Annotated in this window: 52 protein-coding genes and 1 tRNA gene (1 of these 53 running past the window's edge); 23 read left to right on the plus strand and 30 right to left on the minus strand. The window is 58.9% G+C overall.

From position 1 onward, the window contains the following. From WG78_RS23190 to rplU, 10 genes are all read right to left on the minus strand, one after another. Positions 1-250 (minus strand): hypothetical protein (locus WG78_RS23190; protein WP_236692076.1); only part of this gene is annotated, 250 nt, incomplete at its 3' end. Positions 251-399: 149 nt separating this feature from the next. Further along, positions 400-1,881, minus strand: a complete 1,482-nt coding sequence (locus WG78_RS18290) for a THUMP domain-containing class I SAM-dependent RNA methyltransferase (RefSeq protein WP_169788471.1) — start codon at positions 1,879-1,881, stop codon at positions 400-402. A 30-nt stretch (positions 1,882-1,911) separates the two neighbouring features. Next, a complete protein-coding gene (locus tag WG78_RS18295) occupies positions 1,912-2,256 on the minus strand; it encodes an MmcQ/YjbR family DNA-binding protein (RefSeq protein WP_083459355.1) in 345 nt (114 codons plus the stop codon). A gap of 79 nt (positions 2,257-2,335) precedes the next feature. Then, complete coding sequence (locus WG78_RS18300) at positions 2,336-5,143, minus strand: AAA family ATPase (RefSeq protein WP_053939285.1); 2,808 nt, start codon at positions 5,141-5,143, stop codon at positions 2,336-2,338. After that, positions 5,144-5,827: a hypothetical protein gene (locus WG78_RS18305; RefSeq protein ID WP_053939286.1), complete on the minus strand. Its 684-nt coding sequence runs from the start codon at positions 5,825-5,827 to the stop codon at positions 5,144-5,146. A 13-nt stretch (positions 5,828-5,840) separates the two neighbouring features. After that, positions 5,841-7,097 (minus strand): hypothetical protein, encoded by a 1,257-nt coding sequence (locus WG78_RS18310; RefSeq protein ID WP_053939287.1) that lies wholly within the window; start codon positions 7,095-7,097, stop codon positions 5,841-5,843. 33 nt (positions 7,098-7,130) lie between these two features. Beyond that, positions 7,131-8,033 (minus strand): beta-1,6-N-acetylglucosaminyltransferase, encoded by a 903-nt coding sequence (locus tag WG78_RS18315; protein WP_053939288.1) that lies wholly within the window; start codon positions 8,031-8,033, stop codon positions 7,131-7,133. Continuing rightward, on the minus strand, positions 8,017-9,201 hold the full coding sequence (gene obgE, locus WG78_RS18320) for a GTPase ObgE (protein ID WP_083459357.1): 1,185 nt from the start codon (positions 9,199-9,201) through the stop codon (positions 8,017-8,019). The genes WG78_RS18315 and obgE overlap by 17 nt, the downstream gene beginning before the upstream one ends. Positions 9,202-9,457: 256 nt before the next feature. Further along, positions 9,458-9,736, minus strand: a complete 279-nt coding sequence (rpmA, locus tag WG78_RS18325; protein WP_053939289.1) for a 50S ribosomal protein L27 — start codon at positions 9,734-9,736, stop codon at positions 9,458-9,460. Between the two features lie 21 nt (positions 9,737-9,757). Further along, positions 9,758-10,069 (minus strand): 50S ribosomal protein L21, encoded by a 312-nt coding sequence (gene rplU, locus WG78_RS18330; RefSeq protein ID WP_053939290.1) that lies wholly within the window; start codon positions 10,067-10,069, stop codon positions 9,758-9,760. 407 nt (positions 10,070-10,476) lie between these two features. On the opposite strand from rplU, the gene ispB reads away from it, so the two are divergent. The 5 genes from ispB to WG78_RS18355 all read left to right on the plus strand — a co-directional run bounded on the left by ispB (position 10,477) and on the right by WG78_RS18355 (position 13,255). Then, entirely contained in the window at positions 10,477-11,439 is a 963-nt protein-coding gene (gene ispB, locus WG78_RS18335) for an octaprenyl diphosphate synthase (protein WP_053939291.1), read from the plus strand. Between the two features lie 68 nt (positions 11,440-11,507). Then, positions 11,508-11,584: transfer RNA gene (locus WG78_RS18340), tRNA-Pro, on the plus strand. A 148-nt stretch (positions 11,585-11,732) separates the two neighbouring features. Next, positions 11,733-12,062 (plus strand): hypothetical protein, encoded by a 330-nt coding sequence (locus WG78_RS18345; protein WP_152969288.1) that lies wholly within the window; start codon positions 11,733-11,735, stop codon positions 12,060-12,062. Between the two features lie 25 nt (positions 12,063-12,087). Further along, a complete protein-coding gene (locus WG78_RS18350) occupies positions 12,088-12,486 on the plus strand; it encodes a hypothetical protein (protein ID WP_152969289.1) in 399 nt (132 codons plus the stop codon). 121 nt (positions 12,487-12,607) lie between these two features. Beyond that, complete coding sequence (locus WG78_RS18355; protein ID WP_053939294.1) at positions 12,608-13,255, plus strand: LysE family translocator; 648 nt, start codon at positions 12,608-12,610, stop codon at positions 13,253-13,255. 12 nt (positions 13,256-13,267) lie between these two features. On the opposite strand, the gene WG78_RS18360 is transcribed toward WG78_RS18355, so the two are convergent. Then, positions 13,268-14,086, minus strand: coding sequence for a helix-turn-helix domain-containing protein (locus tag WG78_RS18360; protein WP_236692079.1), 819 nt, complete (start codon positions 14,084-14,086; stop codon positions 13,268-13,270). A 201-nt stretch (positions 14,087-14,287) separates the two neighbouring features. Between WG78_RS18360 and leuS the strand changes: the two genes are divergently transcribed. From leuS to WG78_RS18385, 5 genes are all read left to right on the plus strand, one after another. Then, positions 14,288-16,900 (plus strand): leucine--tRNA ligase, encoded by a 2,613-nt coding sequence (gene leuS / locus WG78_RS18365; protein ID WP_053939296.1) that lies wholly within the window; start codon positions 14,288-14,290, stop codon positions 16,898-16,900. 53 nt (positions 16,901-16,953) lie between these two features. After that, a complete protein-coding gene (locus tag WG78_RS18370; protein WP_083459361.1) occupies positions 16,954-17,472 on the plus strand; it encodes an LPS-assembly lipoprotein LptE in 519 nt (172 codons plus the stop codon). Next, positions 17,462-18,499: a DNA polymerase III subunit delta gene (holA, locus tag WG78_RS18375; protein ID WP_053939298.1), complete on the plus strand. Its 1,038-nt coding sequence runs from the start codon at positions 17,462-17,464 to the stop codon at positions 18,497-18,499. Before WG78_RS18370 ends, holA begins: the two co-directional genes overlap by 11 nt. 40 nt (positions 18,500-18,539) lie before the next feature. Next, complete coding sequence (rng, locus tag WG78_RS18380) at positions 18,540-19,991, plus strand: ribonuclease G (RefSeq protein WP_053939299.1); 1,452 nt, start codon at positions 18,540-18,542, stop codon at positions 19,989-19,991. 218 nt (positions 19,992-20,209) lie between these two features. Beyond that, positions 20,210-23,377: a hypothetical protein gene (locus WG78_RS18385; protein WP_152969290.1), complete on the plus strand. Its 3,168-nt coding sequence runs from the start codon at positions 20,210-20,212 to the stop codon at positions 23,375-23,377. Between the two features lie 53 nt (positions 23,378-23,430). Here WG78_RS18385 and WG78_RS18390 read toward each other — a convergent pair whose 3' ends face one another. The 13 genes from WG78_RS18390 to WG78_RS18450 form a co-directional block, all read right to left on the minus strand. Further along, positions 23,431-24,543, minus strand: a complete 1,113-nt coding sequence (locus WG78_RS18390) for a glycosyltransferase family 4 protein (protein WP_236692077.1) — start codon at positions 24,541-24,543, stop codon at positions 23,431-23,433. A 50-nt stretch (positions 24,544-24,593) separates the two neighbouring features. Further along, positions 24,594-25,415, minus strand: a complete 822-nt coding sequence (locus WG78_RS18395; protein WP_053939302.1) for a glycosyltransferase family protein — start codon at positions 25,413-25,415, stop codon at positions 24,594-24,596. Then, positions 25,412-26,290 carry a glycosyltransferase family 2 protein gene (locus WG78_RS18400; RefSeq protein WP_053939303.1) on the minus strand — a complete coding sequence of 293 codons (879 nt, stop codon included), beginning with the start codon at positions 26,288-26,290 and terminating at the stop codon, positions 25,412-25,414. The genes WG78_RS18395 and WG78_RS18400 overlap by 4 nt, the downstream gene beginning before the upstream one ends. Positions 26,291-26,413: 123 nt before the next feature. Continuing rightward, positions 26,414-28,261 carry a hypothetical protein gene (locus WG78_RS18405; RefSeq protein WP_152969291.1) on the minus strand — a complete coding sequence of 616 codons (1,848 nt, stop codon included), beginning with the start codon at positions 28,259-28,261 and terminating at the stop codon, positions 26,414-26,416. Positions 28,262-28,266: 5 nt separating this feature from the next. Then, positions 28,267-32,211, minus strand: a complete 3,945-nt coding sequence (locus WG78_RS18410; protein ID WP_053939305.1) for a glycosyltransferase family 2 protein — start codon at positions 32,209-32,211, stop codon at positions 28,267-28,269. A gap of 4 nt (positions 32,212-32,215) precedes the next feature. Next, the gene (locus tag WG78_RS18415; RefSeq protein ID WP_201782485.1) at positions 32,216-33,568 is read right to left on the minus strand and encodes an RraA family protein; all 1,353 of its coding nucleotides are present in this window, start codon (positions 33,566-33,568) and stop codon (positions 32,216-32,218) included. A gap of 36 nt (positions 33,569-33,604) precedes the next feature. After that, positions 33,605-34,867 carry an ABC transporter ATP-binding protein gene (locus tag WG78_RS18420; protein WP_083459363.1) on the minus strand — a complete coding sequence of 421 codons (1,263 nt, stop codon included), beginning with the start codon at positions 34,865-34,867 and terminating at the stop codon, positions 33,605-33,607. Then, on the minus strand, positions 34,857-35,675 hold the full coding sequence (locus tag WG78_RS18425; protein WP_053939308.1) for an ABC transporter permease: 819 nt from the start codon (positions 35,673-35,675) through the stop codon (positions 34,857-34,859). Before WG78_RS18425 ends, WG78_RS18420 begins: the two co-directional genes overlap by 11 nt. Beyond that, on the minus strand, positions 35,675-36,220 hold the full coding sequence (gene rfbC / locus WG78_RS18430; RefSeq protein WP_053939309.1) for a dTDP-4-dehydrorhamnose 3,5-epimerase: 546 nt from the start codon (positions 36,218-36,220) through the stop codon (positions 35,675-35,677). The genes WG78_RS18425 and rfbC overlap by 1 nt, the downstream gene beginning before the upstream one ends. Before the next feature lie 3 nt (positions 36,221-36,223). Then, positions 36,224-37,105 carry a glucose-1-phosphate thymidylyltransferase RfbA gene (gene rfbA, locus WG78_RS18435; protein ID WP_053939310.1) on the minus strand — a complete coding sequence of 294 codons (882 nt, stop codon included), beginning with the start codon at positions 37,103-37,105 and terminating at the stop codon, positions 36,224-36,226. Positions 37,106-37,123: 18 nt separating this feature from the next. After that, positions 37,124-38,038, minus strand: a complete 915-nt coding sequence (rfbD, locus tag WG78_RS18440) for a dTDP-4-dehydrorhamnose reductase (protein WP_053939311.1) — start codon at positions 38,036-38,038, stop codon at positions 37,124-37,126. After that, positions 38,028-39,086, minus strand: coding sequence for a dTDP-glucose 4,6-dehydratase (gene rfbB, locus WG78_RS18445; RefSeq protein ID WP_053939312.1), 1,059 nt, complete (start codon positions 39,084-39,086; stop codon positions 38,028-38,030). Before rfbB ends, rfbD begins: the two co-directional genes overlap by 11 nt. Before the next feature lie 222 nt (positions 39,087-39,308). Then, complete coding sequence (locus tag WG78_RS18450; protein WP_053939313.1) at positions 39,309-39,923, minus strand: TetR/AcrR family transcriptional regulator; 615 nt, start codon at positions 39,921-39,923, stop codon at positions 39,309-39,311. Between the two features lie 98 nt (positions 39,924-40,021). Here WG78_RS18450 and WG78_RS18455 point away from each other — a divergent pair, with 98 nt between their 5' ends. Continuing rightward, entirely contained in the window at positions 40,022-40,585 is a 564-nt protein-coding gene (locus WG78_RS18455) for a hydrolase (protein WP_053939314.1), read from the plus strand. A 120-nt stretch (positions 40,586-40,705) separates the two neighbouring features. Next, a complete protein-coding gene (locus WG78_RS18460; protein WP_053939315.1) occupies positions 40,706-41,911 on the plus strand; it encodes an MFS transporter in 1,206 nt (401 codons plus the stop codon). A gap of 70 nt (positions 41,912-41,981) precedes the next feature. Here the strand turns inward: WG78_RS18460 and hemB are convergent, their stop codons facing one another. Together hemB and WG78_RS18470 are read right to left on the minus strand one after the other, a co-directional pair. Beyond that, positions 41,982-42,986 (minus strand): porphobilinogen synthase, encoded by a 1,005-nt coding sequence (gene hemB, locus WG78_RS18465; protein WP_053939316.1) that lies wholly within the window; start codon positions 42,984-42,986, stop codon positions 41,982-41,984. A 33-nt stretch (positions 42,987-43,019) separates the two neighbouring features. Further along, a complete protein-coding gene (locus WG78_RS18470; protein WP_053939317.1) occupies positions 43,020-44,336 on the minus strand; it encodes a D-amino acid dehydrogenase in 1,317 nt (438 codons plus the stop codon). 115 nt (positions 44,337-44,451) lie between these two features. Between WG78_RS18470 and WG78_RS18475 the strand changes: the two genes are divergently transcribed. The 3 genes from WG78_RS18475 (at position 44,452) to WG78_RS18485 (ending at position 47,405) form a co-directional block, all read left to right on the plus strand. Continuing rightward, positions 44,452-44,949, plus strand: coding sequence for an Lrp/AsnC ligand binding domain-containing protein (locus tag WG78_RS18475; RefSeq protein ID WP_053939318.1), 498 nt, complete (start codon positions 44,452-44,454; stop codon positions 44,947-44,949). Between the two features lie 136 nt (positions 44,950-45,085). Further along, positions 45,086-46,894, plus strand: a complete 1,809-nt coding sequence (locus WG78_RS18480) for an aminopeptidase P family protein (protein ID WP_053939319.1) — start codon at positions 45,086-45,088, stop codon at positions 46,892-46,894. A 94-nt stretch (positions 46,895-46,988) separates the two neighbouring features. After that, entirely contained in the window at positions 46,989-47,405 is a 417-nt protein-coding gene (locus WG78_RS18485; protein ID WP_053939320.1) for an NUDIX hydrolase, read from the plus strand. Here WG78_RS18485 and WG78_RS18490 read toward each other — a convergent pair. Both WG78_RS18490 and WG78_RS18495 read right to left on the minus strand, forming a co-directional pair. Then, positions 47,347-48,081, minus strand: a complete 735-nt coding sequence (locus WG78_RS18490; RefSeq protein WP_152969292.1) for a hypothetical protein — start codon at positions 48,079-48,081, stop codon at positions 47,347-47,349. The two genes, WG78_RS18485 and WG78_RS18490, sit on opposite strands and share 59 nt — an antisense overlap. 69 nt (positions 48,082-48,150) lie before the next feature. Then, positions 48,151-49,353 (minus strand): ammonium transporter, encoded by a 1,203-nt coding sequence (locus WG78_RS18495; protein WP_169788472.1) that lies wholly within the window; start codon positions 49,351-49,353, stop codon positions 48,151-48,153. Between the two features lie 472 nt (positions 49,354-49,825). Between WG78_RS18495 and WG78_RS18500 the strand changes: the two genes are divergently transcribed. Next, positions 49,826-50,533: a glycine zipper 2TM domain-containing protein gene (locus tag WG78_RS18500; RefSeq protein WP_053939322.1), complete on the plus strand. Its 708-nt coding sequence runs from the start codon at positions 49,826-49,828 to the stop codon at positions 50,531-50,533. A 113-nt stretch (positions 50,534-50,646) separates the two neighbouring features. Here the strand turns inward: WG78_RS18500 and grxD are convergent, their stop codons facing one another. Both grxD and prmC read right to left on the minus strand, forming a co-directional pair. Next, entirely contained in the window at positions 50,647-50,952 is a 306-nt protein-coding gene (gene grxD / locus WG78_RS18505; RefSeq protein WP_053939323.1) for a Grx4 family monothiol glutaredoxin, read from the minus strand. Positions 50,953-51,024: 72 nt separating this feature from the next. After that, positions 51,025-51,852, minus strand: a complete 828-nt coding sequence (prmC, locus tag WG78_RS18510) for a peptide chain release factor N(5)-glutamine methyltransferase (protein ID WP_053939324.1) — start codon at positions 51,850-51,852, stop codon at positions 51,025-51,027. A 102-nt stretch (positions 51,853-51,954) separates the two neighbouring features. Between prmC and corA the strand changes: the two genes are divergently transcribed. The 7 genes from corA to ptsP form a co-directional block, all read left to right on the plus strand. Beyond that, the gene (corA, locus tag WG78_RS18515) at positions 51,955-52,914 is read left to right on the plus strand and encodes a magnesium/cobalt transporter CorA (RefSeq protein ID WP_053939325.1); all 960 of its coding nucleotides are present in this window, start codon (positions 51,955-51,957) and stop codon (positions 52,912-52,914) included. A 107-nt stretch (positions 52,915-53,021) separates the two neighbouring features. Further along, entirely contained in the window at positions 53,022-54,320 is a 1,299-nt protein-coding gene (gshA, locus tag WG78_RS18520; RefSeq protein WP_053939326.1) for a glutamate--cysteine ligase, read from the plus strand. A gap of 39 nt (positions 54,321-54,359) precedes the next feature. After that, on the plus strand, positions 54,360-55,310 hold the full coding sequence (gshB, locus tag WG78_RS18525; protein ID WP_053939327.1) for a glutathione synthase: 951 nt from the start codon (positions 54,360-54,362) through the stop codon (positions 55,308-55,310). Positions 55,311-55,330: 20 nt separating this feature from the next. Next, positions 55,331-56,347: an FAD:protein FMN transferase gene (locus tag WG78_RS18530; protein WP_236692078.1), complete on the plus strand. Its 1,017-nt coding sequence runs from the start codon at positions 55,331-55,333 to the stop codon at positions 56,345-56,347. Positions 56,348-56,529: 182 nt separating this feature from the next. Beyond that, complete coding sequence (locus WG78_RS18535) at positions 56,530-56,925, plus strand: PTS sugar transporter subunit IIA (protein WP_053939328.1); 396 nt, start codon at positions 56,530-56,532, stop codon at positions 56,923-56,925. Between the two features lie 18 nt (positions 56,926-56,943). Then, positions 56,944-57,213, plus strand: a complete 270-nt coding sequence (locus tag WG78_RS18540) for an HPr family phosphocarrier protein (RefSeq protein ID WP_053939329.1) — start codon at positions 56,944-56,946, stop codon at positions 57,211-57,213. A 52-nt stretch (positions 57,214-57,265) separates the two neighbouring features. Next, positions 57,266-57,671, plus strand: partial view of a phosphoenolpyruvate--protein phosphotransferase gene (gene ptsP / locus WG78_RS18545; RefSeq protein WP_053939330.1) — the 5' portion only. Its footprint extends 1,322 nt past the window's final position; the window shows 406 of its 1,728 coding nt (coding positions 1-406); the start codon lies at positions 57,266-57,268; its stop codon lies off the right edge, out of view.

The raw sequence follows: 57,671 nt of genomic DNA on the forward strand, positions 1-57,671 counted from the left end.
CGCGAATGCTTGTTTGTCTTTCCCAAGCACTCACACTCATCGGCTGTATTTTGTTAAAGATCGTTGCCACCAGACACTTGGAACCTGCTAAACTCTTCGTTTTCGCTGTTTCGCTGTGTGTCTGCAGCGGAGAAACCGAACTATACCCACCACCCTGCAGACCGTCAACACCTGCTCTGCAAAAATCTTCTCCCGAATCCTTAAACCCCTGATCCGCCAGCAAATCTTTGTTAAAGATTTTTGAAGGCAATTCTGAATCCGACCAAATCGGTCTCGACCAGACGGTTAAAACATTCGTATAAAACCTGCTTTAAACGCCATTTAAACGCCATAAAACTGAAAAGCCGCTCGGGTGAGCGGCTTTTGCATATCAATTTGCCTATAAATTAAGCAAATGGATTAACGATTGGACCCTGCCACCAGCTTGAACTCATAAAAGCGGCAATCCAGTGCACCGTTATATATAGGAAGACGGCGCGACGGCGTCAGGCGGATCAGTTTGGGCAGGCGCAGATCGCCTGTCAGCAGCCAGGCACGCCAGCCGCTGAATTGCTGTTTAAGCACATTGCCCAGCTCCGGATAAAACTCCGCCAGCGCATCCAGTTCTTCCAGACGCACGCCATACGGCGGGTTGGCGATCAGCACGCCTTCGGCTGCGGGCGCTTGTTCGGTATCACGCAGGTCGCCTTGCTGCACGTCCACCAAATGATCCAGCCCGGCTGCGACCAGATTATGGCGCGCGCTTTCAACCGCAACGGCATCCCGATCACGTCCCGTGATCGGTGCGCTCAATGTTTCACGCGCAGCGCCACGCGCCTGTTCACGGTAGCCATCCCATTTCTGCGCATCAAAGCCCGACAGACCTTCAAAGCCAAAGCGGCGCAAACGCCCCGGCGCCAGGCCCAATGCAATCTGGGCGGCTTCAATCAGGAAGGTGCCGCTGCCGCACATGGGATCATGCAACGCTTCGTGACCATTCCAGCCCGACAGCAACAACAAACCCGCCGCCAGATTTTCGCGCAACGGCGCATCTACGCTTTCCTGGCGATAACCACGTTTGAACAGCGATTCACCCGAGGTATCTATATAGAGCGTCGCCAGGCGATCGGTCATAAAGATATGGATACGCACATCCGGCGCATGCGTATCCACACTGGGGCGCTCGCCGCAGGCATCGCGGAAGATATCGCACACCGCGTCTTTTACTTTCAATGCAATAAAATCCAGGCTGCGCAGATTACTGCGTTGCGCCGTCACCGAGACCTTGATGGTGCGTTCCACATTAAACAACGCAGGCCAGTCGGTACGGGTGCCCAGACGATATAGATCGGCCTCGCTGCGATACGCGCGTTCATCCAGGCGCAACAGAATGCGGCTGGCGATGCGCGAATGCAGGTTGGCCAGGTACATCAGGTCAATCAGGCCGCGGAAACCCACGCCGCCTTCTTTAACATCGATATCTTGCGCGCCCAGGTTGGCCAGTTCATCGGCCAGCAACTGTTCCAGCCCGCGCGGGCACGGTGCGTAGTATTGCTGGATGGCGGTCCAATCAAACTGGTTGGGCCGCAATGTATTAGAAGCCGCCACCACGCCACCGCTGCCCGTGCCCCGGCTTGATACTGCGGCGGGTCGCCGGCCGGTATGCGAAAACCCGTCGCGACTATCCCGGCCGCGACCGCCGCGGTCATCGGCTTTACGCTCGCCAAACACGCGCGGTGCGCGCTCGGCTTCAGCGTCCGGACGCTTGCCGCCGCTGGCCGCCGCACCCGTCTTGCGGGCGTGGTCGGCTTGCTGTGCGCCCGGCCGTGCCGGTTTACGCGACGGCGCATCCGCAGTCGGCGCAACGCGTGGTGGCAGTTTCAGGGTTTTCTTTTCAGTCATGATGTGCAAATCCAGTACGCCGCAGCCAGGCTACGGCAGGGTACGTCTAAGGGCGGCAGGCAATTTGCGCCGCACCAGAAAATAAGAATGCTGGATCAGTTCAGCCAGCAAGTCATCCGGAATGGCGGCGGGCGTATCCAGCGCAATCCAGTAATAACGCCCCAAATACGGCGCGGGCCGCACACCGGGGCGATCGGTTAGTTCCAGAAAACGGTCAGGCTCGACCTTGATGCAGACCGAGCCACTGTTCAGGCCATAAATGGCAAACATCTTTGCGCCGATGCTGTAGACCTCGTTGGTCTGCCACTTGATATCGGTCGTGGCCCCCGGTTGCGCCGCGCAAAACGCGCGAAACTGCTCGGCCGTCATCGCCATCCACGGTACTCCTTCCCTACGTTGATGGCTGCAGGATAGCAAGCTTCAGCGTGGGTATCGTCCGCACGGCCGTCCAGGATCAGACCGCCGCCTTGGCGCGACGCCGCGTTTGCGCAATCGCAGGCGCCCAGATTTCGCCAGCCTGCTTTTTGCGCGTAGTCAGCGTCAGATCGCTTGGGCCGTAGACGTTGGTGTTGTGCGTCAGCGGCGTGGTAATCAGATATTGCGCCTGGGTGGCTTTCAAGAAACCGCCCACACGATCAATGTTAAAGATATCCAGATGCGCAAACGGCTCGTCGATAAACACAAAGCCAGACGGGTTGGCGTCGTCCATCATCAGGCTGATCAGCATGATCAACGACTTCATCACCTGCTGCCCGCCCGAGGCCTCGCCATCGTTCAGCCCCATCATGCCTTTCTGGTCAAAGTTGAAGCGTACGGTCAGGCCCGCTTGCGCCAGCACGGTGTCATCGTTTTCCAGTTGCGGCAGATCGGTTTCGACATCAATGCCCGACAATTCGCCCAGCCGCTTCAGATTGCGGCCATAGGTACGCACCGTCGCTTTCAGCTTGTTGATATACGCGGCGCGCGCTTCATCGGTCAGTTGCGCGGTGCGTTCGACTTCGTTGCGATGCAGTTGGGTGTCGCGTTCCAGCGCGTGGTAATCCTCGCCCAGCTTGTCACGACGCAATAGCACGGTCTGATCGGTTTCCCAATCGGCTTGCGCCAGCCGCTCGCGCTCGCGCTCGATCATATGGCGCGCTTCGCTCAGACCACCATATTTGTCCTTGTAGGCGCGCAAGCTGGCGCTGCTACGCATTTCGGGCGGCATGCCGGCTTTGGCGTTGCGCAGATCGCGGATGCGGCGGCTTTGCTCATCGCGTTGGCGCGACAACTGGTTCAGCTCGTCATTGACGTGGGCATTAAGGCGGTCACGCCGGTCTTTCAGTTTCTCGAATTGCACGCGACCGTCTTCACGAATCTTGCGCGCTTCGTCCCAGCTGGCTTGCGCCGCCGCCACCGCCGCGCCGGCTTCTTGGGCGCGACGTTGTTCTTCGGGCCAACGCTCTGCGACGGCCGCAAATTCGTCCTGGCGCGCGGCCAACTGCACCACCGCCTGCATACCCATCAACGATTGTTGCAGGGCCGAGGCATCGCGCTCCAGCTCAACCAGCAAGGCCTCGTCTTTCAGCAATTGTTCGTTCAGATCACGCAAGCGACGCGCGGATTCTTGCAGACGCGAAACCCGCGCTGCCTCGCCAAACGCATATTCACCGGGCCGAGCCGAGATATCGCGCGCACCGCGGCGTTCTTTATGAAAGCCATCGCGCGTAATCCACTCGCCATCCAGATGCTGGCCATCGGCCACTGATTTCGCCCGTTGCGTGCGATTAAGCAGGCTCACCAACCATGCGGGCGCATCGGCCTTAAAGTCGACAATCTCAAGAATCGAATTGCCATTGGCGCGGCCCACCTTCTCACGATCCGGCACGATGAAATGGCGGTATTTAAGCTGCTGCCCCAGTTCAAATGCGCGCTGCCGGTCTTGCGGCTTGTCCAGCAGAATGATGTGGCGATACGGGGCCAGCAACGCTTCCACCGCGTCCTGCCAGGTGTTGTCGCGCACCTCCACAATTTCGGTCAGCAATTGATGGCGGATACCCGCTTCGTCCAGCGCCGCGCGCATGCGGTTTACAAAGTCGGGATGCGGCGCCCGGCCCTGGTCCAGCGCAAACTTCATATCGGCCAGTTGCTGGCGTTCATCCTTTTGCACGCGGATGGTTTGTTTCAGTTGATTGGCTTGCTCACGCTTCAGCGCCAGTTGGTCCGCCAACGCCACGCCATCGGCGCCGTTTTCGGCGGCAGCCAGCTGGCGCAGGCGTTCTGCCTCTTTCATGGTTTTTTCGCTGTCGCGCGCGGCATCGCGCGCCGACTGGAACACCGTATAAGCCGCATCGTTTTCGATCCGCGCCGCTTCTTCATGCGTCACCGCAATGGCTTGCGCCGCTTCGCTGTGGCGATAGTGCGCATCCAGCGCGTCCAGTTCATCCTGCTTCTGGCGCAATGATTTGCGCGCGCCGCGGAACTGGTTGATATAGCCGCGCAGGCTTTCCCATTGCTCCACGTACTTCAGCGCAGGGATGGCGTGCTGCTCCAGCGTTTCAATATCACGCTGCAAGCCTTGCCATTCCAGATAGTTGTTGCCGCGCAATTTAAGACGTTCAACGTCCAGGCCCAATTGGCTAAGCTGCTGTTCCATCTTGCCGAGTTCGCCCTCGGCTTCCTTCAGACGCAATTTGGCTTCGGCGTAATGGTCGAGCACCTGCTTGTCGCCAAACACCTGGAACACCAGCTCAAGCAGCGCCTTGGGCGAGTATTCGCACAGCTTGTCGGTGTCGCCCTGCTCCAGCGCCAACACTTCGGCAATCGCGGGCGTCAGGCCGGCTTGTTCCAGCCGACGTTTGTATTCGTTAACGCCCAGCCACTGCACGGTCAGCTCGGTTTGCGCATCCAGCGTGACATCGCCTTCGGCAATTGCGTACTGGCGCACCCAATCACCGCCCTGCTTTTTAATACGGCAAAACAAGGTGACGACTTCAGAGGTGGCCGGGAAAAACAGATACGGAAACAGCCCACCGCCCTGGCGACGCGGGTTGGATACCACGCCGCGCAGCCACGCGTTGTTCTCACGGTTATTGCGCACATAGCGTTTGTAATCGCGCCGGCCCGAGCATTTGAGCGCCAGCAACGTGCGCAGCGCATCCAGCAAGGTGGTTTTGCCGGAGCCATTGGGGCCAACGATGGTGACAATCTGGGCATCCAGCGGCACCTTGATGGCGCGCCAGAAATCCCAGTGGATCATTTCGAGTTCACGAATCTGGAACATTTACAGGTCTTCTCCAGATGCGGAGGAATCAACAGTGGCAACGTCGAGCGCCAATTGCGTGCCCGACAGATCAAGTACTTCGGCCATCGCGCCTTCGATAATGCGCGGCGCCAGTCTGGCGTAGTCGATCATCAGATCGAGCATCGGGCCTTCGTGGATCATCTTGTTGCGGCGGACCACAAAGCCGAGCTTGGCCAGTTGGCCCAGGTTCATCGAAAAGCGCGATTTGCCGCCCAGCTTTTTGCCAAAGTCGGCGTAGATGGCGTCTTCCGGCACGCCCAGCGCCACTTCTTCGCCGCGCGCAATGGGCTTCTCCGAGCCAAACAGATCGGACTGGCCGCCGTTCTTGCTGGCGCGCGCAATCTGGCGCTCGCGCTTGGGCAGAATGATCAGCGCCCACACAATCACCAGCAAAGCGATCGCATCGCGCGGCAGACCCATATTGTTGGACAGCCAGTTATCGCCTTCGCCAAACACCCAGTCTTCCATCTCGGGTTTAAGGCCGATGGCGATGTGCTCGGCGTACGGGTTCTCCAGCAATTGCATGCCGCAATCGTCCAGACGCCGGTCGAGCATGTCGCGAAATACTTCGTCGACCAGCGCGCGACGCGCCAGCGGGTCTTTGCGCGGAATAAAACGGTGGGCGAACAGGCGCGCCAGCAGAATATTTAAAGCTTGATCCATAACGGGTACCTGGTCAGAGCGGCTTAAGCCGGCCACGCGTGAGCGCAGCCACTTCGGGGTGATCAATCAGGTCGACAACATCATCGGTCTCAAACGCCAGCGGCAGCTTGACCAGGTCGGCGACGATGCTTTGCTCCAGCGCGGCCTCGCGGTCACCCAGCAGCGACAACAGCGACAGACGATAGGCGGTTTCGGCATAGGTATCGGCCAGCACGGCGTCGGTGAGCGGCGTTTCGAGCTTGATGTTTTGCAGCAGCTCAAACAGTTCTTCGGCATGCCACAGGCGCTCGGCTTCAGCGGCGCTGACATTGGGCGATTCTTCCGAAGCGGGCAGCTCGCTGACGATCTCCTCAACGCGTTCGCGCTCAAGGATTTCAAATTCGGTTACGTCCAGCAGCAAATCCGAAACCGCAAAGGCGGGCTCGGGATGAAAACTGAGTAGATCGCGGCCCAGATCGGCCAGTTGTTCTTGCGAGCGGCCGCGCAGCCAGTCCGACACATTGGTCGAGGTCAGCCCGGACTGGCCCAGATGCACGCGTTGCGCCGCCAGTTCGGCCAGGCGGCGCTGGAATACGCCGGTCATATTAAGCATGCGGCCTTGCGACAGCGCGATGGCTTGTGCAATTTGCTGCACGCGGCGCTCGCCCGATTCGTCTTCGAGCACGGCGCGGACCACTTCGGTGCCCTTTTCCACCCACTTCCACACGCTATCTAGCTTGGCGCGCGCGCTGCGGATCTGATGTTCGGATTGCGATTCAAGCGCTTGCTCAAAATCGCCATGCAATTCGGTCAGCCGCGCCTGCAAATGCTGCAGCGATTCGGTCGAGATATTGCCCACAGCCTGGCCCGCTGCCACTTGCGCGGTCAGATAGCCGAGTTCGGCATCGCCATCGGCAAATTGCGTCAGCGTGGCCACCGCTGCCAAGGCCACGCGGCCCGGTTCGGACAGGCCGTACAACCCTTCGTCGCTATCCCACACCAGCAAGCCGTTATCGCGCAGCCGCTTTAACACGGTGTCGCGCTTGATGGCATTGATATAACTGAAATGGCTTTCCAGCTCTTGCGGGCTCCAGCGTGGCGCTTCGGCGCGCGAGCCAATCTCACGCAGGATCAGCAGCCGCACCATGACTTCGTCTTCGCCACCGCGAAACAGCGTGATCAACGCATCCAGATACGGACGCGCACGCAGCAGCCCGGCCAGCGGTCCGAGATCAGCCGGGTCGACGCCGGGCTGAAAAAAATCAGCAAAGGGGGAATCTGGATTCAACATGCAACCGCGAGGTAAAACGAGGAAAGCGGCATTCTACGACGGCTGGCGATCTGGCGTCGCATTGCGGATGCCATCGAGCGCCTGATCCAGCGCGGTGGTCACGCGGCCGTCGGGGGCAAACTTGCGCGCCAACAGCGCCGGGCTGGCTAGAAGCTCAGGAATATCGCCGTCTTGCCAGGTATAGGGCGACCACGCCCCGTCTTGCCAACGAATCAGCCGCAGATTATTACGCAGCACGCGCGGTGCAAACGAGGTCTGCATCAGCACGCTCTGGAAAAACATTTCGTCCGGCACGGCGGTGCGGGCAAAAAAGCGCAGTACTTCGGGATGCTGTTCGCAAAACGCCAGGAGGGCGCGGCAAGCCGGAGCCGACAGCGTCCACCATTGCGAGCCCGCAAAAATCTGCGGCACGGCCACCGGCGGATAGCGCCGCCACCCCAGTCGTTGCACCGCGCGCTGCAGCTTTTGCCACAGCTTGCCGATCGGCTTGCCGTGCCAGCTTTGCGGATGCCAGGTTTGCCAGCGATAGCGCACGTCAAACTGTGCTTCGGTGCGGATATCGATAAAGCCGTCGGTGGTTTGCGCGGCGAGGAAACGGGCGATGTCTGTGTGTGTCTGCAGCGGATAATCCGCGCCCGACAACAACGTCGCCCAGGCACAGCCATCGGCCAGCGCGGCGCGCATTAAATCGAGGGTGGCAGAAACCAGAGAGAAACCGCCCCAGTAGCAGGGGCGGCGGGCGATGAACTGAACGTCCATGCCAGCAGGCACAGCGGCCTGCATTGCGGCAAAAGTCTGGGCCGAAGCACGCGCATCCACATGCACGTAGCAACGGCCACCCGCCAGTCGCTTAAGCAAGCGGCCCAGTTGCTGCGGGTGGTCATGCGCAAGAATCAGCCACGCCAGGCGTGGCGCTTGCTCAGTTATCGTCGCCATCCACGTGGGCCAGCGCGCGGGCACATTCTTCCGGCGTCAGACCTTCGCAAATATTGTGCGGCGCGATTTCTGGGATAGGTACCACATTGGCGCGCGCGGCTTCTTTCTTCAGTTCGCGCACGGCATCCAGGTAATCCATGATCGCCCAGGTCAGTTCGCGCGTGCCATCGCCAGTCAGGCCAGAAATGGTAAACAGACGCGGACGGGCCGGATCGAACGCGGCGTATTCGTCTTGCGGGGTCTGGTCCCAACCATAGGCATCAAGGAAGGCTTTGACGCGCGCGTCGCGCTCTTCTTCCGGGATCATGTCCAGCTTGTTGAGCACCAGCCAGCGCGGCTTGTTGTACAGGTTCTCATCGTATTTGCGCAGTTCTTCGACGATGGCTTTGGCTTCGGCCACCGGATCGGTTTCTTCGCTAAACGGCGCCAGATCCACCAGATGCAGCAATACGCCAGTACGTTGCAAATGCTTGAGGAAGCGATGGCCCAGGCCCGCGCCATCGGCGGCGCCTTCGATCAGACCGGGGATATCAGCCACCACAAAGCTGCGGTTGTCATCGATACGCACCACGCCCAGATTGGGGTGCAGCGTGGTAAACGGATAATCCGCCACTTTCGGGCGTGCAGCCGATACAGCGCGGATAAAGGTGGATTTGCCGGCATTGGGCATGCCCAGCAGGCCCACATCAGCGAGCACTTTCAGCTCAAGCTTGATGGTGCGGGTTTCGCCTGGCTCGCCCGGCGTGGTTTGACGCGGCGCGCGGTTGATCGACGATTTGAAATGGATATTGCCCCAGCCGCCCTTGCCGCCCTTGGCGATGACCACGCGTTGGCCGTCATGGGTTAAATCAGCCAGCACTTCGTCGGTTTCGGCATCCATGATGACCGTGCCGACCGGCATGCGCAGTTCGACTTCGTCGCCGGCCTTGCCGTAGCAATCGGCGCCGCGGCCCGATTCACCGTCTTGCGCCTTGTAACGTTTTACAAAGCGATAGTCGACGAGGGTGTTGATGTCTTCATCTGCCACCGCCCACACACTGCCGCCCCGACCGCCATCACCGCCATCCGGACCACCGCGGGGGATGAATTTTTCGCGGCGCATACTGGCCGACCCCTTGCCGCCCTTGCCGGCGAGTACTTCAATTCTGGCTTCGTCAATAAATTTCATGTTGGGACTCTTGTGTGAGCGTATGGGCAAGGTGCGCGCAGTAAGACACCACACCCGTCGCGTTATGTGCGACAGGCGCCCTGGTCGTAGCGGATCAAAAACGGGCAGCGCCCGCGGCTTTAACTCGATAAAGATAGAGCCATATTGATCAAGAGCAAGAGGCAGCTTGTAACTACGCCTGCAAACTTGAGCCTCTTACAAAAGAAAAAAGCCCTATCCGAGGATAGGGCTTTCAAGCTGCGAGGTCGCTAAAGCCTTAGGCTTGCGCTTCTTCGCCAACGTACGGGGTCACGATCACGGTGCGACGCTTTTGCGCGCCCTTGATCGCAAATTGCACGTAACCATCAACCAGTGCGAACAGGGTATGGTCTTTGCCCATGCCGACGTTCTCGCCCGGATGAAATTCAGTACCGCGTTGGCGGATGATGATGGAACCAGCGTTGATCAGCTCACCGCCGTATACCTTCACGCCAAGACGCTTGGCCTGTGAGTCGCGACCGTTGCGCGAACTACCGCCTGCTTTTTTGTGTGCCATGGTGTTTTAGCTCCTGACAGATTACGCGTCGATCGAATCGATGCGGATTTCAGTGTAGTTCTGGCGATGGCCTGCGTGCTTCTGGTAGTGCTTACGGCGACGCATCTTGAAGATGCGAACCTTTTCGCCACGACCGTGGGAAACCACGGTTGCCTTGATGGAAGCGCCGGCGACCACAGGGGTCCCGATCGTCACTGCGTCACCGTTTGCCACCATCAATACTTCATTCAGTACGATCTGGCTGTCGATGTCTGCAGCAATCTGTTCTACTTTAAGTTTTTCGCCAATGACAACTTTGTACTGCTTGCCACCGGTTTTTACGACTGCATACATTTAACAAGCTCCAAAGAGTTTGCACCCAAAAAAACCATGCCGCGAACGGCACAGCCCTCCGCCCACGCGAAGGAATCGGCGAATATACGCAATCTTTCTTTCCCGGTCAATCACTTAGGCCAAATGGACGGTTGCAGCCACCCAGCCCGCCGCCGCATAGGGTGGGTCTGGACCCACCGACCAAAGTGATATGCCAGGGACGCGCTACGTCGCCGACGGCTTGGTCAGCCGGGTCCTGGCCAACTCCATGCCCAGCGCCAGCCCCTGATGTTGCCCCCTGGCCAGCGCCAGACCGGGCCAACGTAAACCCGCCTTGCAAGCCGTCCGCCGCTTGAATCGTGTTAATATCCCGGCGGCTTTATCTCTCACCTTTTTTATCAGATACGCAAAGCGAGGCGCTCGTGGCAATGGAGTTTGTCAAATCGGTAGTCGACCAGAACATGAACCAGGTCGATGCCTTGATCCGCAAACAGCTCTATTCCGATGTAGTGCTGGTCCGCCAGGTCGCGGAATACATTGTGGCCTCGGGCGGCAAGCGTCTGCGCCCCATGCTGGTGTTGCTGTCGGCCGAAGCGCTGGGCTATCAGGGCGAACATCACCGCACGCTCGCAGCCGTCATCGAATTTATCCACACCGCCACGCTGCTGCATGACGACGTCGTGGACGAATCCAGCCTGCGCCGCGGCCGTGATACCGCCAATGCCGTGTTCGGCAACGCCGCCAGCGTGCTGGTGGGCGACTTTGTCTATACCCGCTCGTTCCAGATGATGGTGTCGGTGGGTTCGATGCGCGTGATGCAAGTGCTGGCCGAAGCCACCAACATCATCGCGGAAGGCGAAGTGCTGCAGCTGATGAATATCGGCAATATTGATATCGATGAAGCAGGCTACCTGCACGTTATCCAGTACAAAACCGCCAAGCTGTTCGAAGCCGCCACCCGCCTGGGCGCAATTCTGTCGGGGGCCGACGCCGATACCGAAGCGGCATTTGCCCGCTACGGCATGCATCTGGGCACCGCGTTCCAGATTATCGATGACGTGCTCGATTACTCCGGCCAGACCGACGAAATCGGCAAGAACCTGGGCGACGACCTGGCCGAAGGCAAGCCCACGCTGCCGCTGATCTACGTGATGCAACACGGCGCGCCCGAGCATGCGCAGGCCGTACGCGAAGCGCTGACCGAAGCCAGCCGCGACCGCTTTGACGACGTCTCGCGCGCCATTGCCGCGACCGGCGCATTGGAATACGCCCGCAAAATCGCCGCCGAAGAAGCCGCTCGCGCCAAGGCCGAACTGGCGAATATCCCCGACAACCCGGCCCGCCAGGCCATGCTGATGCTGGCCGATATCGCAATTTCCCGAAACAGTTGACAGCTTGAAAGCCCGACTGTAATAATCCGGGCTCTTCGCGATTGACGCAGTTTTATTTCGCAAGAATTCGGGGTGTAGCTTAGCCTGGTAGAGCGCTACGTTCGGGACGTAGAGGCCGGAGGTTCGAATCCTCTCACCCCGACCAGAATATGAAAGTTAAATGCAGCGAGTTCTCGGACTCGCTGTTTTTACGTCCGCCGTCTGCGTGGCAAAACGCTGGCCCTTGTACCGCCTCTCGCCAGCGCCTCTTCAAACATCCTCGCAATCGGCCCTACCATGGAGCCTTTGCCGCGATGCCCCGATCAGCACTGATTTCTGCGTTATTGCTCGCCAGCCTGTCTTTGTCCCTCAACGCCCGCGCGGAAACCGACCCGTGGGCCAATTACGACAAAGTACTCAAGACCTTGCCCAAAGACGCCGCCGCAACGCTGGACCGCGGCGTTAGCTGCAATCATTTCAGCGGTGAAATCAACGGCGATAATTCGGCCGCGGACAAGCAGACCTTCCGTGAGATGAAAAAGCTGAAGTGCGGCACGGTCGATCAAGATATCGCTTCGGTAAAAAACAAATATAAAAACAATAAAGCGGTGGTCAATGCCATCCAGGTCTATTACGAGAACTGACGTTATGAACAGGCCGCGCATTATCATGACCTCGCTGCTGTTTGCGGCCTCGGCGTTCTGCCTGGCCGACAACAACCCGCTGGTGGGTCAGTTCGGGCACGACTTTACCCAACGCAAAGACGAACCCGTCTGGGAAATCAAAAAGGACGGCGCGCAATACCAGCTCCGTTCCGTAGCCCCCGGCGAGACCGCTCAGGCAGCACATTCATTGAGCGATGCTGAACGACGCAAATTCTGGCAGACGATGAGCTGGCCGGAAGACACCAGCGCCGCCGCGCAGTGCGTTGGCGACAGCGAACACATGCTGTGTTTCGTCCCGGCCGCGACTCGGCAAAAGATCGATTGGCTGAAGTCCAACAAGTCCGATTACTTTTACTACGACCAGGCTGCCGGCGTGATGCAAGCGCAAAAGGTCGCGCACTAAGTCGGCATAAGGGGCCGAACCCCACCTTGCCTGCACGGGGAACGCGCAATTTCTTCCAATACAGGTGAGCGCAGCGCCGCCACAATGGCGCTCCTTTGCTACCTGATCATCCCGTCCGCCCATGAGCACCGTATCCAACGGCTTTCTGCTTTCGCTGTCTTTATGTCTGGATATTGGCGTGGTCAATATCGCGATGATGACGGCCGCTATGCAACACAATTTCTGGCGCGGTTTCTGGCTGGGCATGGGGTCGTGCGTGGGCGATCTGATCTACGCCATCCTGGCGCTGGCGGGCATGACTGCACTGTTGCAGTTTCCGGCGGTGCGTTGGGCCATGTGGATAGGTGGTGGGATCGTGCTGGTCATTCTGGCCATCAAGATGATCCGCTCCGCCTTGCATGCGGCAGCCGATCTGGAACGCAAAGCCGCGCCCATCGAAGGCGGCTATGCCCAGCAAGCCGTCAAAGGCATGTTGTTAGCCCTGTCTTCGCCATCGGCGATTGTGTGGTTTGCCGCAGTGGGCGGCGCATTGATTGCGCAATCGGGCGTACAGGGCTGGCAGGCCACCGGCTTGTTCCTCAGCGGCTTTCTGGCGGCGGGCGTGGTGTGGACGATTTCAATCTGTCTGGTGGCGCGCCAGGGCGGCAAGTTGTTTGGCGCACGTGCGCTGACTTATTGCTACTACGCCTCGGCCGCGCTGTTTGCCTTCTTTGCCTGGCAAGTCATCACGTCGGGCTACAGTCATTTTATTGTTGGCGGCGCGCCCTGATCAGCGGCGCGATCATGCCGGGCAAGCAAATTGCGTCGCCACGGCGAAGCGCAGCGGACTAATCCCCATCACCTTGCGAAACGCATTGCTGAAGTGGCTGAGATCATAAAAGCCTAATCCCAGCGCCACATCCTGAATATGCCGCCCCAGCCGCAAACGCCGACGCGCCTCAATCAGCCGCAATTGCATGTGATACGCCAACGGCGGCATCCCCACTGCGGCTTTAAAGGTGCGGATTAAATGATGCTTGCTGACATTGCCGATGGCGGCCAGTTGTTCCAGCCCGATGGGAGCATCCAGATGCGCGCGCAAGTAATCCAGCACGCGCCCCAGCATTTGCGTATCCACCGAGCTGGTCGTGGCTGCCGGGCAGGTCGCGCCATTTGCCAGCAGCGCGGCAGTCAATTCCAGCATGGCCGTCTCAACATCGCCTTCCAGCGGCTGACGCGCCGCGCGGTAGCAAGCCAGAATCGCCTGCAATACCGCGGCATTGCTAAACGCGCCCTGGTTTAATTCGGGCGCAACGGCGCGCGTGCGCCAACCGTTCTCAGCGGCCACAGTGGCAAGGCGTTGCGGCTCTATATATAGAGACACAAAATCAGCGCTGCCGGTGGTTGTGTCAAACGTCGAAGCTTGCACGGCCTCGGGGTTGTACACCGTTACCGAATGCGCGTTGGCCGTAAACTCACGCCCATCCACCCAGATTTGCTCGCTGCCGGACAAATTGGCGCCGACCACATATTCGGCGTGTGTGTGGCGTGGAAAACGGGCGGCCGTCTGCGCCTGCAGTCGCGCCACTTCCATCCCTTCTACGCGATACAACTCCGCCATCTCGATCACGATTGCGCCTCCGGTTGGCCAGATCGCTTTATAACATGATCACCCTGCCGCTTCGTTTGCGGCCGGTTGCGCCAGCGCATGCGACCGACCGATCGGGGCGGGCGGGCGTTTTTTGCGGGCGTTACATCCCCTTTTTATCGCGCCGCCCTTTATAATTCCCGCCTTTGAATCGATTTTTTCCGGACCCAAGCCATGCAAGAGCAATACAACCCGGCCGAAGTGGAAGCCGCTGCACAACGTGAGTGGGAACAACATCAAACTGACCGCTCGCTGGAAGACACCAGCAAGCCCAAGTATTACTGTCTGTCGATGTTTCCGTATCCGTCCGGCAAGCTGCACATGGGCCACGTGCGCAACTACACCATCGGCGATGTGCTGAGCCGTTATATGCGCATGAACGGGTACAACGTGCTGCAGCCGATGGGCTGGGATGCATTTGGTATGCCGGCCGAAAATGCCGCCATCAAGAATGGCGCGCCGCCTGCGGCCTGGACCTACGAAAACATCGATTACATGAAAAAACAGCTCAAGTCGCTGGGTCTGGCGATTGACTGGGAACGTGAAATCGCTACCTGCAAGCCGGACTACTACCGCTGGGAGCAATGGCTGTTTACGCGCTTGTTCAAGAAGGGCGTGGTTTACAAGAAAACCGGCGTGGTCAACTGGGATCCGGTCGACAACACCGTGCTGGCCAACGAGCAAGTTGAAAACGGCCGTGGCTGGCGTTCGGGCGCGTTGGTGGAAAAGCGCGAAATCCCGATGTATTACTTCCGCATCACCGATTACGCCGATCAATTGCTGCAAGATCTGGATCAACTGGATGGCTGGCCCGAGCAGGTCAAAACCATGCAGCGCAACTGGATCGGCAAGAGCTTTGGCGCTGAAGTCGCCTTTGATTACGACGTCGATAGCGTCGGCGAAGCGGGCCAGCTCAAGGTTTACACCACGCGCCCCGATACGCTGATGGGCGCCACCTACGTCGCCATCGCCGCCGAACACCCGCTGGCTACGCTGGCCGCGCAAAAAAATCCGGCGCTCAACGACTTTATTGCGGAGTGCAAATCCGGTTCGGTGGCAGAAGCCGATGTCGCCACCATGGAAAAGAAAGGCCAGCCTACTGGCCAGTTTGTGGTGCATCCGCTTACCGGCGCCAAACTGCCGGTCTGGATTGCCAACTACGTGCTGTGGGGCTACGGCGAAGGCGCAGTCATGGCCGTGCCGGCGCACGACGAACGCGACTTTGAATTCGCCAATAAATACACGCTGCCCATCGTGCAGGTCTACGCCCCCAAAGCGGGCGACCAGGCTTATGACAGCACGCAGTGGCAAGACTGGTACGGCAACAAGGACGATAGTCTGGTCACCACCAACAGCGGCAAATACGACGGCCTGAGCTATCAAGCCGCGTTCGATGCCGTGGTAGCTGATCTGGCCAATAACACGCACGGCACCAAGCGCACGCAATATCGCCTGCGCGACTGGGGTATCAGCCGTCAACGTTACTGGGGCTGCCCGATTCCCATCGTGCATTGCGCCGATTGCGGCGACGTGCCGGTGCCGGAAGACCAGTTGCCGGTGGTGCTGCCTGAAAACGTGGTGCCGGATGGCCGTGGCAATCCGCTGGCCAAAATGCCCGAATTCTACGAAACCACCTGCCCGACTTGCGGCAAACCAGCGCGTCGCGAGACCGACACGATGGATACCTTTGTCGAATCGTCGTGGTACTACGCCCGTTACACCTCGCCCGATGCGCAAACCGGCATGGTGGATGAGCGCGCTAAATACTGGCTGGATGTCGACCAATACATTGGCGGCATCGAACACGCGATCCTGCATTTGCTGTACGCGCGCTTCTTCCACAAGCTGATGCGCGATGAGGGCCTGATCCACACCGATGAACCATTCCGCAATCTGCTGACGCAAGGCATGGTGGTGTGCGAGACGTTCTATCGCGAACACGCCGATGGCAAAAAAGACTGGTTTAACATCGTTGACCTCGATCTGGAACGCGATGCCAAAGGCCGCATTACCAGCGCCGTCGCCAAGGCCGACGGCCTGCCGGTCACGATTGGTGGCGTCGAAAAGATGTCCAAATCCAAGGGCAATGGCGTTGATCCGCAAGCGCTGATCGAGAAATACGGCGCGGACACTGCCCGCCTGTTCATGATGTTTGCCGCGCCGCCGGAGCAAAGCCTGGAATGGTCGGACGCCGGCGTGGAAGGCGCCAACCGCTTTCTGCGTCGTCTGTGGCGCATGGTGCACGAGCATGTCGCACAAGGCGCCGTCGCTGCGTATGCCAGTGGCGAGCTGTCGGCCGAGCTGAAAGCGCTGCGGTTTGCCCTGCACAGCACCATCCAGAAAGTCAGCGATGACTTTGGCCGGCGCAAGCAATTCAATACCGCGATCGCCGCTGTGATGGAACTGTTGAACACGCTGGCTAAAGCACCGGTGGCTGATACCGCTGGCCGCGCCGTTGCGCAAGAAGTGCTGGAAACCGCGGTCAAGATTCTGGCCCCGATCGTGCCGCACGCCACCAACGCGTTGTGGGATGCGCTGAAGCCGGGCTCGCGTCTGGCCGAACAAAGCTGGCCCAAAGCTGATGCGTCGGCGCTGGTACAGGATGAAATCGACATGGTGGTGCAGGTAAACGGCAAGCTGCGTTCGACCATCCGCGTGAGCAAGGACGCCAGCAAAGCGTCGATCGAAGCCCTGGCGCTGGCCGACGAGAACGTGCAGCGTTTTGTTGAAGGCACGCCCAAGAAAGTAATCGTGGTGCCGGGCCGCCTGGTCAATATCGTCGCGTAATCAGTGCCAGAGCGCCGACACGAACGTTCGCTACATAGATAAAGGTTGAGGCAATGACCCAGACGTTACGCCGGATTACGGCGGTTTTGCTACTTGCGCTGCTTACGGCATGTGGTTTTCATTTGCGCGGCAAGGGCGACACCGCCGGCTTCGCCTATCCGCAGGTTTATGTGGAAGGGGGCGGCGGCACGGCGGAGCAACTGCGCAGTTACTTGCCGCTGCTGGATGGCATCAAAGTGTCGAAAACGCCCGTCGAAAACGCCACCGCCAAGGTCGTAATCATCGGCGAGAAGGTCGACAATATTGTGCTGACCATTAATAGCTCGGGCCAGGCCACCGAATACAAAGTGGTGCTGACCGTCAGCTTTAGCGCGTTCCGCCCTGATGCCACCGCGTTGATGACCGACCAGAAAGTCACGCTGTCGCGCAGCTATTCCTATGATCCCAACAATCCGATCGCCATGAACGGCGAATCGGACCGCCTGGTGCGCGACATGCAGCAAGATGCCGTGCAACTGATCCTGCGCCGCATCAACGCCGTCGCCGCCCGTGACAAAGCCAATGCGCAGTGACGAACTGGCCCGCCATCTAAAAGGCGGGCTATCGCCGCTTTACGTGCTGCACGGCGACGAAGCGTTTCTGACGCTCGAAGCCGCGCAGGCGTTGCGTGACGCGGCGCGCCAGCACGGCTACGCCGAGCGTGAAGTGATGACCGTCGAAGCGGGCTTCTCGTGGAGCCAGCTGGGTATGGTTGGTAACAGCTTCTCGCTGTTCTCGGAAAAAAAACTGCTCGAATTACGCATTCCCACCGGCAAGCCGGGCGTTGAAGGCGCAAAGGCGCTGGAAGCGTTCGCCAACCGCTTGCCGCCCGACACCGTCACCGTGGTGCAGCTGCCCAAGCTGGACCGTACCGCGCAAAACGGCAAATGGTTTCAGGCCCTTAGCCAGCACGGCCAGGTGGTCGAAGCGCGTCCGGTGGAGCGCGGCGCATTGCCCGCCTGGATGAATGCGCGGCTGACGCTGCAACAGCAAAGCCTGGACGCCGATGCAATGCGTTTTCTGGTCGACCGCGTGGAAGGCAACCTGTTTGCCGCGCACCAGGAAATCCAGAAACTGGGCCTGCTGCATCCGCCCGGCACGCTTAACCTGGAACAAGTGCGCGCCGCCGTCGCCAATGTGGCGCGCTTTGACGTGTTCCAGCTGGGTGAGGCCTTGCTGGCCGGCGACGCCACGCGCTTTGTGCGCATGCTGCACGGCCTGCGCGCCGAAGGCGAAGCGCCGCATCTGGTACTGTGGGCGGTGGCCGAAGAAGTGCGCAGCCTGTGGCGACTGGCGCATGGCAAGGCGCACGGCCACAATATGGCGCAGCTGATGAAAGAAAACCGCGTGTGGGGCGCCAAACAAGCGCTGGTGGAACGCGCGCTGGACCGTGTTGATGGCACACTGCTACGCGACGCGTTGGCCCACGCCGCCCGCATCGACCAGATGAACAAAGGCGTAGGCCAGGGCGATGCATGGGATGAGCTGCTGGCCATGTGCCTGCCTTTGTTAAAAACCCCAAAACCCAACCGACCGGATTTGCCGCGCCGCGCCGCGTAACCTTGTTGCGGCGCTTGACGATAGAGCCAGAGAGCCGACCATGAAAGAGCAGATCCTCGTAAACATTACTCCGCAAGAAACGCGCGTCGCCACCGTCGAAGATGGCGTGGTGCAAGACATTCATATCGAACGTACGCAGCAACGCGGGTTGGTGGGCAATATCTATCTGGGCGTGGTCAAACGCGTGCTGCCCGGCATGCAAAGCGCGTTTATCGAAATCGGACTGGAACGCGCGGCGTTTCTGCATATCGCCGACGTCATCGAGCAACGACAACATCCCAACGACGAACTGCGCATTGAAAAACTGGTGCACGAAGGCCAGCCCGTCGTCGTACAAGTTATCAAAGACCCGATCGGCACCAAAGGCGCGCGGCTGTCGACGCAAGTGAGCATTGCTGGCCGTTTTCTGGTGTTTTTGCCGCAGGAAAAACACATCGGCATCAGCCAGCGCATCGAGAACGGCGACGAGCGCGAACACCTGCGCAACCGCATGGCGCGCCTGCTGCCGCCTGACCATCTGGGCTATATCATCCGCACCTCGGCCGACCATGCCACCGATGCCGAACTGCTGGCCGATATCGATTATCTGAATCGCATCTGGGCCGATATCAAACAGAAATCGCAAACGCTGCCGGCCAAATCGTTGTTGTTTCAGGATCTTTCTTTGCAACTGCGCACACTGCGCGATATGGTCAATACGGAGACCGAAGAAGTACTGGTGGATTCGCGCGAGAACTTTAACAAGATGCGCGAGTTTGCCGAATCATTCGTCGCCGACGTGCTGCCGCGCGTGCAGCACTACGTAGGCGAACGCCCCCTGTTTGAGCTGTACGGCGTGGAAGCCGAAATAGAACGCGCGATGGCGCGCCGCGTAAACCTGAAGTTTGGCGGCTACCTGATCATCGACCAGACCGAAGCGATGACCACCATCGACGTCAACACCGGCGGCTTTGTCGGCCACCGCTCGTTTGATGACACCATCTTCAAAACCAACCTGGAAGCCACCCACGTGATCGCGCGGCAACTGCGCCTGCGCAACCTGGGCGGCATCATCATCGTCGACTTTATCGATATGGATAACGACGCGCACCGCACTGCGGTGATGGACGAACTGCAAAAGTCTTTGTCGCGCGACCGCACCAAGGTCACCGTGTCGGGCTTCACCAGCCTCGGTTTGATCGAGATTACGCGCAAACGCACGCGCGAAAGCCTGGCCCACGTTTTATGCGAACCCTGCCCCACCTGCCAGGGCCGCGGCCAGATCCGCACCGCCGCCACCGTCTGCTACGAAATCCTGCGCGAAATCTTGCGCGAAGAACGCCAGTTCCAGGCGCGCGAGTACCGGATTTTGGGGTCGCAAAATGTGATTGATATGTTTCTGGATGAGGAATCGGCCAGCCTGGCGCAGCTGGTCGACTTTATCGGCAAACCGATCTATTTGCAGGTGGAGACGGCGTATACGCAGGAGCAGTTTGATGTGGTGCTGGTGTAACGCCTGCACCTGCCGTGGCACCACGCTTCGGTTGCAATAGCAGCCCCTCCGCCGACAGTGCATATGAGGCCCCCTGCCACTGCCCATCACGCTTCAAGATATCCTCTTCGGTAAGTTTTCTTATTTTGCTCTGGTTTTCGATACAGTCGCTTTAGAATGGCCGCCTGTTCAGAAAACCTACTGGACCAGGCGGCAGCCTGGCCTTACCGAAAAGAATCATGATCCGATCCTATTTGCCTGTAGAACGTCTGGGGCTAGCCGCGGCGTGTATCTCCATTTGCGCAATGGTACTCACCATCATCTTTGGTATACATATTGCGCCGACTTATCCCGATTTTATCGCGGGGTATCCTGGCTGGTCGGCCACCGGCAAATGGCAGGATCTCGCCGCAGGGCCCGCGTTTATTCTGGCGTTGGTGATGTCGGCGGCCGGTCTGGGACGGCGGATCATCATCGAACGCGAAGGTGATTTGCCAAGCCCGGAACGGGAGGCATTCAGTCGACAACTGTTGTACTGGAGCTTGCCCGCCTTGATGGGGGCGTTGTTGTTGGTGGGCCACCCTGAAACCGACTCTCGACTGTTTTATCTGTCCGGCATCAGCGTCATGGTGGTCAGCTTTATTGCCCGGCAGTCCAGTGAGACCAACGGACTGAGCCCCGCAGAGTCCGGTATGGCGCTGGTTTGTGTGTGGGGGCTGGCCCTCAGCCCCTTCTCGGTGCATCTGGCCGCTACCCGTTTTTTCCTGCGTGATTTCGCTTCAGAGAAGACTGCTGTGCACGCAGCGGGGCTGCTTCTGTTATGCGGCATGATGGCTTTAGTCTTTCTCGGTCGCTACCGTCCCGTTATCGTACGGCGGCTCTTACCGTTGGCTCTGCTGGTTACCCAATTGACGCTATCACTGTTTTTTCTGGTGTTATTGCCTGCGGGGTTGATTGATCCGTCTGGCACGTTGCGTCATTACCCGGTTACGCCTGCGCTTTATATCGCGGTAGGTGCGGTAACGCTGGCTGCTTTGGTTGATGTGATCCGCCGTTATTTGCGCAGCGCTCCGGCTGGAACCGAGGCGTCGCTGTACCCGCTGGTCTCGCCTTGGTCGTTGCTTGCCTTGCTGATGGCGTTGCATGTGGGCCATACGCAGCCTCCGATCGTCAGCGCCGACGACTACCATTTTGGTGAGATTTTGCTGAGCTGGTGGTCGTGGCTTAACGGAGCCCAGCCCTACACACAATACATTCCAGCCCACGGCATTATCGATGACTATTCGACCGGGTTTGTGTCATGGCTGTTTCTGGGGGGCGATGCGGGCACATTCAGCGAAGGCACGCGTCTGGCTTACGCTGTCATGGCCATCCCGACCTTCTTTGCCTTGCGCCGTACTACTTCCAGCACCTTGCTATCCTTCATGGCGCTCTATGCATTTGAAGGACGCCTTGTCTGGCTGTTCTTTACGCTGTTCCTGGCGCTCTGGTTCGACCAGGCGCTTTGGAGACGTCCAGGGCGCTGGTTAATCGTCTGGTGCTACAGCGTCCCTGTTCTGCTATTGGGTGTGCCTGCGCAAGGCGCATTGTTAATCGCTGCCGCCACGCCAACCGCGCTGCTTGCCGTGTGGCGCTGGTGGCATTCGCCCGCGCGGCAAGACTGGAAGCAGGGCGCGCTGGCGCTCGCAGTTCTGCTAGCGCTACTGCTGGCTACGCCAGCGGCTTCCATGATCCTGCAGGGGCTTATCTACCTGCGTGAAAATGGACCCATTAACCAACTGGCCTATGGCATTGGCTGGGCATTGTCGTGGACGACGCCCGCAGCACGTTCCGTGCTGATGTATGACCTGGCCCGTATGTCGTGGATGCCGGTGGCCGCTTTTTGCGCTTACGCGGTTTTTTGCAGCATGCGGCGTCGACCATTTCCTGGGGTTAGCCTGCGAGTAGCCGCGCTAGGCCTGATTTTTTGCCTGTTAATGATTCCGTACACCATGGGGCGCATTGATCCTGTCGGCACGTCACGCACTGGCGTGGTCTCGCTTTTTTGCTGGACCCTGCTACTGCCCATCATGTGCCATGCCTGCGGTCCGCGGATAGCCAATGTCAAAGCGCTTTTGTTACTGCTCATGGCGTTGGCTGGCGGGTTACTGGGGTCGCCACCCGCAGAGTTGAGTAATCTGCGCAGCGTTGCCCACGCCAATATCCAGACGCCTCCCATGCGCGACGTGGCCGCGGCGGGGTTGCCGCGTTTGGGCATGGGCTACTTCTATGACGATCACTGGCGTCGCCTTGTGTCGGTGGCACATATTCTCAACACCGAACTACCACCGCGCTCGCCCTACCTGGATCTGACTTCGCGCAACGGGCTATATTTTTATACAGACCGGCCGCCTCTGCTACCAGTCACCGCAGCGTATAACATGGCGCCGCTGTCACAACAGCAAAAAGCAGTGGATATTGTTTCCCGCAAGCGCCCCGCGCTGGCGCTGCTCGAAGTGGACAACATAGTGCATGACGGCGGTGGCCTTGCCCTGCGCGCACCCGTTTTGTACCGCTACGCGATGCAGCATTACACCCCTGAAATGAATGACGGTTATGTCATTGGTCATCTGGACAGCTGGACTAAACCAGCCCGGTTGTTGGCCTACGCACAAGACGCGCTGATAGACGCACGCTGGGATCATGGTGTCGACCGTAACGCGCCGATGATTGCGGTCTCCGATCATAATTCGCTGCCCTTGCTGCAACCCGGCGACGAGGTGACTTTGGCCAGCGGCGAGCGCAGGGCCATCAGATCTCTTAACCTTGCTGAGAATATTGTCACGTTGACGGGCACGCAACTAAAGGCAGCTGAGGGCCGCGTCCTGACAATAGCTATTCCGCCAGCGCGTACCGCGCAATACCGGACTGCACTGCAGGAACGTGCTTTCGCCATTCATGATTTGCAAATGCTGCCGGCAGCATGGGGCCGCTCCTGGGCCAGCCTGCAACGACGGACGACCGATGAGCGGCCAATCGCGCCGTCGCCGGTTGACACCCACGACATACGGGCGGCGGGGGGGGTATGGCAGATTGCCGGTCCCGATCCACAGCTGGTTTTTGATATCTCTTCGCTGAAAACGTCAGGCGCCGCGCGCGGCATGCTGCATTTTGATTTTGAATGCCTTTCCGCAAGCAGCACGCCACGCATACAGATTTTTTGGTGGGGAGACGCGGAAGGCGGCGCGAGTGAGGCGCACAGCCTGGTATTTACGGCGGGCGACTCAAAAGGAGCGATGGCTGTACCGCTGGATTCACAGCCGAGTTGGTGGAATTTAAAGCAGGTCAGCCGCCTGCGTATCGACCTTGATACGGCAGGTGCATGTGGGGCAATAGTGGTGAAAAACCTGACATTGTCGCAGCGCTGAGCAAACACCCCCGTCACCTGATTCAGTGACGGGGCGATACGCTCACAGCCAACTTAACGGTGGCGCTTGCGACTGGTACGGCTACGCACCACCAACCACCGCGGAGCTCGAAACCGGATAATGCAGCGATACAACCAGAGATAAGCAAAGACAAACAACAGCGCGGAACATTGCAGCGCCCACGTGTTGTTCCATAGTAATACCGCCGGGATAACGCCCAGCGAAGACAACAGCCACAAGTACGGTGAAGTCATCGAATTACGAAATACCTTGTGCCGGGGATCGGGACTTCCCACGGTCCAGCGCATCAAGCGCTTGTACACAAGCTGGTGCAGATGTGCAGCGTCGGGCAAGCCTGGATTCGATTGCCGGGAAACCCTTCGCATCATGGTAAAAACGGTTTCGACTACCGGATAACTAACCAGCAAAAAAGCGAACCATGGCGAAACCTGGGGATTACGGGCTACCAACAGCACAACCAGGGCACCGATCCAGAAGCCCAGAAGGTAAGCGCCACCATCGCCCAGGAAGATCAGGCCGCGCGGCCAATTCCAGAACAAAAAGCCGAGGCATGCGCCAATGCCGGCGACCGCCATGGCCCAAACCAGATGGTCCGACAGTATGAAGGCAACGTAACCGATGCCCGCAAGCATGATGGCCGCTACGGCAGCGGACAGACCGTTGTATCCATCGATGAAATTAAGGGCGTTGGTAACACCCGCCAGCGCGACCACAGTAATTATGAAGGAGCAGGCCGGTATAGCGAGCACGGGATCAATAAACGGGACATCCATTCGCAACACTCGCACGCCAAGAAAACACCAGGCTAGCGCCGCCGACAACACAATGCTCGCCATGCGTATCAGCACGCCACCACGCTTGCTGATGTCTTCAAACAAGCCACTGGCAAAGGCAGGCAAGGCGACTGCAAGCATTTGAAGAAAGTAAGGGTGCTCCGCTTTCCCACGGAACCAGAGCACCCCCCAACAGGCAACGAGCGCAATGGCGATGGCAATCCCGCCGACGCGCGGCACAGGTTGGACGTGGAATTTTTGCACGCCCCCCATGTCCGAATCGGCGCTGAAGCGGGCGTGAAGATGACTGCTGCGGACCAGCCACATTGAGGCTAGAAAGGCGACCGCAAACGAAAAGACGATTGGAAGCACGCGATGTGTTCTTTATGGCTGCAATTTATAAGGCCTATTATGACTCGATTCTATAGTCCGAGGTCATGTTCGGCGCGCTTGTTACGTATACGCCTGTAAGTATCGCTGAACCAACCCCAGCGATTGAAATACCGGATAGCAGACATGATGTGGTATGCAAGCAAGCGCGGGTTGCGGTAAGAACCCTTGGCATAATCATGAACCGCCGTTGCGTCGGGGAAGTAGCAAGTACTCCATTGCATGCCAATCCGCCTGCAAAGGTCGGTATCTTCCAGATACATAAAGTAGCGAGGGTCAAACCCCCCGCAATGTTGCAAAGCATCCCGGCGCAGCAACATAAAACAGCCCGACAACACCGGGATGTCCGCAGGGCTTGCGTAAGACCAATATCGCAGTTCATATCGATCGCGCAGCTTGCGTTTCAGTGCGCAATCCGGCAAAAAACGTCTGAACAAAAGGTCCAAAGGCGTCGGCAGTAGTTTACACAAATGTTGCAGTCGACCATCCGGATACTCAATGCGTGGCATTAATTGCCCCACCTCGGGGTGTGTATCAAGGTATTCGAGCATGCGTAGCATGCTGCCAGCATCAAAGCTGATGTCCGGATTAACGACTAAGTGATATGGGGTATCGACGTCACGCAACGCCGACAGAGCCAGGTTGTGGCCTTTGCCATAGCCATGATTGACGCCCGTGCACAGATATTGCCAACCTTGACGATTAACGTAATCGCGCAATTGGGTGTCATTGCCGTTATCCACCACGCAAATAGCGGCATATGCAAGTGCGGTCAGAGAGGTAAACAAAGGATTCAACTGCATCAGCGGTGTGCGGTATACAACCACCGAAATGCTCAAACGGATTTCACTCATGGGGCTCGCCCGGTTTTACCGCGCAACCCGTCCCACAGCCCGCGCAGCATCATGTACGCGTGGCGCCGACGCTGTCGGGTAAAGATCGCATAAACCACAAATCGCAAGGGCAGTTTATAAAGCTCAATCCATTTCCATTCGCGTGGAATGTAGGCACGCTTCATCAATGCAATGCAATTGCGAAAATAATAATAATGTCGCAGCGGTGAATGTAGCGGATACGATCGCCCGAACACTTTAACGGGTTCATCGCCCAGCGAGTGTTGCATCGTAACCGCTGGCCAGCCGTAGCTGCGCCAGCCCTGCGCCCGGGCGCGCAACCCCCACTCGATATCGACAAAGTCGATGAACAAGCGCTCATCCATTGGCCCGATCTGCTGCCAGGCCCGTGATGGAATACACGTGCCCGAAGTGATCAGATAATCAGCTTCGATCAGTGCCTCACCTTGCGCGGGATGTCGCACAATCCTGCCGCCGACCAACTGAATAAATGGCGCGCGCTGTTGCAAGCGGCGATCAAAATAGGCCGGGCCGATTTGCGCCACCGGCTCTCCATCCAAGGCCTGCAATTGTGCGACGACACCATTAACCATGGCGGCCTCTGGCTCACTATCCTGATCAAACAGAAAAAGATAGTCACAACCTTGAGCCAGCAGCCGTGCAACGCCTTGGTTGAGTGCGGCGGCCACGCCGAGGTTTCGCCCGTTGGCAATCAAGTCAACATGCGCATATCGGTTGGACAACGTCTGTAACGCCGCAGGGCATTGCGCCGAATTATCGACGACAGCGACAGCGCCAAATAACTCTTGCCACTTTTCAATGCCGCTGAGGGCAGCCTCGTCCGGATGATAGGTAACTACGACGGCACCTATCATGACGCAACCCGCTCGAAGCCTCGCCGACCCGCATCGATGCGGATAGCGGGGCGTGGAAAACGAACATGGTATTTCAGCAAATCCGGTAATCCTGATTGATGCATATAGACATGGGGCGCCCGGTCAGGCCGACAGGCGCCTGTATGCCGCTGGCCACATATCCCGTTTGGCACGCGCGCCTTCGTGTGGAAACGACTCCGGGCTGGCGATGCAGATGTGATAATTAGCTGTGCTAGCCCAGTTATCGAAATTATTGATCCATCCAAGCGACGCGGCCAGGAAATGCGGGGGATCGAGAATAATATTCACAAACAGATGCGCTAGTTCTTCCGCCGTCGCATCGACGTCCAGCGTATTCAACAGCTGACGAGCCTTGCGATAGCCCGCCAATGATCCAGCATTGATCCGGGCGACGACTTGTTCAATGTCGTAATTGATTCCGCGGCACTGATCTTTGACCACTTTCACCGGCAGCACCGTGCGTTCCCCGAAATGCGCACCCGCATCAAAACCGATCGTGGCGCCTTCGGGTGCGGAGAAGAACATTTCGATCGGCACCCGGTTGTCGTAAACCTGAGCTAGCCAAGCCGGATCACACAAACTGGGGTCGAGCAATGCCTTCATCTGCAGGCGCGCCGCGCGGGCCCGCCGCGACGGGGTATCCGCGAGACAAAAGTAATACCCGATTACCTCGACATCAAACATTGATTTGACCGCGGTTTCGAACGCGTCTTGCGTTGTGCCGCTCCAGCCTATATCGACAAAGCCCAGCCGCATGCCATCGCGAATTCCCATTTCAAGCAGATAACGATATAGGCCAGCGCGCGTGTCATAGGCGTGGCGCACAATTAGCTTTTTATGCAGACGCAAAAGATGGCGTACGTGTTCGTGCAATTCCGCCGTGATAACAATGTCACGCGTCAAACCAGCAGCAAATACGGCTTCGTCAGAGGGCAGAGGTAGACCGATACGGGCAAAATAATCGTCCACCGAAAAATAATCGCTTCCCGAAATCAGGAACTCGAGGTGAGCCTCAAAATTGTGTTCATTAATCTGTGCCAGCGTGTAGGCGACGCGGGAGCCATGCATATAGGCAAAAGGCACGTCGACCGGCTCATCGGCAAAAACCTGGTTCAGCAAATGGCCATCGCGTGATACAAGGCAAAGCAGGTCCGGCGTATCTTCAGTGCAGACCGAGCGTAACCATTGCGAAAACGCCAACAACCCCACCGCACCGCAATAAGTGCCAGCGCCTTCAAGCGGGTCGGTGCCACGATGTTGTTTGACTTCAAGCCTCAACAGCTCTTCAAGTACGGAGGTAACCGGCGTTTTTGCAAGATGGCGGTGTTTGATATCGACAGGGCAATAATGCACGCCGGTCAGCCCGCGGCTTTGGGCCCGCTGCACGTCGGAGATGTAATTGTCCCCGATATGGGCAATATCGCCGGTTTCGACGCCAAGCGTCGTTGCAACCTGCAAATACAGTTCGCCCGTGTCGCGTTTGGTGGCATTGCTATCGCTAGAGACAAAAACCCGCTCTGGCTGGAGGCCAAAATCCTTGCAAAGCGCAGCGATGAAATCGCCGGGCAAATACATGTCCGAAATAACAACTACCCGTTTACCCGCAGCGACCGCGTATTGAAACAACGCGCAAGCGGCAGCACTGGGTCGCGTTAGCGCACGCTCAAACGCCAACTCAGACGCAAACAGTTCATCACGGTTATAACCAGGAATCTGCATTCCATCATAAATGTCTGCCAGCGTGATTTCCTTGCGGCCGCTTGCCAACATGCGCTGAAATGCCACCCCCTGTGCCTGCTGACGTATGCGCCGGAAATCCGCAATGCCGTGCTGCAAACCGACCAGATCAAATACGACTTCCGGCTCGGGCATGATCCGGTAGCACAAAGTGTCATAAAAATCGAAAGATATGATTTTGTGATTGTCTATTTGTTCTTTGATTTGAAGCACGGAAATTACCAGTTGGTCAGAAATTCACCGCTGTTCGGGTGCAAATTCGGGTTGTAAAACGGATCGCGTCCAAATAATTGTGGATGATTGCGATAGAGGATTTTCTTTTCTCCGTGTAAGCGTTTTAGCTTGGCTGGATCAATGTCATCAAGCCCGCGGCTTACAGATTCATAATGATACAATCGGGCCGCCTGCGCGACCACGTTAAAATAGCCCGCTGCGTATAACTTGAAACATAAGTCGACATCGTTATACCCAATCGCTAACGACTCATTAAAGCCGCCGACGCGTTGGAATTTATCGCGGGACACGAGAAGGCAAGCCGCGGTAACGGCCAGCCAGTTATAGTCGAGCAATGAACGACCAAAGTAATACGGGTGAGACGGATCGCGGTCATAGAATGCATGCCCAGGTCCATCAGCCAGATTCACCACGCCACAGTGCTGCAAAGTGCCATGTTCAAACAATAGCCGGGCACCCACCGCGCCCACATGGGGCAATTGCGCAAAGCCCAACATGCGCTCAAGCCAATCTCCTTCAATGACCTCGGTGTCATTATTTAAAAACAGCAGATAATCGCCAGTGGCTGCAGCGACGCCTTTATTATTGATTGCTGAAAAATTGAACGGTCCCGCGGCGTCTACAATACGCGCCATGCTCTCGCGTTCAAGCTGGCTGAAGCAAGCCAGGCTTTCAGCTTCTTCACTGCCGTTGTCGACCACAATAATTTCGTAATTCAGGTATGTGGTCTTGCTGACGATCGAGTCGATACAACGCCGTAGATAATCGATCTTGTCGCGTGTAGGAATAATGATCGATACCTTCGGATTGCCATCGACTGCGTATTTGATTCGATATTGGCCCGGCATCTGCGGCACCGGCTCCAGTTCGCCGCGCAAGCCACGGCGCGCCAATGCATCCAGTTTAGCCTTGCGCAGCGAATCGATCGCGTAAGGCTTTGCCTCGGCGCTGGCGGCGATCGAGCCCGAGTGTATCCGCCAGTGATAAAGCACTTCCGGAATATGCGCGACGCCGTGCCAGACCTCGCTCATACGCAGCACCAGATCGTAGTCCTGCGCGCCCTCATAGCCCACGCGAAACCCGCCGACGCGCTCGAACAACGCGCGGCTGAAACATGAGAGATGACAGGTATACATGATGCTCATGAAGGCATCAGGTGACCACGCGGGTTTGAAGAACGGTTCGCTGAACCGCCCCGCCTCGTCGATTTTGTCCTCGTCCGAATAAATGTATTCGGCTCCCGTTGCCGCAATACACTTAGCCATCTTGTAGAGCGCGTCGGGCGTGTACAGATCGTCGTGATCCAGCAGGGCGATATAGTCGCCAGTGGCCAAGGCGGCGGCCGCATTTGAAGCGGCCGAGATTCCGCCATTGGTGGTCTGAAAAGCGACCTTGATTCGCGGATCGGTGATTGATTGCAGGTAACGGCGAGTCTTTTCATCGCTGCTAAAGTCATCGGCGATGCAAAGCTCCCAATGGGGATACCACTGCGCCTGGACCGACTCGATCATCGCCTGTAGCTGGCGTAAATCAGTGTTGTAGGTCGGCGTAACCACCGAAAATAACGGCGCCGCGGCCATGTTGGCGATTTCTGCGGCAATGTCACTCGTGAACGCGGGATCACGATAATGCCAGGCAGTGGGCAAAGAGCCTTTTTGCACCGGGGGAGCCATAACATTCGCAAGATCGGCAGGCAAGCGGCGATAGAGGCGCAATTTAAGGCCATGTAACCCTTCATGACGCAGTACCGACAATACGCGACGAAATGCTGCCGCCGGGCCGCCCTGCCGTTTGATCATGCGTGGCATGGCGCGCGCGCCTCTGCGAGCGGCGCCAACATACAAGGCCACCCGGCCCTTGCGCAGCGGCGAGGCGCCTCCGAAAGCAGCGCCCACCCACCGTACCGGCGCTGCCACACGCCAACTGGTGGAACTGCGCAAGGCGGCTATCTCGTGCCGCAACGCGTTAACCTCGCCCACCAGATCGCTGGCACTGGCCTCACGCTCGCTTAACAATCTGTTTTGTTCGCCAAGGCGCTGCGACATGACCTCTTTTTCCTTCTTGAAGCGTGCCAACAGGCCTTCGCTTTCTGCAATTTTTTTCAGCTGCCCCTTGCTGGCCAGCATGAGTTTTTCACGCTCGGATTCCAGCAACTGGCAACGCAGGCTGGCTTCGGCAATCGCTGTCATCATCGCGCGGCTGTTATGGCGCAACACGCCGATGCCTGCCTTGGCGTACACGGCACGCAATGTCACCGGAGCAGACGCAGCCGCCAACGTAGCCGAATCGATTGAGGGAAAAATCTGCGGATCGTCGTTATCGCATTGCAATAACAAACCGCGCTGCTCCAGCGCGGGCACACTGACAATATTGACCAATGCGCCCAGCCCGTACTCCGTCCCGTCCCAACGCCAAATTACATTGCCCGCCGCATCGTCAAGCCGTAGCTCGCTCAGCATCAGCATCTCGGGCTGTGCTACCGGGTCCAGCCGCAGCGCAGTCAAAGGCACGGAGGGTAGCTGGAATTCAATCACCGACGGTTCGGTACCCCATTGCCCAAAATGGCGCAGGCAATTGAGTTCGTTGAAGCTCTCCTGGGTGGTCGCAAAATACAGCGCTGCAAAAAAATAGCCTTTTGGCAATTTATTGGTGCTTGATTTTGGTGACGACCAACCCGTGCGGCTAGCGGTTTGGTAATGAGCCAGCACAGCCCCGTCATCCATGCACGCGCTTGCCAAGCTGGCGTTGTACTGTTCAAACGATGCCGCGCGCACATGCGTCAACCAGGCCAGCAGCCTGCGTGGTTGCAGCAGCAGCGCCGAGGGAAGATGAAAGCGGGTCAGTATCCACGCCAGCACATTTTCCTTTTGCTCCGGCCAGGGCGCATCTGCAGCGGTTAGCAAGGTGGCAATGTCGTGGCCATCCCCAGCGGCATCGAGATGGCTATGTCCCAACACTACCAGCGGCTTGCGCCACAACATGGCTTGCAGACCCACGCTGGAGCTGACCGAAACCACGCCATGCACAAAGGGCATCAAGTAATGCGACGTTCCGTATACCACGCGGAACATCGGGTGCCAGACAAAATTGGGATAACGCACCGTCAGGTAGTCGATTACCTCAGGGCGCAGGATTTCGTATTCAGGATGCTCGCAAACCACGACCGCAACGTGCGGAGGCGTGGCTTCCAGCACATTGATCAACAAATCGTACTGATCTTTGAACGTGGCATTGGCGTCGTAAGCATAAAAGTTGGAAAACTGCAGCGGTAACAGAATTGCCGAGGAGAATTGCGCAATGGTCTCCCCGACATACGCGTAAACCGGGTTGCTCTGATCAGCCCGCGCAGTGCAATACCGCTCGCGAATCAGGGCGACAACCTGCTCGGCATCTTTCGAAGGTTTGATATTCTGGATTTCATCCGCAAACCGCCCCAGCATCCCAGCAGAAAACATCCCGCATGGATCGAGGTAGATGGTTTCAGGAAACGGAGGCCGCGAAATCATTCCGAGTTCGAAATGAAACGTTTGTGCATGGGGAAACGCAGTCGCGAGAAAAGGCGCTGGCGAAAACGTGATGCAGATATCCGGAACAAAATCCCCGAGCTTGCCAGCAATCAAGTGTGCCATGGAAGCGAGGACCGGCGCGTCGTTCAAGCCCAGATACCAGCGCGAGGCAGCGTCCAGCGCGTTGGCCCCAAACGCCGGGATCAACTCGGATTGGCCAATTGTCACCACCCTGCCTTGCCCCAGCACCTGACGCGCAGTCACTCCGAGCGCGCTACCGGTAACACAGGCAAATTCATGCACCTGGGCATCGTCCGCGCCCAGAGAAGACACCATGCGGTGCATGAAATCAAGGAGCCATCCTTTTTTCCAGAGCGGATTATCGCGCTCAACCAACGGCTCCACATAAAACAGGATATTCATTACTTCAAAATTCCCCGTGGCGCGTAAATATTTCCTTAGGCGCAATACCCAGCGCGACGGCCATTCCAACGCGCCATTCTTTTTCGATGCCTTTTAAAGCCAGTTCTTTGATTTCCGGCCACAGTTGCTCGGGGATGGCGATTACTCCATCGCCATCGGCAAAAATGAAATCGCCGTTTTTGACGGTCACCCCACCGATATTGATCGGCATGTTCATTGCCCGAGTGGTGCCTTCAAATTTGATATCCACGCAGTAATGCCCCCGTGCAAACACCGGGAAGTCGAGCTTGGCCACATCATATTTGTCACGCGTTACGCCATCTACCACAGCACCCACCGCGCCCGCGCGCATGGCAAGTTGTGCATTCAGGTTGCCGAAATACGCATGATCTGGCACCCGGTTTTCCACCATGATCACATCGCCGGGCCGCACAAACTGGTAGGTGTCGAGCGCGTCGTAGATGCCCTGCCACGACTCGTTTTCCTGCGGGCGGTCCAGCAACAATGTCTTCGCCCGGCCAAAAAAGCGTCCACCACCCATAATTTCTTTGGGCAGCACAAAATTCAGGCCCATTTCACGGGTGATGTCGGCAAGCATCGACGAGGTCAGGTAAGGAAACAAAGCGCCCAGGGCAAGGTTTTCCCGTGCGCGGGCGCCAGCGGCAATCGTCTCAGCCAATTGCAGATCTTCTGGCCAGTTCACGTCGACCACTTCGGTGGGGTCAAGCACGAACATAAGCGGATTGCTACCGAAACGTTTACCCGAGGCCAGTACAGATGCGCGAACGATATAAAGCGACATTGCCTCAATGGTGACAGCCGGAAGATCGACGCTATTTGGAATCCGGCCGCGACCATACTCCGGGTTGCCGTCCTTCCACGTGTATTGCTTGCCTTGTGTGACAGCAACCAGCGAATCGTGATCAGGGCTAGCCAGTAAGGCGTCAATGGCGCGATTGAGCGTACCGGCGTCTACAAACGGCGCCGTGCAAAGTGCCTGGACATACAGGTCGGCCGTGCGCTGGCTGCATTCCCAGGCAAATAACTCGTGTCCGTCCGTTGCATTCGTGGCCAATTGCTCTGGTCGCTTCAAACGGCTTACCGGCAGGTCGGAAGCCAGATGTGCGATTTCGTCGCTATCAGTATCCAGTACCACTTCAGTAATGCGCTCACATTTCAAGAGCTGACGGAGCTTGCGCTTAAACAGGTATTCGCCGTCCAGCACACGTAAGTTCTTGTTCTGAATACGGTCGCTCGACCCTTTGGCCGGCACGAAGGCAACAATATTGACCACTCTGATCTCCACTAAAAGGAGCGAAACGAGGGCATGCTTCCAAGCCAGCATCGTGCTGAACACGTATGTTTTGCTCTTATGCCACTCGTGTCGCTATAGCTAAACCGGGGCGACCGGCTTCAGTTCGATATTTGCTGGTGAGTATACGTACCCAAGCACTTGGCGTTTTGAGACAACAGTAATTTTTCGTATCGGCCAGCGCTGATCGAGCTCGATTCGACTTTCCGAAATATCAGCGAGGCCGATATACAGAAAATATTCGCCAGCCGGTACGTTAAGCAAAAACCGATACGACAAGGTTTGAATGCCGGGACTAAGGGCCAGATCAATGCCAGCGTAAAGATTGTTATCGCCCCAGACATCCACGCCTGCCTTGTTTTTTAGCGTAAAACCGCTCACGACTCGAGAAAACGATTTATGGCTATGGATGGTGGCGCGTATGTCCACCGCGTCACCAGCATGGAAAACCTGGCGCGGGTGGCCGTCGTCCCCAAGAAAATCAACGCTCAGGTACTCTGCCTCACGTGTACCCAAGCGGGTTTCACTGATGCCTTGCAGCTCGGATTGATAATTCACGGATACCTGTGGCACCGCGTGCAGGGGCGCTGCCACTGGCGCCACACCTGCTCGGGTCAGCGTTTCGTATTGTTTGACCACGGCCAATGGGTCATCACTGTCGATTAGCAATTGGCCGTGATCCAGCAGAATGGCGCGATCACAAAGCCGGATGATGCTGCCGGTATCATGCGATACAAACAAAATGGTCACACCGCGCGCTTGCAGTTCGCGCATGCGCAACATGCACTTGAGCTGAAAGCCGGCATCACCCACGGCCAACGCCTCGTCAACAATGAGGATATCGGGATCTACCTGTACCTGAACGGCAAATGCCAACCGCACCATCATGCCGCTGGAATATGTTTTCACAGGCTGATCAATGAAATCACCGATATCGGCAAATTCCGCGATCGCCGAATAGCGATCCGCAATTTCCTGGCGACTCATGCCCAGCAAATTGCCGTACATGAAGACGTTCTCACGTCCAGTAAACTCGGGGTTGAACCCTGACCCCAGCTCCAGCAAAGCGGCGATGCGCCCGTTTGCAGTGATGTTGCCCATGGTTGGGTTGAGCGTGCCGCAAATCATTTGTAGCAATGTCGACTTGCCGCTGCCGTTGCGGCCCAGAATCCCGACCGTCTCGCCTTTGCCGATCTCAAACGACACCCCATTGACGGCCCAGAACTCGCGAAAAAACCGTTTACGTCCCCTCGCCATCATCTGCAGCAGTCGGTCGCGTGGTCGTTCGTATATGTGGTAGCACTTGCCGACGTGCTCGACAACGATGGCTGCTTCAGAGGACATCGGCAAACCCCTTTCTGGTTTTCTGGAACCAGGCGAAACCAGCCCAAGCCACACAGAACGACGCGACGTATTGCGCAGCCAGCATGTTCCATGTTGGCCATTGACCCCAGATCATCACGTTGCGAGCTTGCTCGATAATCGGAACGAGCGGATTCAGGTTCAGCAATGCCCGGTACTCCGAAGGCAACGACGAAGCAGGATAAAAAATCGGAGACATGAACATAAGTACTGTAGTGAGCAACGCGGTCACTTGAGCGATATCGCGCAAATACACGCCCAACGCGGCCAATGCCCACGACACGCCAAGGGTAAACAGTAACAACGGCAATATGACGAGAGGCAACAGCCAGATGGTCGCAGGGGGAACGCCGCGGCAAATAAAGTAAAAAAACAGCCAGACCAGAAAGCTGATCGCCATGTGGAAAAACGCGGCGCCCAAGTTGACCCAAGGCAGCATTTCCAGAGGGAAAATGACCTTTTTGACGTAGTTGGGATTAGCCAGAACCAGCGTCGGGGCTCGATTGATGCATTCTGCAAACAGGTTGAACACCATTAACCCGGCAAACAAGATCAATGCGAATTCGGATTTATCGCCGCTTGCGCCACTCCAACGGGCCTTGAATACCTCGCTGAATACAAAGGTATAAACCGACAACATGAATACCGGGTTAAAGAAAGACCACATCAACCCCAATGCCGAACCGCGATAGCGGCCTACCACTTCGCGCCTGATCAGCGCACTGACCAATCCCCGATGCCGCCACACGCCACGCGATAGTTCGAGCGGCGACGCCGAAAAATGCAACATTAAGCAAACACCTCGGCGTTTTGCCACAAGGCGGCGGCCGCATCCTTGGCCGACAGCGCCGGTTCCCCGGTCAGTGGCCACGTAATAGCCAGTTGCGCGTCATTCCACAGCACGCTGCGTTCGTGCTCTTTAAACCAGTAATCCGTCGTCTTGTACAAAAACTCGGCGTAATCCGACGTCACCACAAACCCATGCGCGAAGCCTTCCGGCACCCACAGCTGGCGTTTGTTGTCGGCGCTGAGCGTTACGCCCACCCAGTGGCCAAATGTGGCCGACGATTTGCGCATGTCGACGGCGACGTCGTACACCTCGCCAGCAACCACGCGCACCAGTTTGCCTTGCGGGTGCTCAATCTGATAATGCAGGCCGCGCAATACGCCGCGGGCCGAGCGCGAGTGGTTGTCTTGCACAAACTGCACCGGGCGGCCGATGGCTTCTTCAAAGCGTTGCTGGTTAAAGCTTTCGTAGAAAAAGCCGCGGTCGTCGCCGAACACTTGCGGTTCGATGATCTTGACGTCCGGGATCGCGGTATCGATCACTTTCATTTTTTAATAAACCTTTTCTTTCAGCATACGCAGCAGGTACTGGCCATAGCCGTTCTTTTTAAGCGGTTGCGCCAGCCGTTCGATTTCGGCGGCGCTTACCCAGCCCGAGCGAAACGCAATTTCTTCGGGGCAGCACACTTTGAGGCCCTGGCGGTCTTCGATGGTATGAATAAACTGGCTGGCTTCCAGCATCGATTCGTGCGTGCCGGTGTCCAGCCAGGCATAGCCACGGCCCATGGTTTGCACGTCCAGTTGGCCAGCGCTGAGGTAGGCCGCGTTGACGTCGGTAATTTCCAGCTCGCCGCGCGGCGAGGGTTTGATCGATTTGGCAATCTCCACGACTTTGTTGTCATAGAAATACAAACCAGTCACCGCGTAGTTGGATTTGGGCTCGGCGGGCTTTTCTTCCAGGCTGAGCGCATGGCCATCGGCGTCAAATTCCACCACGCCGTAGCGTTCCGGGTCATGCACGCGATAGGCAAATACCGTGGCGCCGCTCGGTTTGGCGGCGGCGTTTTGCAGCAGCTCAGCAAAGTCGTGGCCGTAGAAAATATTGTCGCCCAGCACCAGCGCGCAATCATCATCACCGATAAATTGTTCGCCAATGATAAACGCCTGCGCCAGGCCATCCGGGCTGGCTTGCACTGCGTATTGCAGTTTGATGCCCCACTGGCTGCCGTCGCCCAGCAATTGCTCAAAGCGCGGCGTGTCTTGCGGGGTGGAGATCACCAGGATTTCGCGGATGCCCGCCAGCATCAATGCGCTGAGCGGGTAATAGATCATCGGCTTGTCGTAGATGGGCAGCAGTTGTTTCGATACGGCCAGCGTGGCCGGGTACAGGCGGGTGCCGGAGCCGCCCGCCAGGATAATGCCTTTACGAGTCATGTTCGTATTCCTTTTGTTTTAGCGATGCAGCAGCAGCGTTAGCACCTGGTCAACGCCCGCTTGCCACTGCGGCAGCGTCAGGCCAAAGGTGGCGCGCAGTTTTTGCGTATCCAGCCGCGAATTGGCCGGGCGTGGCGCGGGCAGCGGATAAGCGCTGGTCGGGATCGCTTCAATGCGCTCGGGCGTGGCTTTCAAGGCCACACCGGCTTGTTGCGCGGCGGCTGCCACATAGCGGGCATAGCCGTGCCAGCTGGTTTCGCCTTCGGCGGCCAGATGATAGGTGCCATACGGGTACGCGGCCGGTTCATCGGTATGCAGATATTGCGCCACCAGTTGCGCGGTTACGTCGGCGATCAGGCTGGCGGCGGTGGGCGCGCCGATCTGGTCGGCCACAATCTTCAGCGCGTCGCGCTCTTGCACCAGGCGCAGCGCGGTTTTCAAAAAGTTGGCGCCGTGTGCGCCGTATACCCAGCTGGTGCGCAGAATCAGATGGCGCGCATGCGCGGCGCGGATAGCGTCTTCGCCCGCCAGTTTGGTCTGGCCATAGACGGAACGAGGGGCAGTGGCGGCGTTCTCGGTATACGGCTCGGTCTGGTCGTCGCCTGCAAACACGTAATCGGTGGAGTAATGCACCAGCAATGCATTCAGCCGCGCCGCTTCTTCGGCCAGCACGCCGGGCGCGGCACCGTTGATGGCTTGCGCGGCGGCCTGGTCGGTTTCGGCTTTATCCACGGCGGTGTAGGCGGCTGGGTTAACGATCACGTCCGGCTGCAGGCGTTGCACCAGCGCGCGCAAAGCTTCGGGCTGCGACAAATCGCATTCGCTGCGATCCAGCGCCACCACGCGGCCCAGCACGGCCAGGCTGCGTTGCAGTTCAAAGCCGACCTGGCCGGTTTTGCCGGTAATCAGAATAAGAGGCAGATCACGCGCCATATTGCTGCGCCACCCAGTCGCGGTAGGCGCCGCTGGTTACATTGCCCACCCAGTCCTGGTTATCCAGATACCACTGCACGGTTTTGCGGATGCCGGTCTCAAACGTCTCAGCGGGTTTCCAGCCCAGTTCGCGTTCCAGCTTGCGGGCGTCAATGGCGTAGCGCCGATCGTGGCCAGGGCGGTCTTGTACGTAGGTAATCTGGCTGGCGTAGGCCGCGCCATCAGCGCGCGGTTTGATCTCGTCCAGGATCGAACAAATGGTGTTCACCACGTCGAGGTTGGCTTTTTCATTCCAGCCGCCGACGTTGTAGGTCTCGCCCAGGCGGCCGTCTTGCAGCACGCGACGGATGGCGGAGCAATGGTCTTTTACATACAGCCAGTCGCGGATTTGCTGGCCATCGCCATAAATCGGCAGCGGTTTGCCAGCTAGTGCATTAAGAATAACCAGCGGAATCAGCTTCTCAGGAAAGTGATAAGGGCCGTAGTTATTGGAGCAATTGGTGGTTAGTACCGGCAGGCCGTAGGTGTGATGCCAGGCGCGGACCAGATGGTCCGATGCCGCTTTTGAGGCCGAGTACGGGCTGTTGGGCTCGTAACGGTTGGTCTCGGCAAACGGAGCATCGGTGGCGCTCAGCGTGCCGTACACCTCGTCGGTAGAAACATGCAGAAAGCGGAATGCGGCTTTGTCATCGGCGGGCAGATCAGTCCAGTAGGCGCGCACGGCCTCCAGCAGATTGAAGGTGCCCACCACGTTGGTCTGGATAAATTCGCCGGGGCCAGTGATGGAGCGATCGACATGCGATTCGGCAGCGAAATTGATCACGGCGCGCGGACGGTGTTCGGCCAGCAGCTTGCCCAACACTTCGCGGTCGCCAATATCAGCGCGCACAAATACATGCGCCGGGTTCTGCGCCAGGCTTTTCAGCGTATCGGTGTTACCGGCATAGGTGAGCTTGTCCACGTTGATGACGGGTTCATCGCTCTGCGCCAGCCAGTCCAGCACGAAATTGCCGCCAATAAAGCCGGCACCACCAGTTACCAGAATCATTTATTTACTCAAGCCATAAGAAAAGTAAGCAGAAGGCAGCCCCGGTAGCGGACTCGCCGTATCAGCCCGCGAGGGCCTTGCCGAAACCTGAACGCGCGATATTGTCTCAGAAGGCTTAAGCACTTCATAGCTGCGGACAGCGGCAATCCCTGGCATGCCGCATTGCAATATCCCGGGGGAGTGGCGCAGGCGTGGACCAGCCTGACTATTTTCTCCGGCAAATCAAGTACTGGCGGGCAATTGCGCCGCCAGGTACAGCGCCAGCATCTGTTGTAGTTGTGCCAACACGGCGGGGCGGTGCGGCAGGTCGATTTCGTTGGTCAAGGCCACTGCCGTCTTCATGGTTTGCAGCACCACCGCGGCCATGGCTTCGAGCTGTTCGGTGTCCATGCCCGGCGCGTGCGGCCGTAAGATTTCAGCAACATAGCGCCGCATATGCTTGCGGATGCCGGTGGCTTGTAAGGCGGGGCCGCGCTCACTTTCGGCCAGGCCGCCAAAGGCCGGATGGTCGGCGCGAAAGCGGATCAGCGTGGGAAACAGCTCGCTGGCCAACTGGTCGATGCGCCATTCGGGCGAGGCATCCTGCAGCGCCTGCATACGTTGATACAAAGCTTCGGCGTAACGCGCCAATACCGCATCGGCCACATGTTCTTTGGTGGGGAAGTACTGGTACAGCGATCCGATCGACGCCCCGGCGCGCGCCGCAATGGCGGTCATGGTGGCGGCGTCAAAGCCGTCTTCGGCAAAAACCTGCTGCGCCGCATCCAGCAATGCCGCCACGCGCAGGCGACCTTTCTCGCGTTGCGGTTGTCGCACGGTTGCATTTTGTGAGGACATCCTCATATACTCCGCGTTTGTGAGTTGATCCTCACAATATTTTGTCTGTTATTCAATCCGCTGCCCCTTGGGCCAGCCCCTATTCTGAGGCCAGAACCATGAATATCGATGCAAAAACCACAGCGCTTGTTCTGATCGATCTGCAAGACGGCATTCTGCCTTATGCCGGCGCCCACCCCGCCAGCCAGGTGCTGGACTTGTCCAACCAGCTGGCGCAGCGGTTTCGCGCGGCCGGTGCGCCGGTGGTGCGGGTGCGCGTGGGCTGGAGCGAGGATTATGCCGAAGCGCTGAAGCAACCGGTGGACAGCGCGGCAGGCGGTGGCGCATTGCCCGCCAACTGGTGGGATGTCCCCGCGCAGCTGGAAACCAGCGCCAGCGACATCCAGATCACCAAACGCCAGTGGGGCGCGTTTTACGGCACCGATCTGGAACTGCAACTGCGCCGCCGCGGCATCAACACCATCGTGCTGGCGGGCATCGCCACCAATATCGGCGTCGAATCGACCGCGCGCAACGCCTGGGAAATGGGCTTTGGCATTGTGCTGGCCGAAGACGCCTGCAGCGGCCCGAGCATGGACATGCATCAGTTCGCCATCAAGAACATCTTTCCGCGCATCAGCCGCGTGCGCAGCACCGCTGAAATTCTGGCGGCGTTTGCTTAAGCGACGCACGTCGTTATTGCTTTAAACGTTCGACCGCCCGGTCAGAATGACAACCTCGGCCATCGCGCCGTCATGTCTGGCCGGGCATACTCGCGCCTCAGACTTTGCTGAAGGTTAGAGATGCACGCACGTACCCATGCCCCCCTGACGCCCGCGCTGGTTGCGCTGATGGCGTTTACCACCGGCCTGGCCGTCGCCAGCAATTATTACGCGCAGCCGCTGCTGCATACCTTGTCGCAACATTTTCAGGTTTCCGCCGCGCATGTCGGGCTGATCGTCACCGTGGCGCAACTCAGTTACGCCACCGGCCTGATGCTGCTGGTGCCGCTGGGCGATCTGCTGGAACGCCGTCGCATGATCGTGACCATGCTGGTGCTGTCGGCCTGCGGCTTGTTGCTGACCGCCAGTGCGCCATCGTTGGGATTGATTTTGGTGGGCACCGGCATCACCGCGCTGTTTTCGGTGGTGGCGCAAGTGTTGCTGCCGCTGGCGGCGACCATGGCGCAACCGCACGAACGCGGCAAAGTGGTGGGCAGCATCATGAGCGGCCTGTTGCTGGGCATTTTGCTGGCGCGCACGGTGGCGGGCACGCTGTCGGCGCTGGGTGACTGGCGCACCGTGTACTGGTGCGCAGCGGGCTTGATGCTGTTGACGGCCGCAGTGATGCGTTTGCGCCTGCCCAGCAGCCAGCAACATCTGGGGCTCAGCTATCCAGCCTTGTTGGGTTCGGTGCTGCAATTATTTGTGCAAGAACCGGTGTTCCGCCTGCGCGCTTTGTTGGGCGGCCTCAGCTTTAGCGTGTTCAGCGTGCTATGGACGTCGATGGCGTTTTTGCTGTCCAGCCCGCCTTGGCATTTTAGCGATGGCACGATCGGCTTGTTTGGCCTGGCGGGCGCGGCGGGCGCTTTGGCCGCCAATGGCGCGGGGCGGCTGGCGGATAAAGGCAAGGCGCAGTGGGTCACCACCGGTGGCTGGGTATTGCTGGGCCTGGCGTGGTTGCCGTTGGCGTTTGCGCAGCAATCACTGGTGGCGTTGGTGGTGGGCATTCTGGTGCTGGATCTGGCGGCGCAGGCGGTGCACGTCACCAACCAAAGCATGATTTATAGGCTGCGACCCGATGCGCGCAACCGGCTTACCGCCGGTTATATGACCAGCTATTTTATTGGCGGCGCGACCGGCTCGTTGTTGTCGGCCAGCGCATTCAATCTGGCAGGCTGGAACGGCGTGGTGGGCGTGGGCGCAACGCTCAGCGTCATCGGCTGGCTGGTGTGGCTGGTCGGCAGTCGCCGCGTGCCCAAACATGGGCATCATCCCGAAGCGCACTGAGGGTTACTGATAGATAGCTGCAATAAAAAACGGGGCGCGTGGCCCCGTTTTTTGCGTCCTGTGCATCCGCTTACTGGTCTTTTAACCAGCGCGCCGCGTCAATCGCAAAGTAAGTCAGGATGCCATCGGCCCCGGCGCGCTTGAACGCCAGCAGCGTTTCCAGCACCACTTTCTTCTCATCCAGCCAGCCGTTCTGCACGGCGGCCTTGATCATCGCGTATTCGCCCGACACCTGGTAGGCATAGGTCGGCACGCCAAATTCATCTTTCACCCGGCGCACGATATCCAGATAGGGCAGGCCCGGCTTGATCATCACCATGTCCGCGCCCTCGGTCAGATCCAGCGCCACTTCGTGCAGCGCTTCGTTACCGTTGGCCGGGTCCATTTGGTAGGTGTATTTGTCGGCTTTGCCCAGGTTGGCGGACGAACCCACCGCATCGCGGAACGGGCCGTAAAACGCCGAAGCATATTTGGCCGAATACGCCAGAATGCGTGTCAGCTCAAAGCCGGCTTCATCCAGCGCCTGGCGGATCGAGCCATTGCGGCCATCCATCATATCGCTGGGCGCCACGACATCCACGCCAGCTGCGGCGTGGCACAGCGCCTGTTTGATCAGCGCCGCAACGGTCGCTTCGTTCAGCACATAGCCGTTGTCGTCGATGATGCCGTCCTGGCCGTGCGTGGTGTACGGGTCCAGCGCGCCGTCGGTAATCACACCCAACTGCGGAAAGGCTTGCTTGAGCGCACGTACCGTACGCGGCACCAGACCGTCTGGGTTCCATGCTTCCGCGCCATCCAGGCTTTTCAGCGGGCCGTCAATCACCGGAAACAACGCCAGCGCTGGAATCCCCAGCGCCACGGCTTCGGCGGCGGTTTTCAGCAGCAGATCGATCGACTGGCGTTTAACGCCGGGCATCGAGGCCACTTCTTCTTCGCGGTTTTCCCCGTCCAGTACAAACACCGGCAGGATAAAGTCATTGGCGGTCAACACATGCTCGCGCATCAGGCGGCGCGAAAAGTCATCACGCCGCATGCGACGCATACGGGTGGCAGGAAACTGGCGCAGAAAGCTCATGGGATCAACTTTGCAGAATGGAAGAAATCGAAATCAATCTGCCCATTTTATCCGGGCTGGTTGCGATTTGCCTTCCGGAATACGGGCCTCGCTACGACCATAACGCACCAGCCCAAGTTCACTGGCGTCGATTTCGGGTTGGCGTGCCAGCACGCAATCGGCAATCACGCGCGCGCTGCCGCAGGCCATGGTCCAGCCCAGCGTGCCATGGCCCGCGTTGATAAACAGATTCTCATAACCGGTAGCGCCCACCACCGGCGTGCCATCGGGCGTCATCGGGCGCAGGCCGGTCCATGCGCTGGCCTGCTCCAACGGGCCCGCGGTGGGGAACAGATCGTTGCTGACCATCTTGAGCGTGGCGATGCGCGCTGCGGCCAGGCGCTTATCAAAACCGGCAATCTCGGCCATGCCGCCCACGCGCAGGCGGTTGTCAAAACGGGTGAGCGCGATCTTGTAGCTTTCATCCAGCACCGTGGAGCGCGGCGCGCCATCCGGGTTGGTCAGCGGCACGGTAATCGAATAGCCCTTGACCGGATAAATCGGCAAATCGAGGCCCAGCGGCAGCGCCATCGCGCGCGCGGCACAGCCAGTGGCCAGCACGACGCTGTCGGCTTTCAGCACTTCGCCGTTGGCCAGTTCAACGCAATCAATGCGCGCGCCGTGGGCCACCAGCCGTTGCACGTCCACGCCGTAGCGGAAATTAACGCCATTGCTGGCGGCGCGGGCGGCCAGGCGTTCGGTAAACAATTTGCAGTCGCCGGTTTCATCATTGGGCAAACGCAGCGCGCCTGTCAGCTTGTGCGCGACTTGTGCGAGCGCAGGTTCGGCATCGACCACGCCCGCGGTGTCCAGCACGTCGTGCGCCACGCCCATCTGCGCCAGCAATGCGGCGTCACGCTGGCCACCCAATAACTGTTTATCGGTACGGAACACCTGCAAGGTGCCCAGCGCGCGCTCTTCGTAATGCAGATCAATTTCGGCGCGCAAATCACGCAGGCAATCGCGGCTGTATTCGGCCAGCGGCACCATGCGATTCTTGTTGCGGGCATACGCGGTCTCGGTGCAATTGGCCAGCATGCGCGCCATCCACACCAGCTGAAACCAGCTGCCATCGGGGCGGATACGCAGCGGCGCATGGCGTGATACCAGCCATTTCATTGCCTTCCACGGGATACCGGGCGCGGCCCACGGCGCGGCATACCCGGGCGAAACCTGCCCCGCATTGGCAAAGCTGGTTTCCTCGGCCGGCGCGGGCAGTTTTTCCAGCACCGTGACCTCACAGCCGGCCGCTTTCAGGTAATACGCCGTGGTTACGCCAACCACGCCTGCACCAATCACGATGACTTTCATAGAGAGGGTCTCGCGCTTTTATGCGCATGCCATATTTATGGAGAATATCTGGAGTATAAAAACGAACATCCAGTGATATTCTCCATTTCATGTTGGCAAAACACGAATAACCACCATGCGCACACGTTATGAAAGCGGTCGGGCATTAGACCGCGTCGATTACAAGATTTTGCGGATCTTGCAGCAGAACGCCCGTATACCGATTACCGAGCTGGCCGAAAAAGTGGGCCTGACCGCCACGCCGTGCACAGAGCGCATCAAGCGGCTCGAAGAATCGGGCGCCATCCTCGGTTATTACGCGCGGCTTAATCCGCAAATACTGCATGCGCCGCTGCTGGTTTTTGTCGAATTGAAATTGGGCCGCAAATCGGGCGAGGTGTTCGATGACTTCCGCCGAGCGGTGGCCAGCATCCCGGAGGTGCTGGAATGCCATTTGATCTCGGGCGATTTCGATTATTTATTGAAAGCGCGGCTGCCTGATATGAGTCATTACCGGCGCTTGCTGGGCGATATTCTGTTGCGACTGCCGGGCGCAGCCGAGTCGCGCAGCTATGTGGTGATGGAAGAAGTGAAAGAGACGCTGGCGCTGCCCCTACCCGATCAGGCCCCGTAAGTAGCGCGGCCCGGACGTCAGCGGCGGGCCACAGCGACTACATTTTCACTGCCACAGCACGCCGCAGCCGCCCTACAATGCGGTTTTGCCCACAAGGCGCTGTCTGCTACGCAGCCGTACCCCGGAGTCCGTCCCCATGTCTACCCAGCCGCAAATCATCCAGGACCGTATCGCCCAGCTTCGCGCCGCCATGGCCCAAGCCGGCGTCGATGCGGTCGTTGTTCCGTCCGCTGACCCGCATTTGTCTGAATACCTGCCCGAGCGCTGGCAAGGGCGTGCGTTTTTCTCGGGCTTTAACGGCTCCGTGGGCACCCTGGTGGTCACCAAAGACTTTGCGGGCGTGTGGGTGGATGGCCGTTACTGGGTGCAAGCCGAAACCCAACTGGCTGGCACCGGCGTCAAGCTGATGAAGTTGCTCAGCGGCCAGGCGCAGCCGCACGCGGACTGGCTGGCGGCCAATCTGCCTGCGGGCGCGGTCGTTGCCGCTGATGGCGATGTACTGGCGCTGGGCGCGGGCAAAGCGCTGGCCAGCGCGCTGAAAGACCAATCCATTACGCTGCGCACCGATCTCGATGTGCTCGGCGACGCCTGGGCCAACCGCCCCACGTTGCCGTCCGCGCGTGTTTATGAACATACCGGCCCGCAAGCGCCGGTCTCGCGCGCCAGCAAACTGCAAGCGGTGCGCGCTGCCATGCAACAGGCGGGCGCATCGTGGCACTTTATTTCCGCGCTGGATGACATCGCCTGGTTGCTTAACCTGCGCGGCGCAGATGTTGAATACAACCCGGTGTTCCTGGCGCACGCGCTGATCAGCGTCGATCAGGTCACGCTGTTTATCGGTGACGACAAAATCGACGCCGCGTTGCAATCTGCGCTGGCGCAGGATGGCGTGCAGCTGCAGCCGTACGATCAAGCCACCGCCGCCCTGCGCGCGCTGCCTGCTGACGCAGTGGTGCTGGCTGATCCGGCGCGCACCACCGTCGGCATTATCGGCGCAGTGCCCGCCAGCGCCCGCGTCATCGAAAAGATCAACCCGTCGCAGCTGGCCAAATCGCGCAAAACCGCCGAAGAAGCCGCCAACGTGCGCGCCACCATGGCGCAAGACGGCGCGGCGCTGTGCAATTTCTTTGCCTGGCTGGATAAAGCGCTCAATGTCGAAGCGATTACCGAACTGACCATCGACGAAAAACTGTCGGCGGAACGCGCCAAACGCCCCGGCTTTGTGTCGCTCAGCTTCAGCACCATCGCTGGCTTTAACGCCAACGGCGCGCTGCCGCACTATCGCGCGCTGCCCGAAGCGCACTCCGAGATCAAAGGCAACGGCCTGTTGTTGATTGATTCGGGCGGCCAGTATCTGGGCGGCACCACCGATATCACCCGCGTGGTGCCGGTGGGTACGGTCAGCGCCGCGCAAAAGCGTGACTACACGCTGGTGCTGAAGGGCGTGATTGCCTTGTCGAGCGCGAAGTTTCCGCGGGCCATTCGCGCCGCCATGCTCGACGGCATCGCCCGCGCGCCGATGTGGGCGGCCGGCGTGGATTACAACCACGGCACCGGCCATGGCGTGGGCTACTTCATGAACGTGCACGAAGGCCCGCAAAGCATCGGTTACTTCCGCGACGCAGGCCCCGATACCGCGATGGAGCCCGGCATGATCACCTCGATCGAGCCCGGTATCTACCGCCCGCAGCAATGGGGTATCCGCATCGAAAACCTGGTGCTGAATACACCGGCGGAAAGCAACGAGTTCGGCGAATTTCTGCAGTTTGAGACGCTGACACTGTGCCCGATCGACACCCGCGTGATCGACACCAGCCTGATGCGCGCCGATGAACTGGCGTGGCTGAATGACTATCACGCCACCGTGCGCGAACGCCTGCTGCCGCTGGTAGAAGGCGCAGCGCGGGACTGGCTGCTGGAACGCACCGAGCCGCTGACCGCTTGACCCGGCGGCCCGGGCGGCAGCGCCCGCCTTGGCCCGGTAATGCAATCCACTGCGCCCGACCTGGTTCGGGCGTCGTGCTTTTACGGAATGTTAGATGAGCGCACTCGACGCCCGCCCACCGATCTGCATTGCTGCGGCAGTGCTGTCGCGGCACGACGGCCACGTGCTGCTGGTGCGCAAACGCGGCTCGCATGCGTTTATGCAACCAGGCGGCAAGATCGATGCTGGCGAGACGCCGCTGCAAGCGCTCTGCCGCGAACTGGCGGAAGAATTGCAGATCACCGTGCCGCCGACGCTGCCGGTGTATATGGGGCGGTTTGCGGCGCCCGCAGTGAATGAGCCGGGCTTTACCGTGATCGCCGAAGTCTTCACATTGCCCTGGAATGCAGCCGTAACGCCCTCGGCCGAAATTGAAGAGGCACGCTGGGTAGACCCCGATCAGCTCGACGCCATCACACTGGCGCCGCTAAGCCGGGATCAGATCCTGCGGCACTGGAAAACGCTGGCTTGAGGTCACCGGCGCCCTCGCCGTCGCGCTGCGTCTGGAGTTCGATAACCATACCAGGAAAGTCGAGTCGGGCTGCGGCAGCACGGGCCTTGGCATTTTGATAGCCCGCGCTGTGCAAGATGAGCTGGACGGCCACTCCAGCCACAACCAGCGCCAACGCAGCGCCGAAATAAAAACCCGACAGCGCCAACGCAATCGTTACAACGGCCGCGATCAGGATGATGCTGCGTGGCGCCTGCAACAGCGTGCGCGCAGTGGGACTGTTGGCCGCGCCCAGCGCCGCGATGATCAGGTGCTCGGGGAATTCGGTATGCCACGCAATAAAGCGATATTCGCCTGCGGCGATTTGCGCGTCGGCGCGTATGTGCACATTGGGCTGAAAGCTCAGACAGGCCGATTCGATACCGCCAAAACCAACCTGGCCGCGCTCGGTAACAAACTGGCCGCGAAGCACGTCAGCGTCGCTGCAATATTGTGCAATCTGCACGGGCACTGCTTCGCCGACATACAAATGCAGCAGGTATCCGCCATCACCGCCGGTGCTGAGTCGAATCAGGCGCTGCCGCTGCACCAGGCGCGCGATCCCCGCGGCGTCCGGCAGCCGCTGGGGCAAGGCATCAATATCAAATAACGCCATTTCGGCAGCGTCGGTGCCACCGGACAATCGATAATGGGACATCGGCGGACTCTAAAGGGTCTCAGGGATGGAGCAGATCACGCTGCATGCGGCGAGCGGAGTCCGGTTGAATTACCAGTTACTCTCACGTTCCGGCGTGGCGCTGATTTTGTGAATCGACAAATCGGCGCCATGGTATTCCTCTTCTTCATCCAGCCGGATGCCGACCAGGCGCTTGAGCACGCCGTACACCAGATAACCGCCGCCAAACGCCACCGCCACGGCCAGTGAAGTGCCTAGAAGCTGGCTGGCCAGGCTTACACCGCCCGCGCCGCCCAGCGCGGTCTGGCCAAAGATGCCGGCTGCAATGCCGCCCCACACGCCGCACAAGCCGTGCAACGGCCACACGCCCAGCACGTCGTCGATCTTCCAGCGGTTCTGCGTGACGGTAAACAGATAGACAAACGCGGCCCCGGCCACCGCGCCGACCACCAGGCTGCCCAGCGGATGCATGATGTCGGAGCCCGCGCATACCGCTACCAACCCGGCCAGCGGGCCGTTATGCACGAAGCCCGGATCGTTTTTGCCGACCCACATCGCCGCCAGCGTGCCGCCGACCATGGCCATCAACGAATTCAGCGCCACCAGACCCGAGATGCCGTCGATGCGTTGCGCGCTCATCACGTTAAAGCCGAACCAGCCCACCACCAGAATCCACGCGCCCAGCGCCAGAAACGGAATCGATGACGGCGGATGCGCCGCCACGCCGCCATCTTTGTGATAACGGCCTTTGCGCGGGCCCAGATGCAGTACCGCCGCCAACGCAATCCAGCCGCCCACCGCATGCACCACGACCGAGCCGGCAAAGTCATGGAACGCCGCCCCCAGATGCGCGGTCATCCACGCCTGCACGCCCAGGTTGCCGTTCCAGAAAATGCCTTCGATAAACGGATATAGAAAGCCCACCAGCACAAAGGTGGCGGCGCTTTGCGGATGAAAGCGCGCACGCTCGGCAATGCCGCCCGAAATAATCGCCGGGATGGCCGCCGCAAAAGTCAGCAGAAAGAAGAACTTGACCAGCGAATAGCCGTTGTTTTGCGTGAGCGCGCTGACGGGCTGCAGAAAATGCACGCCATAGGCGATGCCGTAGCCGATGAAAAAATAGGCAATCGCCGAAATAGCAAAGTCAGTGAGGATTTTGACCAGCGCGTTAACCTGATTCTTTTTGCGCACGGTGCCCAGCTCTAAAAACGCGAAGCCCGCGTGCATGGCCAGGATCATGATGGCGCCGAGCAGGATAAAGAGCACATCGGTGCTGGATTTCAGGGTGTTCACAAAAAGCTCCGCAATGGCATGCACTAAAACTGAGTGGAGCGCACCAAAAGCAATCTATATGCCAAGCTGGATAAGGTCTTGTTTTATCGAAATTGAGTTCGCCTATTTATGCGAAATGCACCGGATTTGCGCACAAGCTCGGTGCAAAATAATCAGAAGGCGAGAGATCAGGCACCAAAATGGCGACACATATTTTCGACTTGGTGCGCGCTTGCACCATTGGCGAACAGGTGGCGCGTTCACGTAAGAAAACCGGCGCTTTTTGATACGTAGCGAGACATCGCCACGGTGCTCTGTAAAGAATGTGAAAAGGCCGGAACGGATTCTTACGCCGTTGTACTAATTCCATACAAACCAGGTAGTTATCACACTAGCGATGTGAACTTCACACTAGATATGATGACGGCATTGGGTACAACATCGCTTTGCACTGGGCCGCGTGACTCCACGGGGCCGGTAAGGGAGTAACACCATGAAATCGCTCGTGTTGATGCTGAGTCTGGCCTCGATGGTTGGCGTCGCCGCAGAAGCGCAAGCCGCCGAATATGGCCGCGTTATTTCGACCACGCCGGTGGTAGAAAACTATTCCAACCCGCAGCAATCGTGCTGGACCGAACAAGTGGTGGTGCAACAGCCCCACAACTACGGCGGCGCATTGCTGGGCGGGATTTTTGGCGGGTTGCTGGGCAGCACCGTGGGCCGCGGCAACGGCAATGTGGCGGCCACTGCAGCGGGCGCCGCAATTGGTGCGTTGTCGGGCGATAACGCCGCGAATGCCGCCAACACCAGCGTGCAGAACGTGCAGAAATGCACCACCGTGCAAGGCGCCACGCAACAACGCCTGATTGGTTATGACGTCACCTATGAATATTCCGGCCAGCGTTACACCACGCGCATGGCGTATGACCCGGGCAACCGCGTGCCGATTTCGGTCAGCGTGGATGGCGAGCAGCAGCAACAGCAACCGGTGCAAACGGTGACACAATCCGCGCCGATCACCACGACCACCACCTACGTGCAATCGCAGCCGGTGATCGTCAGTTCGCCGACGGTGGTGTATACCACGCCCACGTATTACGCGGCCCCGGTCATCTGGCCGGCATTGTCGGTGGGTTTCTACCGCGGATGGGGTGGCGGCTGGGGTTATCACGGCGGCTACCACGGTGGCTGGCATCATTAAGCCCGTATCGGCCTTGTCTCGGCCTGCGCAGTAACCCCCGGTCGCAGGAAACAAAAAACCCGCATTGGCACAATGCGGGTTTTTTTATGGGCGCTTGATTGCGCGCAAAATGCTCAGTCTTGCAACATTTTTTCCAGTTCACCGGTGCTGAACAGTTCTTTCATGATGTCCGAACCGCCCACAAATTCGCCTTTGATATACAGCTGCGGAATGGTCGGCCAATTGGCGTATTCCTTGATGCCCTGACGCACTTCGGCGTTTTCCAGCACGTTGACGGCCACAAAGTTGGCGCCGAGGTTTTTAAGGATTTGCACAGCGCCAGCCGAAAAGCCGCATTGCGGGAAAGTCGGCGTGCCTTTCATGAAAAGCACAACCGGGTTTTCGGTGACGGTCTGACGGATGCTGTCTTGGATGCTCATGGATTTAACTCGCGCTGCGGAACCCCCACGTAGCGATCGACGCTGAGTTCCTGATTAATTTACTCGGGTATTCTACTCAGCCGCCGGTTTGGGGGCAAGCCCGCCGCTGACGCGATCCAGCCCGGCCAGGTCTTGCCAGGTCTGCACGTCGCGATAACCGGCCTCGGTCAGCAGATCACGGCTGGCCAAGCCCTGGTCATAGCCGTGTTCAAACAGCAACCAGCCGTCAGGCGTCAGCCAATGCGGTGCGTTGTCGATAATTGTGCGGATATGCGCGAGGCCGTCCGCCTCATCAGTCAGCGCGCCACGCGGCTCAAAGCGTAGATCGCCTTGCGCCAGATGAGCATCGTCGCGTTCGATATACGGCGGATTAGACAAGATGAGGTCAAAGCGTTGCGGTGACAGCGCACTAAACCAGTCGCTCAGCACAAACTGCACTTGTGGCGCATGCCGCGCGCCATTGGCCTGGGCCACGGCCAGCGCCGCCGCGGACACATCCACCGCCGTCACCTGCGCCAGCGGTCTTTGCTGCGCGACGGTGACCGCGATGATGCCGCTGCCGGTGCCCAGATCCAGCACCGGCGCGGGTTGCGCCACAGTGATGCGTTCCAGCGCCAAATCAACAATCAGTTCGGTATCGGGCCGCGGAATCAGCACATCCGGCGTAACCGCAAACATCAAGCTGTAGAACTCGCGCTCACCCACCAGATACGCCACCGGCTCGCCAGCCCGTCTGCGCGCCGCCAGTTCGGCAAAACGCTGCGCCAGATCGTCCGGTACGTCGTCGCGATCATGCGCAATCAGCCACGCGCGGCCGTGGCCGGTCAGGTGGAACAACAAGGCGGTGGCATCGCTGCGATCAAGCCCGCTTTGCGCTAACAGGGTCTGGTAGGTAGGCATGCGCGCAGTTTAGTAGCCGCGAACACGCCGCACAAATTGTGCGGGCGCGCGGGCGGCAGGCTCTCGTATAATCCGCGCACAGAATGAGACGGAGTTGTGCGCATGCTAACCGCTTACGGTTTTGTCGAAGGCCGACTGCGGCCGATGCCGGTAGAAGCGGCGGCCGATCTGGTCAAGCCAGACGTGGTGTGGGTGGATGTGGTCGACGCGCTGGAACACGAGCGCGGCTGGCTGAATGAAACCTTCAAGCTCAAACTCGATGACGAAGAAATGGAAGACATCGAGGATTCGGCGCGTTGTTATATCGACGAAGCCGGCATCCATCTCAATTCGTTTTTTCTGCATCAGCGCCATGACGAAGCCGAAGTGCTGACGGTGACTTTTTTGCTAACCGAAGGCCGGCTGTTATCCATCCGCACCGACGAGCTGGCCGCGTTCCGGCTGTTCCGGATGCGCGCGCGCATGCAGGCCGACTTTGTGCATTCGGCGGAAGACATTCTGCTGGCCATTTATGACGTCGCGGTCGAATACGCCGCCGATGTGCTCGAAGGCGTGTACACCGGCCTCGACAAGGTCAGCAGCCGCGTGCTGACGCGTTCCAGCGAAATGAGCGATAAAGACATGGCCGAAACCGTCTCCGACATCGCGCGCCAGGAAGACATGAACGGCAAAGTGCGGCTGGACTTGATGGACACGCGGCGGGCATTGTCTTTTTTGCTGCGCGGACGTAGTTTGACGCACGCACAGCAAGACAATCTGCGCGAAGTACTGCGCGATCTGGAATCGCTGAACAACCACACCGCCTTTCTGTTCGACAAGATCAACTTCTTGATGGACGCGGTGATGGGCCTGATCAACCTGCAGCAAAACAAGATCATCAAGATTTTCTCGATTGCCGCCGTGGTGTTTCTGCCGCCGACGGTCATCGCCAGCATCTACGGCATGAACTTCAACGCCATGCCGGAACTACACTGGCAATTGGGCTATCCGTTTGCGCTGGTTTTGATGGTGCTGTCCGGCATTGCGCCGTACTGGTTTTTCAAGCGCAAGGGCTGGTTGTAACGTAACCCGCGCAGGCTGCGATAACGCCCCCTGCAGGCGTGCTACCTTGTTTTTTTGTCGCCACGGCCGCATTTGTGCCTGACGCTTTTTTAAGATGGGTGTTACCGATGACCGTTCCGCATCTCACCACCGCGCTGTCTGGCCCTTTGCTGGATCTGGAGCGCCGTATTCTGCTGGCCCAGCCCGAAATCGAACACTGGCTGCGCAATCAATGGCAAGAATCGACGCCGCCGTTCTATGGCTCGGTGGATTTGCGCAACGCCGGTTACAAGCTGGCCCCGGTGGACATGAACCTGTACCCGGGTGGCTTTAACAACCTGAATCCCGAATTCCACCCGCTGGGCGTGCAAGCGGTGATGACCGCGCTGGAAAGCTTCTGCCCCGACGCCAAGCGCCTGCTGCTGATTCCCGAAAACCACACCCGCAATACCTTCTATCTGCAGAACGTGGCCGCGCTGACGCGCATTCTGAAGATGGCGGGCCTGGTGGTGCGCCTGGGCACGCTCAACCCCGAAATCACCGAGCCGACTTCGTTTGATCTGCCCGATGGCCAGAAACTGACGTTGGAACCGCTGGTGCGCAATGGCCGCCGCTTGGGCGTGGCCGGTTTCGACCCGTGTGCCGTGCTGCTTAACAATGACTTGTCAGCCGGTATTCCGCCGATCCTGGAAGGCATTGAGCAAACGCTGCTGCCGCCGCTGCATGCAGGCTGGGCTGTGCGCCGCAAAACGCATCACTTTGCCGCCTATGACCACGTCGCCAACGACTTCGCCAAGCTGATCGGCATCGATCCGTGGACCATCAACCCGTATTTTGATCATGTCGATCAACTCGACTTCCACGCCCGCACCGGCGAAGAACGTCTGGCCGATACCGTCAGCCAGATGCTGGAAAAAATCCGCAGCAAATATAAAGAACACGGCATCGACCATGACCCGTTTGTGATCGTCAAAGCCAATGCCGGCACCTACGGCATGGGCGTGATGAGCGTTAAATCGGCCGATGACGTGGTCGGTCTTAACCGCAAGCAACGCAACAAGATGAGCGTCATCAAGGAAGGCCTGGAAGTGCACGATGTGATCGTGCAGGAAGGCGTGCCGACCTTTGAGAGCATCAACGACGCCGTGGCCGAGCCGGTGGTTTATATGATGGATCGCTTTGTGGTGGGCGGTTTCTACCGCGTACACACCGATCGCGGCCCCGAAGAAAACCTCAACGCGCCCGGCATGCATTTTGTGCCGCTGGGCTTTGCCAGCCCGTGCACCACGCCGGATTGCGATGGCGAACCCGATAGCGCGCCTAACCGTTTCTACGCCTATGGCGTCGTCGCGCGGCTGGCCTTGCTGGCGGCAGCGCACGAACTGGAAGCCACCGCGCCCGCCGTGCATTTGTCGTTCGCGGCCTGAACGCCCCCGCCCCTCCCGCGGTTTTAACCGGAACCCAACATGCGCCTGCTCGTCATTGCTGACCCCGTGGTCGGCTTCAAGATCCACAAAGATTCCACCTATGTGATGTTGCGCGAGGCCGCGCGACGCGGGTGGGAACTGTGGGTGACGCAGGCGCATGATCTGCGTGTGTACAACGGCGTGGTCGAAGCCGCCGCGCAAAAGCTCACCTTTACCGATACGCAGGAATACAAGATCTGGTTTGAACTGGAACCGCATCTGCAACAGCCGCTAAAAGACTTTGGCGCCGTGCTGATGCGCAAAGACCCGCCGTTTGATGCGCAATATCTGTACGCCACGCATCTGCTGTCGCTGGCCGAGGCGCAAGGCGCACGCGTGTTCAATCCGGGCCAGACGCTGCGCGATTACAACGAAAAGCTGGCCATCCTCAAACACCCGGAATTCATTACGCCCACAATGGTGACGCAGCGCGCCGCCGATATCCGCGTATTTCTGGCCGAGCATCAGGATGTGATTCTCAAGCCGCTGGATGGCATGGGCGGCATGGGCATTTTCCGCATTACACCCAACGACCCCAATGTCGGCTCGATTATCGAAACGCTCACCGAGAACGAAACCCGCACCGTGATGGCGCAGCGTTATCTGCCCGCCATCAAGGACGGCGACAAGCGCGTGTTGCTGATTGACGGCAAGCCGGTGGACTGGTGCCTGGCGCGCATTCCGGCCGCGGGCGAAACGCGGGGCAATCTGGCGGCGGGCGGCACCGGCGTGGCGCGGCCGCTGACGCCGCGCGACCGCGAAATTGCAGAAACGCTGGGCCCGCAACTGGCCGCCAAAGGTCTGTTTCTGGTGGGTCTGGACGTGATTGGCGACAACGTCACCGAAATCAACGTCACCAGCCCCACCTGCTTCCAGGAAATTACCGCGCAATCCGGCATTGATGTGGCGGCTTTGTTTATCGACGCGCTTGAGCGCAAGTTGGGCCTGTGATCCGATTGTGGTGCCGGTTTTTGCTGTATGCCGTATGCGCGATCACGCTGACTGCCTGCGGCAAACCGCCTGAATTCCAGCAAGAAAGCTATGTGTTCGGCACGCGCGTGCAGATCACCATCTATGGCGAGCCCGAAGACAAGGCCGCGCCCGTCAGCGCCGCCATCCTGGCTGACCTCGACCGGCTGCACGCGCGTCTGCATGCCTGGCAGCCTTCAGAAATCACGCGCATGAATGCGGCCTTTGCCCAAGGCAAGCCGTACCAGACTGACCCCGAAATGATCGCGATCCTGAAGCAGGCCAAGGGCTACGCCGATCGCTCCGATCAATTGTTTGATCCGGCCATTGGCGATCTGGTGGCGGCTTGGGGTTTCCATGAAGACACGTTCGCTGCCGTTTTGCCCGACCCGGCCTTGTTGCACACGCTGGTGGCGGCGCATCCGTCGCTGGACGATCTGGAATTTGATGGCAACCAGGTCAGCAGCCGCAATCCGGCCGTCAACATTGATCTGGGTGGCTTTAAAGGCTTTGCGCTGGACCGCGCCGCCAGTTATTTGCGCAAAAAGGGCATGAATAACGCGCTGATCAATATTGGCGGCAATGTGCTGGCGCTGGGCCGCAAAGGCGATACGCCGTGGAAAGTGGGCCTGCAGCATCCGCGCAAACCTGGCGTGCTGGCCATCATCCAGCTTAACGACGGCGAATCGATCGGCACCTCGGGCGACTATCAGCGCTACTTTGAAGTCAAAGGCCAGCGTTATTCGCATCTGATTGATCCGCGCAGCGGCCAGCCCGCGCAAACCATGCAGGCGGCCACCGTGATTGCGCCGCCCAGCGCCGAGGCGGGCGCGATTTCGGATGCGTCCACCAAACCGGTGTTTATTGGCGGCATCAGCAGCGCCACGCATTACGCCGAACGCTTTGGCATCAAGGATGTGTTGCTGGTGGCCAGTGATGGCAGTGTGTATCTAACCCCCGATATGCAGGCGCGCGTGCAATGGCAGCAGAACCCGCCGCATATCTACCGGTTGCGCTAAGGCCACAACCCGCCCCGCTACACCGGATATTTTGCCGCGCAGGTCAGGTTATCTCTTACGAGACAGGCGGTTTTTCGGTTATAAATCCGGGTAGGGCGCGCGCCGGGCAGCTTGCGGCGCGGCGATAACCCAAAACAAGACCCGAATACACTGCACCAGGCCGTACAAGGAAACCGTTCCACATGGTAGGCATCATCATCGTGACGCATGTGTCGCTGGGCGAGGCGCTGATCTCGTGTGCGCAGCACATCATGGGCCGCCCCGTGCTCAATGTCGCGCAACTGGCGGTCAGCAAAACCGATGATCCCGACCAGGTGGTGGTCAAGGCGCAAGAACTGATCGAAGTCCTGGACGATGGCTCGGGCGTGCTGTTGCTCACCGACATCTACGGCGGAACGCCCTCGAATGTGGCCAACCGCCTGATCCAGCCGGGCCGCGTCGAAGCGGTGGCCGGTGTCAATCTTCCCATGCTGGTGCGCGCGCTGACGTACTGTCAGCAGCCGCTCGAAGTGGTGGTCAGCAAGGCCATCACCGGCGGGCTCGAAGGCGTTTTGTACATGTTGCCCAATCAAGGCTGATCAAGGTCAGAGAACACCATGCCGTTACTCGAAGTGGAAATCGTCAACAAACTGGGCCTGCACGCCCGGGCCTCCAGCAAGCTCACCCAACTGGCCAGCCAGTTTCAGAGCGAGGTCTGGATCAGTCGCAATCAAAAACGTGTCAACGCCAAGTCCATCATGGGCGTGATGATGTTGGCGGCGGGCAAAGGCAGCAAGGTCACGCTGGAAACCAGCGGCCCGGATGACCAGAACGCACTGGATGCGCTGACGGCGCTGATTGCAGACAAGTTCGGCGAAGGCGAATAAGCCTGCCCAGCACACACCGGCTGCCTGCACGCAGCCCTCGTCGGGAGGTTGGATGAGTCTTACATTGCATGGGATCGGCATCGGTGGCGGTATCGCCATCGGCCACGCGCATCTGATATCGCATACCGATATCGAGATTGTGCATTACGCGCTGCGGGACGAAGATCTGCCGTCCGAAGTGGCGCGTTATGACGCCGCGATCAAATCCACGCGCCAGGAACTGGAAATGCTGTGGGGCAGCATTCCGGATAACGCCCCCACCGAGCTGGGTGCGTTTCTAAGCCTGCATATCATGTTGCTCAACGACCAGACGCTGTCGGTGGAACCGCGCGAGCTGATCGTCAAACGCAAATGCAATGCCGAGTGGGCGCTGAAAGAACAGCTGGACCAGCTGTTGGCGCAATTTGACGATATCGAAGAAGAATATCTGCGCGAACGCCGCACCGACGTCATCCAGG

The sequence above is a fragment of the Amantichitinum ursilacus genome, assembly GCF_001294205.1.
Taxonomy (GTDB): domain Bacteria; phylum Pseudomonadota; class Gammaproteobacteria; order Burkholderiales; family Chitinibacteraceae; genus Amantichitinum; species Amantichitinum ursilacus.

Bases quoted from the DNA above. Each gene is read 5' to 3' on its own strand.
- WG78_RS18290 (WP_169788471.1), bottom strand. From the start codon at position 1,881: ATGACTGAAAAGAAAACCCTGAAACTGCCACCACGCGTTGCGCCGACT.
- WG78_RS18295 (WP_083459355.1), bottom strand. From the start codon at position 2,256: ATGGCGATGACGGCCGAGCAGTTTCGCGCGTTTTGCGCGGCGCAACCG.
- WG78_RS18300 (WP_053939285.1), bottom strand. From the start codon at position 5,143: ATGTTCCAGATTCGTGAACTCGAAATGATCCACTGGGATTTCTGGCGC.
- WG78_RS18305 (WP_053939286.1), bottom strand. From the start codon at position 5,827: ATGGATCAAGCTTTAAATATTCTGCTGGCGCGCCTGTTCGCCCACCGT.
- WG78_RS18310 (WP_053939287.1), bottom strand. From the start codon at position 7,097: ATGTTGAATCCAGATTCCCCCTTTGCTGATTTTTTTCAGCCCGGCGTC.
- WG78_RS18315 (WP_053939288.1), bottom strand. From the start codon at position 8,033: ATGGCGACGATAACTGAGCAAGCGCCACGCCTGGCGTGGCTGATTCTT.
- obgE (WP_083459357.1), bottom strand. From the start codon at position 9,201: ATGAAATTTATTGACGAAGCCAGAATTGAAGTACTCGCCGGCAAGGGC.
- rpmA (WP_053939289.1), bottom strand. From the start codon at position 9,736: ATGGCACACAAAAAAGCAGGCGGTAGTTCGCGCAACGGTCGCGACTCA.
- rplU (WP_053939290.1), bottom strand. From the start codon at position 10,069: ATGTATGCAGTCGTAAAAACCGGTGGCAAGCAGTACAAAGTTGTCATT.
- ispB (WP_053939291.1), top strand. From the start codon at position 10,477: ATGGAGTTTGTCAAATCGGTAGTCGACCAGAACATGAACCAGGTCGAT.
- WG78_RS18345 (WP_152969288.1), top strand. From the start codon at position 11,733: ATGCCCCGATCAGCACTGATTTCTGCGTTATTGCTCGCCAGCCTGTCT.
- WG78_RS18350 (WP_152969289.1), top strand. From the start codon at position 12,088: ATGACCTCGCTGCTGTTTGCGGCCTCGGCGTTCTGCCTGGCCGACAAC.
- WG78_RS18355 (WP_053939294.1), top strand. From the start codon at position 12,608: ATGAGCACCGTATCCAACGGCTTTCTGCTTTCGCTGTCTTTATGTCTG.
- WG78_RS18360 (WP_236692079.1), bottom strand. From the start codon at position 14,086: ATGGCGGAGTTGTATCGCGTAGAAGGGATGGAAGTGGCGCGACTGCAG.
- leuS (WP_053939296.1), top strand. From the start codon at position 14,288: ATGCAAGAGCAATACAACCCGGCCGAAGTGGAAGCCGCTGCACAACGT.
- WG78_RS18370 (WP_083459361.1), top strand. From the start codon at position 16,954: ATGACCCAGACGTTACGCCGGATTACGGCGGTTTTGCTACTTGCGCTG.
- holA (WP_053939298.1), top strand. From the start codon at position 17,462: ATGCGCAGTGACGAACTGGCCCGCCATCTAAAAGGCGGGCTATCGCCG.
- rng (WP_053939299.1), top strand. From the start codon at position 18,540: ATGAAAGAGCAGATCCTCGTAAACATTACTCCGCAAGAAACGCGCGTC.
- WG78_RS18385 (WP_152969290.1), top strand. From the start codon at position 20,210: ATGATCCGATCCTATTTGCCTGTAGAACGTCTGGGGCTAGCCGCGGCG.
- WG78_RS18395 (WP_053939302.1), bottom strand. From the start codon at position 25,415: ATGAGTGAAATCCGTTTGAGCATTTCGGTGGTTGTATACCGCACACCG.
- WG78_RS18400 (WP_053939303.1), bottom strand. From the start codon at position 26,290: ATGATAGGTGCCGTCGTAGTTACCTATCATCCGGACGAGGCTGCCCTC.
- WG78_RS18410 (WP_053939305.1), bottom strand. From the start codon at position 32,211: ATGAATATCCTGTTTTATGTGGAGCCGTTGGTTGAGCGCGATAATCCG.
- WG78_RS18420 (WP_083459363.1), bottom strand. From the start codon at position 34,867: ATGTCCTCTGAAGCAGCCATCGTTGTCGAGCACGTCGGCAAGTGCTAC.
- WG78_RS18425 (WP_053939308.1), bottom strand. From the start codon at position 35,675: ATGTTGCATTTTTCGGCGTCGCCGCTCGAACTATCGCGTGGCGTGTGG.
- rfbC (WP_053939309.1), bottom strand. From the start codon at position 36,220: ATGAAAGTGATCGATACCGCGATCCCGGACGTCAAGATCATCGAACCG.
- rfbA (WP_053939310.1), bottom strand. From the start codon at position 37,105: ATGACTCGTAAAGGCATTATCCTGGCGGGCGGCTCCGGCACCCGCCTG.
- rfbD (WP_053939311.1), bottom strand. From the start codon at position 38,038: ATGGCGCGTGATCTGCCTCTTATTCTGATTACCGGCAAAACCGGCCAG.
- rfbB (WP_053939312.1), bottom strand. From the start codon at position 39,086: ATGATTCTGGTAACTGGTGGTGCCGGCTTTATTGGCGGCAATTTCGTG.
- WG78_RS18450 (WP_053939313.1), bottom strand. From the start codon at position 39,923: ATGTCCTCACAAAATGCAACCGTGCGACAACCGCAACGCGAGAAAGGT.
- WG78_RS18455 (WP_053939314.1), top strand. From the start codon at position 40,022: ATGAATATCGATGCAAAAACCACAGCGCTTGTTCTGATCGATCTGCAA.
- WG78_RS18460 (WP_053939315.1), top strand. From the start codon at position 40,706: ATGCACGCACGTACCCATGCCCCCCTGACGCCCGCGCTGGTTGCGCTG.
- hemB (WP_053939316.1), bottom strand. From the start codon at position 42,986: ATGAGCTTTCTGCGCCAGTTTCCTGCCACCCGTATGCGTCGCATGCGG.
- WG78_RS18470 (WP_053939317.1), bottom strand. From the start codon at position 44,336: ATGAAAGTCATCGTGATTGGTGCAGGCGTGGTTGGCGTAACCACGGCG.
- WG78_RS18475 (WP_053939318.1), top strand. From the start codon at position 44,452: ATGCGCACACGTTATGAAAGCGGTCGGGCATTAGACCGCGTCGATTAC.
- WG78_RS18480 (WP_053939319.1), top strand. From the start codon at position 45,086: ATGTCTACCCAGCCGCAAATCATCCAGGACCGTATCGCCCAGCTTCGC.
- WG78_RS18485 (WP_053939320.1), top strand. From the start codon at position 46,989: ATGAGCGCACTCGACGCCCGCCCACCGATCTGCATTGCTGCGGCAGTG.
- WG78_RS18490 (WP_152969292.1), bottom strand. From the start codon at position 48,081: ATGTCCCATTATCGATTGTCCGGTGGCACCGACGCTGCCGAAATGGCG.
- WG78_RS18500 (WP_053939322.1), top strand. From the start codon at position 49,826: ATGAAATCGCTCGTGTTGATGCTGAGTCTGGCCTCGATGGTTGGCGTC.
- grxD (WP_053939323.1), bottom strand. From the start codon at position 50,952: ATGAGCATCCAAGACAGCATCCGTCAGACCGTCACCGAAAACCCGGTT.
- prmC (WP_053939324.1), bottom strand. From the start codon at position 51,852: ATGCCTACCTACCAGACCCTGTTAGCGCAAAGCGGGCTTGATCGCAGC.
- corA (WP_053939325.1), top strand. From the start codon at position 51,955: ATGCTAACCGCTTACGGTTTTGTCGAAGGCCGACTGCGGCCGATGCCG.
- gshA (WP_053939326.1), top strand. From the start codon at position 53,022: ATGACCGTTCCGCATCTCACCACCGCGCTGTCTGGCCCTTTGCTGGAT.
- gshB (WP_053939327.1), top strand. From the start codon at position 54,360: ATGCGCCTGCTCGTCATTGCTGACCCCGTGGTCGGCTTCAAGATCCAC.
- WG78_RS18535 (WP_053939328.1), top strand. From the start codon at position 56,530: ATGGTAGGCATCATCATCGTGACGCATGTGTCGCTGGGCGAGGCGCTG.
- WG78_RS18540 (WP_053939329.1), top strand. From the start codon at position 56,944: ATGCCGTTACTCGAAGTGGAAATCGTCAACAAACTGGGCCTGCACGCC.